Below are 57,671 nucleotides of genomic sequence, written 5' to 3'. Positions count from 1 at the left end.
TAATAGTTGCAAAGTTTCTGGTTCGGTGACAAATAAAATCAGAGGATGAATCAGAATTAAACAAAACGCAACTATAGATGTATAGCGATGAAACTGAAGGATAATGTCTACCCCATAAGAAGCTTCAACATGATTAATCCTAGCCGTTAAGGCAAACTGAAGAGCCATCATCGCTAATCCGATAAAACCGAGAGCTACCGAAAACTCCGTCCAAAATCCTCTGCCTTCTGGAGGAGCATAAAACAAGAGTACCAGCAGCGGTAACAAAGTAATTAAAAGATAAACACCAATCCAGAAAGCTGCTACTGCTACTGGACTGGTCATCAAAATTCGTTTCATCTTAAACCTCTTTGCTATGTTCGGACGAGATTAGTTTTTCTAGTATTAGCTACAAATATGACCAGAAAGTGATGAATACAACGCAACTATGAGATTTTTTTAGAAGCGGGATAAAAAACACCGATGCTCGATTGTCAGTTGGTTAGTTTGCGAGTTGATAATTTCTGACTTAGAACAGACAATGGGTAGCAGAATCGTAAACGTAGCACCTTTTCCTTCACCAAGGCTATCTACAAAAATTTTACCGCCGTGTAGTTCTACTAAATTGTGAGTAATTGCCAATCCGAGTCCGAGTCCACCACGAACTTTAAACGTTTTATCGTTCTGTTGACGATAGCGTTCAAAGACGTAGGGCAGAAAATTTGGACAGATACCAATGCCAGTATCGCTAACTTGAATTTTAGCCTGAGTGGCGATCGCATCTAAAGTTACAGTGACTTTTCCTTTTGCTGGAGTAAACTTGACTGCATTAGTAAGTAAGTTCCAAAGTACTTGTCGCAAGCGATCGCGATCGCCTTTAATTAAACCGATATTGGAAGCAAGTTTAGATTCTAGCTGAATTTGTTTGGCGTTAGCTGTAGGAAGAACTGTATCGATAGCTGCCTCAATAACTGGTATTAGATTAAGAGCCTTTAGATCGAGACGAATTTGACCTCGGACAATTCGCGAGATATCTAACAAGTCTTCAATAAGACGCTCTTGTTCCCGAGCATTACGTTCGATGATTTCCAATGCTTTTTCCGTTTTTTCGGCATCGAGACGACCATCACGCAGCAGCTTTGACCAGCCAATGATGGCGTTAAGAGGCGATCTCAAGTCATGAGAGACAACGGCTAAAAAATCATCTTTTATGCTATTAGCAGCTTCGGCTAACTGTCGGGCTGACTGCTCTCGTTCGAGTAACTGTTCGCGCTCGTGTTCGATTTGCTTGCGATCGGTAATGTCTGTAAGCATGGCTAATATGCCGACGAATTTACCCTGTCGATTAAACCTGGGTTGTGTAGAGACAATTGCCCATAGTTGAGAACCATCTTTACGGCGATAACAAAAATCAAATTGCTCTATTATGCCCTGCTTGCGTCGCTCGATGGACTGTTCTGCTTCCACACGAAATTCTCGATCTACAAAATAAAACAGAGATCGATCTAGCATTTCCCCAACGCTATAGCCCAACATTTTAGCCAATTGCTCGTTCACATACTCGGTTCGGATTTGAGCGTCGAGCAACCAGATACCCTCATTAGCCGTATCTATCAAACGACGGTACTGTTCTTCACTTGCCTGTAATTTAGCTAAACTAATCTCAGCTCGCTTCTTGGCAGCTCTTAAAGAGGCATTTAAAGAACTAATCAAGAGTGCAACTAAACTAAAAACAAACAGTTGGAGAAGATCGGCACCATTAGCTTGTCCCAAAGCGTATAAAGGCGGGATTAAAAAAAAGTCGCTGGCTAAAACGGATAGCAAGGTAGCAAATAGTCCCGAACCAAGCCCGCCATACCAGGCACTGAACATAACTGCTGCAAAAAATAATGGCGAGATAGTTGGTGCAATTAAAGTTCTAAGCCATTGAGTAAGCAGTAGTGCCAAGCCAACAGACAAAGCTGCCGTAATGTAGTTAAACCATTGAGAATGTGTAGCTTTCAAATACAAACCGATCTTGTTCGATATCTTACTCATACTGATACTGTCTCACTTTCTTTCTCGAACAACAGATCTAGTCACGGTTTTTTACCTGGGAAATCTCCAACAAGTCTAAATGTCTTACTAAAAGACCAGTTAACTTAAAATAAAGGAGAAATGTGACGCAAAAATGACAATATTCTCACCGTTTGAAAGCGATCGCATCTTAGATAGCCTAGTTTGCTTCTAACTACTGATACTTTCGGGAATTTCTTCAGGAACAACCCAGTAATAAAGAGTATGTTGCCGAGTTCCACTTTGCACTTGAACAACTTGCTCTGGTTGCCACTCTCCCATATTAAAGTCATGGGAAACAATTCGCGTCCCTGGTTCGAGTTCTTGCAGTAGTTTAGAACGAAGTTCGAGGTTAACATCTGGTAGTAAATAAAGCGTGACTACAGTTGCCTCGCTTAGATCGGTCTGAAAAAGGTCTTGCTGCAAAAATTCTACGCGATCGGCAACATTTGCTGATTCAGCGTTAGCTCGACTTTGCTCTATTAGCTCTGGATTGAGTTCGACACCAGTGCCACGAGCGCCATATTTCTCGGCTGCGGTAATGGGAATTCGACCATCTCCACTACCTAGATCGTAAAGAATATCGTCGCCCGATACATTTGCTAATTCAAGCATTTGATTCACGACATTTTGAGGTGTAGGTACATAAGGTACACTAGGTGCTTCAGTTGCAGGTTGGGTTTGGACTGGAGTTGCTGGTTCAGTAGGAATTTCGCTAAAGTTTCGTTCTTGAGTAGCACATCCAACTATTACCAAACTACTAAGACTTAAACTGGTGAGCCAAAATTTGGCTTTTTTGGGTAATTTCATGATATTTCTGGTTGAGATAGATAATTTTTTTTTGACGTTTGAGTTCAAATGAGTTCAAGCTTTTGCCTGACGCGACCATAACAACAGTGGTACGCCAGCGATTAATATAGCTACGCCGACAAGTGCGCCAACGCCGGTATAGACAAGGCTCGAATACAGTAAGTAAACGCAAATTAAGCAAAAGACAATCGGTGTTAGAGGGTAAAAAGGGACTTTAAAGGGTCTGGGAACTTCTGGCTCTTTGAATCGCAACACAAATAAAGACAAACTCGTTAGGAGAAAAAAGAACCAAAATGCAGGGGCAGTGTAGTCTACCATTGTTTCAAAACCTCTTCGGGTCAGCGTTCCCAGCAAAACTAGAAACAGGGCGATCGCTGCCTGGACTAACAAAGCAGAAGTCGGTGTTTGGGTACGTCGATGCCAGTTTCCCAGCCAACTAAATAGAGAAAAATCTTTCCCTAGGGCATAGTTAGTTCTAGCACCAGTAAAAATCGTGGCATTGATTGCACCTAAAGTAGCCACAGCAATCAGTAAACTGATAAACCAGGCTCCAGGTGTTCCGAGCGCACGGCGCATTAGTTCTGCGGCTACTGCTTCTGAGGTTGCCATTGTTTCTAAGCCTAACCCTTGAAGGTATGCCAGATTAATTGCCAAGTAAATCGCTGTAATAATGCCGATGCTCCAAAGTAGCGATCGCACCATATTACGTCTGAGGTTGCGTAATTCAGCTGAGATATATACAGCTTCATTCCAGCCACCATAGGATAAAAGCACAAAAATCATTCCCATGCCTATATTTCCCGAAGCGGGTTCAATCGGCTCTACAGAAGCAGGAGGGTCAGCAACCACCAAACCAACAATGACAACTAACAACAAGCCGAGGACTTTTGCTGCGCTCAACCAATTTTGCGTCCACTTTCCTTGGCGAATACCAATAAGATTGAAAATGGTTAAAATTCCAATTGCCAGAGCAGCATAGATCGCAGCCGAATAGTCACCTAAATCTAATATTTGGGAAGCATAATCCCCAAACACGAAGGCTAAAAGGGCGATCGATCCAGTTTGAATCACGGTCATGCGCGCCCAAGCAAACAAAAAAGCAATCTGTTGACCGAAAGCGCGCTGAAGATAGTAGTAATTGCCTCCTGCATGAGGATAAGCTGTTGCTAGCTCCGCATAGCACAAAGCACCGACCAAAGACATTCCACCCCCCAACAACCAGACGAGCAGCACTACTGTTTCATTGCCAGCATTAGCAGCTATAAAGGCTGGTGTTTCAAAAATCCCCGCACCAATGACCGCTCCAATAATTAGAGCTACAGCATCAATGAAAGTTAGTGTCGGTTTTGGTTTGATAGGTACAGAAGTTGAGTTAACTAGATTAGATTTCACTTTGGCTCAGGCTCAATATCATTACCAACGATGCTGATAATTTCTCCCAAGATGCTCGTGCCTTCTGAGCGTTGCTGTAGCTCTTCAATTGAAGTCTGCGCTTTTGCTAAATCGGGAATTATTAATGTCGCTCCTGCTGCTAAGGCAGTCAAAGCAACCAACAATTGCAGTTTCATGATTACATTTTCTTAAAACTTTGCTGTTTATAGTGTTCAAAATAAGTGTGACCAAAAAATGACGGCAATTATCAATTAGCTAAAATCTACAGACTAAAACAATTAGTCAAGTATTAATATGGTTAATCTTGAAGAGTAATTAATAATATCTTTTGCACCAATCAAAAATACTGATTGAAATGTCAACAAGCAAAATATGTGCTTTCGAGAATTAAGGCTCTATTCGCATATTTATTTAGTTGAGACTTTTTTCTCTCCTTGGAAGGATTATTGTCATTAAAGCTTTTTAGGAATGTAAGGTAGAACGTTAACTTAAAAAAAAAGATATGACAGACCAACAATCCCAACAATTTATCAACTTTTCTGAAGCCAAGAAACTTTCTAGTTTTATCGAACGAGAAGCAGACAAATCAAGTCAAGCAGAACCAACGCAATCGGAACGAGAGTTAAACTACGAGCAAGAAGAGGCAGCCCATAAACTTGCCCATAAACTTGCCCATAAACAGAACATTATCGCTCATATTCCTGGTGGCAGCGCGATCGCCGATTTAGATAAGTAGAACTGTTTTGAATATTGACAAACTCGATCGCCGAATTCTCTATATAAATTAGCAATTGAGTAAAGCTAGGGAAAAATAATTTTAAATACAAATTGATTTTCTAACAATTTGAAATTGTAAATTTTAAATAGCTACAATAGCCCTTTTTTTTAGACAATTTAAACTTTTAACGAAACTAATTTTGTAGTTTTAAACACATTATATAATTTACTTATATATCTTTCTAAGATTTTGTAAGTTCAATATCCACAAGATTTTCCCCAGATAATCGCCAGTTTTCCACAGAAGCTAATTATTTACTCGTACTTTTGGCTTAAAAAATCGTGGTTACTCAGTAAAATGACTAGGTTCAAATCAACTATTTTGCCGTGAATATCCACAGTCAGAGATAGATATAAATTTTAAAACTTTGATGAGAAATAATCCTGATAGAGTTAATTAATCTATTTAATACTTATTACAAATATAAAAATGAATTCTCAAAAAACAACGGTAGAGCTGTATATAGAAATCAACGAAAATATTTATAACTGTATACAAGATTTTCTCAGTTCTAATCCTCAATGGGACAGAAAATTGCTGATTGAAGCCAGTATGTCGCTATTTTTTCAGCAGAATTATCAAAGTTGTTCCAAAACTTCTGTTCATTCTGTCTGCGTTGTTCCAGAATAATATCACAACTAAAGGAAAAAGCGATCGCCAGAATTAGTTGAAATAACTTATTGAGCAGATATTTTGTCTACATTAGGCTGGCGATAGGTATGTAAAATTGTCAAAAATTTGTCGAAATCGAAACTTCTCGGGTCAATTTTTTGAGCAGAACGGTCTACATTTTTATGAGTAGTAATGCGGTCATCTGGTATGTTGCTTAAAGCTAACAACCAAGCCAAAGACTTGTATTGACTTTCTGTATAACCGCTATGGTATTCCTGGTTATTACTTCCACGGCCGTCTGGTGGTGTCTCTAAAGATATATGGTAAGCAAAGTTATTGACCGATGGCGGTAAATTAGGATTAGTCTGGACGGTTTCAATACCGCTAGTACTTTCAAATACTGAATTACCTGCACCAAAAGCCCGTTTATCTGCTGGAAGAAGATAAATAATTGTTCCATCCAGGGAAATTAAAGCATGATAACTAACTTGATTGTTGTCATTGTCATGAGGTGTTTTAAAAGTATTAATCGCACTTCTAGCAGAGTTGACGGTTTCATGTAACACGACAATCGGTGGATTGTCTAAAGGGTTACCATCAACGTCAATACTATAGCGTTCTCCGTAGTTACTAGGATGAATATCCGTGCTTGTATATCTGGGTTTATATTGTTCAAAAGCAAGCGTGGTCTTATATGTAGCTGAATCTACTGAATTTGCCTTGGTTTTTGATATTGGAGGCAACTCAACTTGTTCTGTTGCTTGTTGTTCTGTTGCTTGTTGTTCTGTTGCTTTTTGCTCTGTTGCTTTTTGCTCTGTTGCTTTTTGCTCGATTGGTAAATTTGGTTGAGCTATTGGCGGAGTTGGAGCGTTATTTCTATAATTAAAACCAACGATAATACAGGCGATCGCTGTAACCAGAATAATAAGAAGTTTACTGTAACGAGAAATGATCGACATAGCTTTAATAATTAGCAATAGTATAATTATTGCTAATACACCTAAAAAGAAGAAATGTCGAACCAAAAAATTGTTGCTTTTGATATAATCGGCACTTGTTTTTCTTTAGAGAAACCTCGACAGCAATTACTCGCAATAGGTTTACCTGCTTACGCTTTAGAACTTTGGTTTGCTCAAGCATTAAGAGATGCCTTTGGGTTTTCTCATGCAGGTAAATATCGACCTCTCAAAGAAGTTTTACAAGCACAATTGCCACGAACTTTGCAACTGTTGGATATTGACCCAAGTTCGATCCAGTTGGAACAAATTATGGCGACTTTTAGCGAGTTAGAGTTGCATCACGGAGCAAAAAAAGCATTTCAAACTTTAACAGAAGCGGGCTGGACAATAGTTGCTCTGACTAACGGGAGTCAAGACTCTACCCACAAATTATTAGAACGTGCGGGAGTACAAAAGTATTTTACTGAAGTTTATTCGTGTGATGCAATCGCCGTTACCAAACCCCACCCAAATGTTTACAAGATGATTAAAACGGATAATTTAGCCGAGGTTTGGCTGGTTGCTGCTCACGCTTGGGATATTGCTGGAGCTAAAAGTATTGGTATGAAAACTGCTTTTGTCAGGCAGTTAGAGAAAGATTATTTAGAAGTGTATCCTCAGCCACAAATTATCGTCGAAAACCTATTAGAAGCTGCTTGTCAAATCATCAAGACTGAAAATTAGCGTCATTGCCATTAATTTTTGTAGCATTACCGTAACTAAAAAGCGATCGCTTGACTAATTGTGCGATCGCTGCTTAATCTAGCTGTTGATTTAAGATTGACTATCAGCTTGTGCTTCCAACTTAGCTAGACGACTAGTAAGATCCTGATTAGTCTGTTTAAGCCGATCGATTTCCTGACGCAATTCTTGAACAGCTTTGTCGGCGCCCAGATTTTTCTGCACCTTAGTTACGGCTTCTTCGGCACGACGACGTACCCTACCGTCAGGAGTCTGCGCGGCAAGTTCATCTAGAATATTAATTGCCTGGCTAGTCTGCATCTGTTCTAAAGCACCGACAACCGCCACCTGAGTTAAGAAAAAAGATTCTAGTGCGATCGCTTCTAACTGTTCTAAAATTTCACCTAATTTCTCAGGCGTTTGACCAGTAGATATTGTACCCAAACAGCGGATTGACGTCAGTCTTAAAGCTTGAGGCACGCCTGGCTTAGTGTATGCCAGAATAATATCCACCGCATCAGGAGAAGTTTTCATTTTACTCAATCCAGCGATCGCACCACCGCGAACAACTTCATTCCAACCAGCCCGTTGTTCTAAGATAGTTTTCAGTAAGGCGATCGCCTCGGGTTGTTTCTCCTTAAGATTACCCGATACCATGCCACCCAAACTACGAGCAGCAGCAGCTTCGGTATAATAGCTAAGATCTCCCTGTTGCAGGCAAAGCGCGATCGTGTCATAGCTAGCGGCAATTTTAAAGTTACTCAACGCATCGATAACTGCCCGACGCACCCTTGCATCTTCGTCTTTTAACCCAGCTTTTAAAGCTTCCATTGCTTGATTTAATTTAATATTGCCAAGTTTTTTAGCTACTTCGACCCTTACTCCCCAGAAAGGATCGTCAGCTAAAGATTTACCCAAGGCTGTGATTACTTCTAAGCCACCTTTTTTGGCTAATGCCCCCGCAGCATAAATTCGCGAGATCGGATCGGGGTCATATTTTAACTGTTTTTTTAGTTCGGCAACAGGATATTGCAGAGTGACAGTTTTGAGGAAATTGTTATCCACGTCAAAGCTAATAAAGTCAGCTTTTTTCTCTAGAGGAAAATAAAAGCTTTGTTCTGGCTGATGAATGCGTAGAGTAAAAGTTTTCCAGCTCAGATCGTCCGATTCTTCAGAGATATAGCCAAAAGCCACAGGAATTTTGAGATCGAATAACTCCTTGCTATCGCTATCTTTCGCCTGTTTCTGGGTAACGCTTAATTTAGCTAGCTTGCTGTCAACCTCCCAAGAATACGCCACCTTGTAATCGGGATGACCACCACGAAAGACATACTGATCGAACAAAAACATTAGGTTATAACCAGTTGCTTTATCGATCGCCCGCAATAGATCGACCGTTTCTACGGTATTGTGAGCATTATCCTGCACAAAAGTCTGAATTGCCTTGTCAAACAATTCATTCCCTAAAATGGCTCGAATCATGTGATAGACACAAGCACCCTTTTCATAAAGATGGCGATCGTAAAGTTCGATCGCTTCACGATAGATATTGGTAACTATCGGACGACGATAACGCGAACTATCTTCGGTAATATAGGTACGGGCTTCATTTAATAAGTAATAGGCTGCATCGTCCTTGCCATACTCCTCCTCTGTCCAGAAAACTTCAGCATAGGAAGCCATCCCCTCTTTGATCCAGGCGTGTGACCAGTGTTTGATTACTACCAAATCGCCAAACCACTGATGAGCTAATTCGTGCAGCACTAAACTTTCAGTACGCATATTATCAACTGCGGCTCGTTCATCCAACAAACAGCGATCGGTTAGCAGGGTAGTAGAAGTATTTTCCATTCCGCCGAAGATAAAATCATCCACACATACCTGCGCATATTTAGGATAAGGATAGTCATAGCCGTATTTAGTGGATAAAAATTCTACCATGCGGGGAGTCTTACCCATACTGCGCTTCGCATCTGCTTCTCGTCCTTTCTCGACGTAGTAAGTAATTGGTTTACCCTGCCACCGATCCGCAATTTCCGCAAAGTCCCCCACTGCCAAAGTCATTAGGTAAGTAGGATGTACCTGCTGTTGCGACCAATGATAGACAACGCCATTATTTACTGTTTCAGTATTAATCAACTCCCCGTTGGAAATTGCCTTAAATCCTGCTGGTACTTGTACTCGTATTTGAGAAGTAGCCAATTGACCAGGATAATCAAAGCAGGGAAACCAAAAGCGGGAATCTTCATCTTCGCCCTGTGTCCAAACCTGTGTCGGTTTATCAGGATAGTCTGCCGTCGGCTGGATAAAATAGAGTCCTCGTTGGGGATGGTCTACCGAATAGGCAATCTCCACTTTAATCGCTTCTGTAGAGCTTGGCTGCTGTAGATGAATTTCAATTTGTTCCCCATCATAGTCAAATTGTTGACTTACACCATCAACTAACACGGATTCAATAGTCAAATCTACCGCATCCATGGTTAATTGCTCGATACCAGGGCGTACGGGAGCGATCGTAGTAGTACAAGTTCCCTTAAAGCTTTGATTAGGGATATCTAAAATTAAATTGAGAAAAATATGCTCTACTTGTCCAGGACGGTCTGGGTTGTAGTGTGGTTTTGCCCCTGGAAGTTCAAAAGACTTGCGATCGCTTTCCTCGGCATCGAGATAAAAATGAGACATGGATTAGTTAAATAATTGCAATATACCGTTATTGATTAGGGTATCTAATTCAGCAAAATTTAACTTGGGTTTGTCTATTATTTAAAGCGATCGCCTTTAATCTACTCCTGGCTAATCAAGTTCTGATAATTAACTATTAATTCTTTAATATTTTCTTGACCTGAGCAATTAATTCTTTAGCAGCTTGTCTAATTGTCTCCTGATTTGAATCTACACTACCGTAAAGATGAGGATACATAATTGCTCTGGAACTACTGACTACTGCACCTAAACCGTCGGGATTGAAACAGGCTTTGATCCCTTCGTTACCGCCTCCCTGTGCGCCTACACCTGGAACGAGAAATAGACTATTAGGTAACTGTTTACGTAAACGTATGGCTGCTTCGGGATAGGTTGCGCCGACTACTGCACCAATACCGCTATAGCCAGATTCGCCAATACTTTTATCTGAAGCGGGTTTAATTAAATCGGCAATAATTTCGTATAGATAGCGATCGCCTATTTGTTGTTCTTGAACTATGGATGCCCCGGGGTTGGAGGTTTTAACACAGACAAAAACCCCTTTTCCCCATTGAGTTGCTGACTCGAAAAAAGGATCGAGGCAGTCTTTACCTAAATAGGGAACAATCGTAATGGCATCGGCTTCTAAAGGACGGATAGGTTCACGAGATAAATAGCTTTGGGCGTAGGCTGTGGCAGTAGAGGCGATATCTCCGCGTTTTACGTCTAAGACTACTAACAAACCGCGATCGCGTGCAGCCATAATTGTTTTTTCTAATGCCATAATCCCAGCTGAACCATATAACTCATAATAGGCACTCTGAGGCTTAACTGCGGGAACTAAATCGGCGATCGCATCTAACACCATCAGGTTATATTGATATATCGCTTCGGCGCAATCGGCTATACTGCTTTGTCGATCGAGTCCGTGTTTTTGTAACCAGCCATCGGGTATTCTCGACAAAGCGGGATCTAACCCGACTATGCAAGGAGTATTTTTGGCTTGGATTTGTTCGATCAGGCGATCGATAAACAGGTGCGCCATAGTTGCTTTTTTTTAGTTAATTCCCAAAGATTAATTCTAAACGCTGTTGCGATCGCTTTAACGCCTCTGCGGGAGTTTGTTTACCTAAAAGACTGGCTTCAATTGCTCGACCCAAGTTTTCAGAAAGCCGATTATATTGGGGAATGATCGGACGAGATTTTGCCCACTGCATTTGCTCTAAGAATACTTTCACTACGGGGTTTTCTCTGATAAAGTTTTGATAGGCTTCACTCTGTTGAGATTTAGTATTTACGGGTAAATAGCCTGTCTCTAATGCCCAAGTTGTCTGAAATTTCTCACTGAGGATATATTCTAAAAATCGTAAACTAGCTTGTTCTCTTTCTGGGGTGGTTTTAAAGACAAACAGATTTTCGCCACCAATTACCGCAGCGGGTTGGTTGGCCACAGGGATAGGAAAGACACCATAGTCTATATCTGCTAATTTTAACTGAGCCAGCGTCCAAGGCCCTGTAATCTGCATTGCAACTTTACCTTCAATAAAGTCATCAATTTCATAGCCTCTTTCGGGTGGAGACAAGACAGCTACCTTATTTTGAACTAAATCAGCACCGAACTGTAGTGCTGCGATCGCGCCATCGTTAACTAAATTGGGTTGACCTGCCGCTAACAAATCTCCTCCCGCACTATAAATAAATGGTAGCCAGGTAAACACCGTCCATTCCTCTTTACCCAAGGATAAGTAAATACCGTATCGATCCGGGCGACTATCATTATTCGTGTCCTGAGTTAGTTTTTCTGCCGTTTGCTGTAACTGTGACCATGTTTGCGGAACATCTTTGATTCCTGCTTGCTCAAATAAACTAGGGCGATAAAATACTGCCCCATTGTTAGTGGCAAAGGGAACAGATAAAATATGTCCGTCTAACTTCATAGAGTCAAACATAGCTGGGTCTATTTCTGTTTTGACCGCTGAATTGTTTAACCAATCTTCTAAGGGTAATAATGCACCTAGTTGATTTAATTTTCCCGCAATTTGCGCTACAAACCAAAGAATATCAGGAGGGCTATCGCTAACTGTAGCAGCTAATATTTTCGGTAGTTGGGCATCGGGTTGACCAATATATAATGCCTCTACTTGAAGATCTCGATTATTTTGATTAAATTCATTGACTAATTTGTCAAAAATCTCTCGATTTTCTGGCGGATTAATACCATGCCAGAAAGTTATTGTCGTAATTTTTGATTCGTCTATTTTATTTTTGTTAATATTGCTACAGCCACCAACTAGCATCAAACACACTAGTCCGAGCGCCAGAAAATTTTTGATTAAACTTTGATAGTTGTTCTGATAATAACTTTTCAATAATTTACAATTAAACACATGAACAAATCTAAATTTGGCCGAAAGCTACAGTTGCGATCGCTTTCAGTTTAAGCGTAAATCAGGCTTTATAATACAAATAAAGCTGCGATTCTATTTATCTATCTACAAATATTTATGATCTGAAGCAAAAATTAATCTATCTACAAATATTATTCTTATTCAGCTCAACAATAACTTGCTCAATTTTTTCTGCAAGTTAAAAATGATTATTTTAGCGAACAATTACAACAGTACGTGGTTAGGTAATTGTGATTTTGTGCTTTTTCTTGATTTTGATCGACTAAGCTAATTCACATTAGGCATAGAGTATAAATCGGATATTTTTTTTGTATCTCATGCTGCTTTTTTTTTGGTATTACAGAGTACAATTTTCCCCAACGGAAAATATTCGTATTACTCACTTTAAAGTCCAACTAGTCTTTTCTTATCAAAGCGCAAAGCAGATAACAAAAGAAGCTTAGATACATTCAAAATATTAAGATAATGTCACAATTAGGAAGACGTAAATTTTTACTTTATAGCTCAACAGGAGTCTTGGCTAGTCTCTTGTTGAAGGGTTGTGCTGATGCTGGAGGTGGTGATACGGCTGCCAATACTCAAGCTGCCAATACTACTGAAGCTGCTAATACTGAAGCAGCAGCAGACGGAATCAAAGTCGGCATTCTCCACTCTTTGAGCGGCACGATGGCAATCAGCGAAACTACTGTAGTCGATGCAGAAATGATGGCTATTGACGAAATTAATGCTGCTGGTGGACTTTTAGGAAAACAGATTATCGCGATCAAAGAAGATGGGGCATCAGATTGGCCTACCTTTGCCGAAAAAGCAGCTAAGTTGATCGATCAAGATAAAGTGGCTACGGTTTTTGGCTGCTGGACATCCGCTAGTCGCAAAGCGGTGTTGCCAGTATTTGAAACGAAAAAGCATATGTTGTGGTATCCCGTTCAATATGAAGGACAGGAATGTTCAAAAAACGTATTTTATACAGGTGCAGCACCAAACCAGCAAATTGAGCCAGCCGTAGATTGGCTGCTAAAAAATAAAGGCAAGGAATTTTTCCTAGTTGGGTCTGATTATGTCTTCCCTCGCACTGCTAATACAATTATTAAAGAACAATTAGCAGCTAAAGGCGGTACTGTTGCAGGAGAAGATTATTTACCTTTAGGAGATACTGAAGTAACTTCCATTATCACTAAAATTAAAGTTGCATTGCCTGACGGTGGTGTGATCTTTAACAGCCTTAATGGAGATACTAACGTCGCCTTCTTCAAACAAATGCAGGGTGCAGGATTGACTCCTGATAAATATCCAGTAATGTCCGTTAGTGTTGCCGAAGAAGAAGTTAAGCAAATTGGTCCAGAATACCTCCAGGGGCATTATGCGTCATGGAATTATTTCCAAACCGTAGAAAATCCGCAAAACGATCAGTTTGTTACAGCGTTTAAGCAAAAATATGGTGAAGATAGGGTAACTAACGACCCTATGGAAGCTGCCTACATTATGGTTTACCTTTGGAAGCAAGCGGTGGAAAAGGCTGGTACTATCGATTTAGAGCCAGTTAGAGCAGCAGCAGTAGGTCAAAAGTTTGCTGCGCCAGAAGGTCAGGTGACAATGCAGCCCAATCATCATATTTCCAAAACAGTGCGTATTGGAGAAGTCAGAGAAGACGGGCTATTTGACATTGTTTGGTCTACCGAAGGACCTTTAGAGCCGATCCCCTGGAACCAGTATGTCAAAGAAACTAAAGGTTTTGCCTGTGACTGGACCGATCCTAACAAGGGTGGAAAGTATAAAGAAGCATAGGGCTTAATTGATTAAAGCAAGTAGCTGGTTGTCAGTCGCTAGCTACCAAAAGGCAACAACTAGCAATTAAAGAATGTGTCTACATTAATTGAAGGTTTATTTAACGGAATCAGTATTGGTTCGGTCTTATTGATTGCAGCGTTAGGTCTGGCAATTGTCTTTGGACTCATGGGAGTGATTAACCTGGCTCATGGCGAATTGATGATGCTGGGGGCTTATGCCACTTTTGTGGTTCAAAATGTTTTTAAACCGCTGGGCGAACCTTGGTTCAGTTTTTATATTATTGTGGCGATTCCGATCGCCTTTATTGTTTCTGCGATCGTCGGCTTAATTTTGGAACGAGGGGCAATTCGCTTTCTCTACGGCAGACCCTTAGAAACTCTACTGGCTACCTGGGGCGTTAGCTTAATTTTACAGCAGTTTGTCCGCAGTGTTAACTGGCTTTTAATCATCTCAATTTTCATTTTCTGTCTGTTGTTTTTTGGCGGAATGCAGTTAATCAAACGTCGTGCTGATTGGGAAACAATGAGGACAAAGACTGTCGGTTTGTTATTACCTCTGAGTGGAGCAGTGGCGATCGCCTTGTACTTTTTATTCAGCCAAAATTCAGCTTTGACTAATGCCTGGTTTAGTGCCAGAAACGTCGATGTTACTGCCCCTGCTTGGTTACGGGGAGGAGTAGAAGTATTTGGCTTTCAGATGCCTTATGTGCGTCTGTTTATCATCGCTTTAACTATCCTTTGTCTGATTGCTGTGTATTGGTTTTTGCAGCGTTCTTCCTGGGGCTTAAGAATTCGCTCCGTTACTCAAAATCGCACCATGAGTTCTTGTTTGGGTATTCCCACAGCGAAAGTTGATGCTCTAACCTTCGCTTTAGGTTCGGGACTAGCAGGAATTGCTGGCTGCGCCGTTAGTTTGCTCGGTTCGGTAGGACCAAATACAGGACAAAACTATATTATTGATACTTTTATGGTGGTGGTAGTAGGCGGTGTTGGTAACCTTCTCGGTGCTGTTATAGCAGCATTGGGCATTGGAATTTTTAATTATCTTATTGGTTCGGGATCTTTAGCTTTGTTCTTGACTACAATCAGCGCGCCGCAACCCCTGGTAGATTTCTTTTTGTTCTTTGCCACCAGCAGCATGGCAAAGGTGATGGTGTTTGCCTTAATTATTATTTTCCTCCAAATCAAACCTGCGGGGCTATTCCCTCAAAAAGGTAGAACAGCAGAACTGTAATTAATCAAGCACAAGTAACGAGTAATTAGTTATGAGTAATGAAACTGGTCTTGAAATTAAGCAGAGGCAACGCAGAAACAAACTAAGTGAAACGGGGATAATTATCGCTTTAATTGTTGTTTTTGCGGTCATTTTGCCGATTGTTATACCTGCTTTTAGACTGCGCTTAGTTGGTCGTTTTCTCTCTTTGGCAATTGTCGCTTTAGGTATCGATCTAATTTGGGGCTATACTGGCTTACTGAGTCTGGGTCATGGTATTTTCTTTGCCCTAGGTGGTTATGCCCTGACGATGCACCTCAATTTGCAAATACCTGAAGGGCAGTTACCAGAGTTTTTTACGCTTTATGGAGTCAATGAACTACCGTGGGTTTGGCAACCTTTTTATTCGTTTCCGTTTACTATCTTAGCTTTAATTATTATTCCTGGAATAGTTGCAGCTTTGATTGGCTATTTGGTATTTCGTAATCGAATTAAAGGAGTTTATTTCTCAATTTTGACTCAAGCAGCTTTGCTAGTTTTCTTTAATTTTTTCAATGGTCAACAAGAAATAATCAACGGTACCAATGGCTTAAAAACTGATACCGAAAAAATCTTTGGTTTTCTAGTTAGTTCTCCTGGAGTTCAACGTACTTTTTATATTCTGACCGTCATCTCTTTATTGTTAATTTATCTGCTGTGTCGATGGTTGACTAGCGGGCGTTTTGGTAGGCTACTCAAAGCCATTCGCGATGATGAGACTAGGGTAAGATTTTCGGGTTACGATCCTACGGGATATAAAGTTTTAGTCTTTGCCATCTCTGGCGCGATCGCCGGTATCGCTGGGGCATTGTACACAGTTCAAACAGGGATTATTACCCCCAGCATTATGCAGGTTGCTTTCTCGATTGAGATGGTAATTTGGGTGGCAGTAGGAGGCAGGGGGACGCTAATTGGCGCGATTATCGGTACGTTGTTAGTGAGGCTGGCTCAAACCTTTTTAAGTGAAAGTTTTCCCGAAATTTGGCTATTTTTCCAGGGTGCGCTATTCCTGATTGTGGTGACGGTATTACCTGATGGCATTGTCGGCTGGTGGATAAATCATGGCTGGATTCGATTGCGATCGCTTTTGGGACTTCAGCCTAAATTAGCTACCTATCCTAGTTTAGTCGAAGATCCTGAACTTCAGCAGGAAAGAGAAACAATAGCGAAAAAATAATCATGAGTAAAATCTTAGAAATTGAGGATTTAACGGTAAGCTTTGATGGTTTTAAGGCTCTTAATAATTTAAATTTTAGTTTGGATGCGGGAGAACTACGGGTAATTATCGGACCAAACGGTGCAGGTAAAACTACTTTTTTAGATGTGATTACCGGGAAAGTTCAACCGACAAAAGGTAGAGTATTATTTAAAGGTAAAAATCTCCAAAAAATCCCCGAATATAAAATAGCTCGGATGGGCATTGGGCGCAAATTTCAAACTCCTAGAGTATATCTAAATCTAACCGTTAGAGAAAATTTAGATTTAGTTTGTAACCGCAATAAAAATGTTTTTCCTACTTTATTTGGTCGTGCTAATGGTAGTGAAAAAAGAACTGTTGGGGGCTTATTAGAAACAATCGGTTTAGATACTAAAGCTAACCTGTTGGCAAATTTGCTATCTCATGGAGAAAAGCAACGCCTAGAAATTGGTATGTTGGTAGCGCAATCTCCCGACTTATTATTAGTAGATGAACCCGCAGCAGGATTAACCGATGAAGAAACCGAAAACGTGGGGGCATTATTACTTTCTCTTGCCCAAAGCCATTCTATTGTGGCGATCGAACATGACATGGAGTTTGTCCGCCAAATTGCCAATGATAAAGTAACCGTATTGCATCAGGGAACATTACTTTGTGAAGGCAAAATGGAACAGGTACAAAATGACCCTCGAGTAATTGAGGTGTATTTGGGAGAAACACCAGAATAAGTAGCAAGTAGCCCTTCGGGTTCGACAGTTTGACGGGCGGCATAAACGCCTGGGAAACCACAGGCGACGCGCCCTTCTCAACGGAGGGAACCTCCGCGACGCGAAGCTAGTCCTTTAGGGCAACGCAACTGTCTCACAAGTAGTAAGTAGTAAGTAAATGGTTATTACAGAATCAATAATTAGCGATCGACAGTCAACAGATTTGATGTTGCAGGTATCAAATCTTAATGTTTACTATGGCGAAAGTCATATCTTAAGAAATGTCGATCTGAGTATTCCGGCGGGACAGATGGTTTGTTTGATTGGGCGCAACGGAGTCGGCAAGACAACTCTGCTAAAAACAATTATGGGGTTATTATCACCCCGTACAGGAGATATATTTTTTAGCGATCGCTTTATTACCAAATTAACGCCAGATCGTCGGGCAAAATTAGGTATTGGTTATGTCCCCCAGGGAAGAGAAATTATCCCTCGTGTTTCAGTCAAAGATAATCTTTTATTAGGTTTAGAAGCTCGTCCCCAAGGCAGAAAAAGCCAAGAATCTATCCCTGAAGAAATATTTGAGCTATTTCCCGTACTTAAAACCATGCTGTCTCGTATGGGAGGAGACTTGAGCGGGGGACAACAGCAGCAATTAGCGATCGCCCGTGCTTTGATGGGCAAACCACGCTTACTCGTTTTAGATGAACCAACCGAAGGGATTCAACCCTCAATTATTTTGGAGATTGAAGCAGCAGTTAAACAGATTATCGCCCAAACGGGTATTTCTGTATTACTAGTAGAACAACATCTACATTTTGTCCGTCAGGCCGATCGCTATTACGCGATGCAAAAAGGTGGTATCGTAGCATCTGGTAGTACCGAAGAATTAACTCAAGAAGTGATCCAACAATTCTTAGCAGTCTAAATTATTGAAGATCTACTTGCTATTAGAGCAAAGCGATACTTGACTTACTGGGGGTTAATGTCTTCTAATGTTTAGTACCTATGTTCTCAATGGACATATCAAGCTTTAGCTGTGCGGAAGCGAAGCTAAAAGCTTGTCCTTAAAAACATACCCTACAGAAAAGCTATGGAAAGTCTAACTCCCGCCCAAAAAGAACTTTACGATTGGCTAATCGAATACATAAAATCTACCCAGCACGCACCATCAATTAGACAGATGATGAAGGCAATGAATCTGCGCTCGCCTGCCCCCGTTCAAAGTCGCCTAGAAAGACTACGTAACAAAGGCTACATCGACTGGATCGATGGTAAAGCTCGCACTATTAGAATATTACATCAACCAGAAAAAGGACTCTCAATTGAAGGCGAAATTGCTGCGGGAGGTTTAGTTGAACCTTTTGCTGAGGAAAGAACTAGACTAGATTTATCCGATTTATTTGCTCAATCAGACTGTTATGTCTTACGAGTGGTAGGAGATAGCATGATTGAGGATTTAATTAATGAAGGCGACTATGCCATCATGCGATCGCTTGACTCAACTTCCGAAGTTAAGAATGGCGATATTGTCGCTGCCAGAGTATCGGGATATGGCACAACTCTCAAACGCTTTTATCAAGAACAGGAAAAAGTCATTCTCAAACCAGCAAATCAAAAATACGAACCAATTAAAGCCGAAGCTAATAATGTCGAAATTCAAGGTATTTTAGTGGGTGTGTGGCGTTCAATTAGCAATTAATAGCCGTAAGCTTTAAACTTTAAGCTCTAAGTCCAACTTACTGTCGGGTAAGAGATAATTAATAACTAACAGGAATTTATCGCCCGCTACTAAGTTTATGGTTTCTGCAATTTCGCTGACAAGTTTATCCAGTGAATTAAAAATTAGATTAGCTACACCGCTTAACATTGGCTCAGTCGTGGTTAACAGCCGTGTTTTACAGTCTCCTCTCTCTGGGGTGACTGATTTAGTCTTTCGGCGGTTGGTTAGACGATATGCCCCAGAATCAATGATCTATACCGAAATGGTGAACGCTAGGGAGATTTGTCACCTAAGCGAATTGCCGACGATAATGGCGATCGCTCGGGACGAAGATCCCATTAGTATCCAACTATTTGACTGTCGCCCAGACTTTATGGCAGAAGCTGCTCAAAAAGCAGTCGCAGAAGGGGCAAATACCATTGATATCAATATGGGTTGTCCCGTCAATAAAATTACCAAAAAGGGCGGTGGTTCTTCTTTATTGCGTCAACCAGAAGTTGCCGAAGCAATAGTTAAAACCGTTGTCAATGCGGTAGACGTTCCAGTAACTGTTAAAACTCGCATCGGTTGGGATGACGACGAAATAAATATTATTGATTTTGCTCGCAGAATGGAAGCCCAAGGAGCGAAAATGCTAACTCTCCATGCCCGTACCCGCGCCCAAGGATATAACGGCACTGCCAGATGGGAATGGATTGCTCGGGTTAAACAAGCTCTAACAATTCCCGTGATTGCTAATGGAGATATCTTCTCTGTGGAAGCGGCAATTAACTGTTTAACAATAACTCAAGCAGATGGGGTGATGTGTTCGCGGGGTTCGTTAGGCTATCCTTTTTTAGTGGGAGAAATCGATCGCTTTTTAAAAACAGGAGAAAGATTACCTCCTCCTTCGAGCGTAATTAGACTACAGTGCGCCAAAGAACATTTATTAGGTTTGTGGGAATACAAAGGACAACGTGGCATCTATCAATCCCGTAAACATTTAGCTTGGTATTGCCAAGGATTTCCTGGCGCAGCCGAATTACGCGATCGCGTATCTCAAATCCAAAGCCTAGAGCAAGGATGCGAAATATTAGACCAAGCGATCGCAATTCAGGCAACCGTTAACAGTTAACAAGACTCGCTACTCGCTACTCGCTACTCACTACTTAATTCTTCATCCCTTTTTTGCATCGCCTCTGATATGATATTCGGTTGCTTAAGAGAAAAAAATTAGACTGAGTAAAGACAATAATTATGAAACGGAGACAACTGCTCGACCGTTTAGCGATCGCTGCTACCACCAGCACCATTCTAGTGGCCTGCGATCAAACCAATAATAGTCCTAATGTTCAGGCAAACGCTCTGCCTAATGTAAGATGGCGTATGGTGACCAGTTGGCCCAAGTCTCTCGATACGATTTATGGTGGGGCGCAAACGATATGCGATCGCGTAGCAGCAATGACTGGCGGACGTTTTACGATTGAACCCTATGCAGCAGGAGAAATTGTTCCTGCTTTGGAAGTTTTAGATGCGGTGCAAAATGGCACGGTAGAATGCGGACACACTGCTAGCTATTATTATGTCGGCAAAAATCCCGCCCTCGCTTTTGGAACCTGTGTACCTTTTGGTTTAACTGGTCAACAGCAGAACGCTTGGTACTATCATGGTGGTGGCTTAGAGGCGATGCACGAACTATATAGCGATTTTAATATCATTAACTTCCCTGCGGGTAATACTGGGGCGCAGATGGGTGGTTGGTTTAAAAAAGAAATCAGTTCACTGCAAAATTTAAACGGCTTAAAAATGAGAATTCCTGGCTTGGGCGGAAAAGTCATGTCCAGCTTAGGCGTTAACGTACAGGTATTACCAGGAGGCGAAATATATTTAGCTTTAGAAAGAGGTGCGATCGACGCTGCAGAATGGGTTGGTCCTTATGACGATCTCAAATTGGGTTTAAACAAGGCTGCACCCTATTACTATTATCCTGGCTGGTGGGAAGCAGGTCCAACTTTAGAGGTACAGGTAAATAAATCTCAATGGTCCAAGCTACCCGTAGAATATCAAGAAATATTTAAAAGCGCAGCGATGGCAGCTAACCTCAATATGCTTTCTAAGTATGACGCTTTGAATCGAGAAGCTCTAAAAACTATAGTTGATGGCGGAACAAAGCTAATGGCTTATTCTCCAGAAATTCTTCAAGCAGCTCAAACGACAGCAGTGGAATACTATACCGCAGAATCAAGCAAAAGTCCTGCCTTCAAAAAAGTCTATGATCAGTGGAATCAATTTCGTACCACAATTTCTGAGTGGAATAAAATCAATGAATTGAGCTACGCTAATTTTGTGAATAAATAATTAGTTTAAGACTACCCCTTTTCGAGGGAGCATCAGGGGCAAAGGAAATAACTAATATCAAATGACAAATGACAACCTAACTTCAATTTCATCCCCAATCTGGCAACAGCCTAAAATTATTCGCTGGAGTCAAATTTTGGCCGATAGCTATCAGCAGCTTCTGGGCAAAGAATTAGTTGATTCGCTGAACACGCCAGAACAATTAGCCGAGAATTTATTTCATGCCTCTTTTGTGATAGTTTCTCATGGAATTCAAACAGATCCGATTCTCAATTATGGTAATAAAACGGCGTTGCAATTATGGTCGATGAGTTGGAAGGAATTAATTAAAACTCCCTCGCGATTGACAGCAGAGCCTGTAAACAGAGAGACTAGAGCGACAATGCTAGAACAAGCCGCAAAACAAGGTTATATCAGTAATTATCAGGGAATTAGAATTTCTAGTACGGGAAAAAGATTTTTAATTGAAGCGATAATTTGGAATCTAACCGACGAATTAGGTCAAAAATGCGGACAGGCAGCAACTTTCGGCGACTGGAAATGGTTATAGGCTCTAGATTCAATCTGTTAATTTTTGTTATGGACTTACTATAAGGGTGGGGTTGTGGCGTGAATCGCTTCTCAAGCTTCAACATTTTGTTAACTATTCAGGATTTCAGCCTAGTAGATGTGTGAAGATTAAAAGTAATGATGAAACTTAATTTAAAAATCTAGAGTAAAACTGCGATCGCCCATGAATGATAATCTACCAGTAGCATATATCTCTGCTTTGTTAGCCATCCTAGTTTTTGCTGCTATCTATATTCTGCGAGAAGTTATTAAAACCCGAAAGCAAGAAAGTACTTTTTCTCGTTTGCAAAGCAAGTTAAAAAAAGAAAAAGGCACTGCCGAAGAATATTATGAACTGGGTAGCCTGTATTTGGATAAAAAATTGTTTGTCCAGTCCATTTCGATATTAGAAAAAGCTTTGAAAGTAGATAAGAAATTACCGTCAGAAAATCAGGCTTTAATTCACAATGCAGTGGGTTATGCTTACTTTGCTCAAGAACAATACGACATCGCTATTAGACAATACAAGGAAGCACTCAAGTTCTATCCTGAGTATGTAATTGCTCTTAATAATTTGGGCAATGTCTATGAGAAAAAGCAGATGATTGTTAAAGCCGTAGAAACTTACACAGAAGCTTTGAAATACGATCCTGAAAACAAGACTGCTAATTTGCGCGTCAAGTCTTTAGAAAAACGCTTAGTTTCCTCTAAATCTAAATAGAGTTGATATCGTATTACAGAAAAGTTGTTTAAGTATTAAACAGGCAAAAAAACAGCAAAAGTACAGCAATTAATATATCTTTTGATGTATTATTGCTATTGTTTAAACTAAAAATATTAGGATAGAAGTATCCTTAAGGTAAAAACATTCTATGGATATAATTCGCATTCTCTTTTCTGTTTTGATACCACCATTAGGAGTCTTTCTTCAAGTAGGCTTAGGTACAGACTTTTGGATTAATGTTGTATTAACTTTGCTGGGCTATTTTCCAGGGTTGATTCATGCTATCTATATTATTGCTAAAAAGTAATAAAAGAGAAGTCGGCGATCGCACTAAGGAATCAATTAGTCTTTCGCCTAAATTTCTAGGTAATATTATTGCGCAAAAGTAATGAGAGATTTAATAGTGCTGTTACGTTGAAGATCTGGCTGGAAAAAAGTCCCCTAAAGAATATGCCCTTGCACGATTCACTAAAGTACTAGCCCTAAAGGATTCCCTAAAGGGTATATGCGTAGCGGTATCCTTTAGGAAACCTTCGGACGATGCGAAGCGAGTGTGACCGAAGGGAATCCTTTAGGGCTTTAGTATAAGCTTCGCGTCCGTCCTCCGCGTAGCACAGATGAAGGCAGATGTAGACGCGAAGCGGCTTTTGGCAGAGTATGCAGATGATTGGTTTGCTTACCAACTAATTGTCGCGCTCTTTTGAGCTTTATCTCTCTAGCTGTTGTTGATGCCTGAGCGATCGCAGTTATATTTGGATTGATACATTAAGATAGTTATTCTTTTAGCAACCAAAATCCAGCGAAAGCTTCAGAATCTGGAGATGATTGAACTGCCAGAAAATGAACGCCGTTTGCTTTTTGCTTGGCTGTTTCAAAATCCTCGGCTTGCTTGACAGTATTTTTGTTAGTCAAGTTAAGCAATATCCAACTATCGCTAAGTCCTGTTTCTAAACGCAACTGTGGGCGTATATTTGCTTCTAGCTGTAGATAACCCATTTCCAGTCCAGACATCCAAGCTGATAAAGGGGTAGCGCGTGGAGAATAAATAATTAAGCCAGGAATAATTGTCTCTGGCTTGATATCTAGTAAGGAAAGGGGAAAGGATTCTTTAAAAGCAATATCCCACTCCTTCATCTCATCAAAGTCAGCAGCAGACAGACTAACAAAAACCCATTTATCCCCTCGATCGCCTTTTACGGCATCGGGTAGCGCAATTGCATTTAAAGGCGGATACTGTACAGAGGCGATGTTAGCAGTTTTAAGATCGAACCCCTCTTCTTGGGGGTAAAAATTAGCGATTCGCTCTTCGAGCCATTGATTGAGAGCATAGGTGCGACGGCTGGGAAGGGGAGTAACACCTGCATCTTCACAAGCTTTAACGATCATGTTATTCATCTGACGGCGAAAAAAGCGAATTTTCTTCGGTGCTGTTTTCGCTTCGGCGATCGCCTTTTCAATTGCTTCTTTTAACCACAAGGAGTTTACGGTTTTACTCGAGCAATATTGAGCATATTTAAATAAACTATCAGGCGATCGTTCTAGGCTATCAGGACTCTGGCAAATTAAAACTTCCCAAAGTTTTTTACCATCTTCATCTAAAACTGGACGTGAATAAAAATCTAATTCCCAAACTGTATTGCTCATATCCACCTAAGAACTTTTAAAATCGCATTTATTAACTCAGTTATTAGTGTACCGAGATGAGGGCGATCTTTGAGTGCATCTTATTTGAGAAAATTAGCGATCGATGGCAAAGTAATTAGTAATTAGTGATTAATAATTACCATGATCGATTTATATACTTTTACAACTCCCAATGGTCGCAAAGCCTCAATTATGTTGGAAGAGGTGGAGTTAGACTATACAGTCCACAGCATAGATATTACCAAGAATGAACAGTTCACTCCTGAGTTTGTCGCCATAAATCCCAACAGCAAAATTCCCGCCATTGTCGATCGCGAGGTCGATCTTACCGTGTTTGAATCGGGAGCAATCTTAATTTATCTGGCTCAGAAGACAGGAAAACTGCTGTCAAGCGAAACAAAACAGCGTTTTCGGACTATTGAGTGGTTGATGTTTCAGATGGGTAGTGTCGGGCCAATGTTTGGACAGTATAACCATTTTAATAAGTTTGCCGCTGAGAAAATTCCTTATGCGATCGCCAGATACAAAAAGGAAACCCTCAGACTATACGATGTCTTGAACACTCAGTTGAGCAAAACAGAATATATTAGCGGTGATGATTATTCTATTGCCGATATAGCGATTTATCCTTGGATAGCTGCTTATCCATTTATGGAATTGAGTCTAGAAGAACATTCCGACCTCAAACGCTGGTATGAAACTATTCAACAACGTCCAGCCGTAGATAGAGGTATGAATATTCCGAACTAACTATAATTTAATTAAATAGAAGCTTATTGAGTTTTTGTTGCCTAATAAATTGATAGTGTATAGCACCTGAGTTAGTTTGTAGATTAATATTCAGCGATTTTGCAACGGTTTATATCGATCTACCTGTGGCAAGATAAAATTGAACTTTTCTTGATTGAACCATCAGATTACGATTATGACTCAGCCTTTTCACTTCCCCGACGGTCGATTAGCCCACGATGCCAATGACTTATTAAAATTATGTCAGCAATATCCTGATGCAGGCACTGATTATTTAGTTAGACAAGATTTAGAAAAATGGCTTGCCTATATTGGTAGTTATGACCTTGCTGAATGCGCTGTCAATGCTCGTCAAACTGACTTAAGCGATCGCCAAAAACTTGAAGAGTTTTTAAATAAGTGTCATTCTTTAACGTTGCCACAAACTGTTCCTGCTGCTGTAACCGAATCGGCTTCAATTGAGAATCAACAAGCAACAACTCCCACACAAGAGCCAATTCCAGTTGACCAGCCTTCTGAAAAGACTGAAGAAAGCAAAGACTTAGCAGTAGCAGAGTCAAGTTTAAAGGAGAATAAAGAATCAGCTAGCGATATGTTAGCATCCCCAATTCAATCTTCTCAGCCAGCAATCGATGAAAGCCAAGATTTAGCCGCCTTAGAGTTAACTTTAAATGAAAATACTGAAGAGTCAACGCCAACGCCAGCCAAGAAGACAGCAGAATCCAAATCTTCGACCTCAACTAAAGAAAAACCTAGCTTTTTCCAAGTAATTGCTAAATTTATTGTCAAAATCCTGTATCGTAACAAAGCCTAGTTGAAATCGTGGGCAAATATCATTTGGTTACAAAAGCTGGAACAATTTGCATATTTTGCCCACCCTCTAGAATTTTTAGCTTCTTGTATAAACTACTTCTAATTGTAATTTAATCCCCCTTTTCCTATTCCCTATTTTTGCTTTTTTGTCCCCTAAAGGACTGCATCAAGAACAGATAATTTATCGTTTATGGATTGTTAGTTGTTACTCATTCCTCATTCCTACTTATTACTTCTTGTTGGCATACTGAAATGGTTTGGTCTAAGCCTTCTCGGTAATTGCTATAGCTAGGAGTCCAGTTAAGCTGTTGAGTAATGCGATCGCTTTTGACCGTAGTAAAGCGATCGAGTATTTCCCTCTGCGGCTTCTTGATAATTATTTTGGCTACGAGGGCAGTAAATAAGGGCAATATGTCCTGGCTTGCTAAATCCTAGCTTCATGGCGTAGTTATCAATAAAGTCAGCAAAGGATGTAGGTGTACCATCGACTATATTGAATATTTCTCCTACAGGCTGCTGTTCGACTACCAAGACTAAAGCTTTATGCAGAAAATTGGCTAAATTATTTTCTGAGCCTGCATAGTAGGGTCGGTGCAGCTTAAAAGAGGTTTCAAATTTCTTTAAATCTTTTGATTGGGGACCATACAAAAAGCCCAGGCACAATATACAATGGGCAATATCGCTGCTCTTAATTTGTTCTTCTGCCTCAATTGCCGATTGAAAAGGATCGTTATCAGGTGGATTTAAAGCTGTATTTTCAGTTGCATCCTAAGCATTGCCATAGAGAAACGCATAGCTGGCATGAACTAGCAATTTTACTTCCGTGGTGGTTGCGGGTAAAGTTCGATCGTACCCTTTCCAGTTGTGTCCATCATCAAGTAGGGTATTGGCAATTTGAGGAGCCAGGTTTAAGACAAGATCAGGCTGTGCAGCCTCTATTGCTTTAGTTAGTTCGGCAGCTTTAGTTAAGTCAGCTTGAACAAAAGCAGCACCATCTTCTCGCAAAGCCGTAGCATCGGCATTCTTACTAATCCCTGTAATTTAATATTTCTTTGAGACTAACTGCGCGATCGTTTCTCGTCCTAGCTCGGTATTTGGACTTAATACTGCAACTGATAATGTCATATTTTGCCTGTGCTGTACGTTTGTGTCTTTTAAACTATCAATTGCTGCCAGGCTTAAGTATCTTTCTTTAGTACTAAACTAAACTTGGGTTATGAAAATGGCTTCCAGCTTTTTCCTTTATAACCAAAATTAAATAATTCGGGATGAAATATCTCTGCCAAAATCTCGGCTGAATCAACTAACCGAGGTCCAGGACGATTGAAATAGGCATTACCATCGGTAATAAAAACTTTACCGTTTTTGACTGCGGTTAAAGTTTTCCAGGCTGGATGTTTGGTGAGAATTTTAGATTCTTGTGCGGTACGTTCTAAGTTAAATCCACAGGGCATAATCACAATGATCTCTGGATCGACATCAATTAAGCTTTCCCAAAACAAATATGGAGAATGCTCTCCCTTGACGCTCAAAAGTGGTTCACCTCCAGCAATTTCAATTAGTTCGGGAATCCAATTTGCACCTACCATCAAGGGTTCTGTCCACTCTAAAGCAACGACAGTAGGTTTTTCAGTTATCAAAACTTGAACCCGATTAGAAATGCCATCAATTCGACGTTGTAATTTGCCTAAAATAGGTTTGGCTTCAACTGCGAAAGTTTTTGCCACTCGTTCAATATCGTCCCAGACTTCTTTTAATAAATCTGGCTGGAGTGAAATAATTTGGGGGTTAGAATTGGTTAGTTGCGCGATCGCACGTTCTACATCTGGTAAATTAACCGCACATACATCACATTGATCCTGAGTCAGAATATGAGTCGGCTGTAGCTGTTCTAAGACTTCTGTTTTAATTTTGTAGATACTGAGGGCTTTTTGCATCAGAGTTTGCACATCTGCATCTATTTCGCCACTCTTTTTATCACTATTTAGTCTGGCTTCTGTACATACGGGTAAATCTTTGATTGAAAGAGGATAATTACATTCATGCGAACGTCCAACTAAAGAGTCAGTCAAACCCAAACAGTCAATAATCTCTGTAGCACTAGGCAGCAGAGAAACAATTCTTAGATTAGCTGTATTAGTCATAGTTGAATTTTAGCATTGCTAATTTGTTACTTTATAGCTGTTAGCTGTTAGCTTTTAGCTGTTAGTTTTTAGTCGCCAAAGCAATATTTAGATGATTAAACTGCTTTAAAACAATCATCTATTACCTATATGCTTATTGTTTATATTCTATAGAGCTTTCTCTACTGGCTTTTCTTGCTGTTTTAAATAGGCGAATACTGATTTATCACCGATATCAGGATCGATTTCCTGAGTCATTTTTCTGATTGCGAAGACGCTAAAGCCAATTGTCCAAATTCCCAGCAACGCTTGTTGTATTTCAACAGTAAGTATTCCAGTTATGTGTCCTAATAGCAGTAAAGGTACAACAGGAGTCAGAATTTTGGTTTCTAAGCGATTAAAACAAAAAGCCTCTTTAAAAAAGATTCCTGTCAAGGCTGCAAAAGTAAATCCTGTGCCAAACAAAGTCAAGGGATGATTATAAATATATAGTGCCAAAGGTTCATGACTAGAAATGGCGATCGCCACTGTGGCAACTGTACCAATTAACCAAAAGCCCTGCAATACTCGATGTAATGCCTTCATATAAATATGAATGTAAAATAGACTTACCCCTAAACCAACAGAAAAAATCATAAATAAAGGAGTAAGAGTTGGCAAAGCAGTTTTTCCCTGAGCAAAAAAGAGATAACTGGCGATCGCAAAGCTGGCAGCAGCAACTACCAACCCCGCACGATAAATAATTACTTCCAGGCGATCGCGCTTAGTAATCTTATATTCGCCGAATTGTCCTTGATAGGTTTGTGGTTCTCGATCTAAAAGAGCGCTCATAAATATTTTTGTTGATTATATGCTTGTTATTATTGATTCTGAAGCAGAATTTTTTGGCTTTGTGAAGCTATACAATGCACCATAATTTTTAAATCTCAGTCAAGATAGTTGCCGAAAATAAATCACTTTCGAGCTAAATGTAGTACCACGTCTAGGATAAAGTACTGGGCTGTTTCCCCTACCAAGCTTAAAGGGTAGGGGGCTGAAAATAAATTTCAATACCCAACAAATTAATCTGGACGCGCTAGTAGCCTGGAGGTTTATTGTAATTTTAACAGTATGTCGCCGCTGGTAAATCGCGAAAGTAGCGACATCCCCAAATAATTTTTAGTCTCAGAATATTGATAGATGTTTATTCTTGAGAAATTCGCTCATATTAAATTAGACACTTAAATTTAACAGGAGCAAAAATTATGTCTGTCCAAAACCTTAGCAATTTAGAATATGACTGGGTAACTATACTCCATGAAAAAGGTAAAGCTATTGCAGCATATGATAAATACATTGAAGATGCCAAAACAGCAGATTCTCAACCTTGTATTGAATTGTTTGAAAATCTCAAGCAATCCGACTCAGAACACGTGCAGAAGATTAAAGAGCATTTAATGCAAGTAATGCAAAACGGCACAATGTAACTAGATATTATCTCTGCCGAATCGAAGTTTACTTTCGATAGTCATTTAATAAAGAATAGAGCTTCAGGTAAAAAAATTCATGAAGCTCTATTTATTTTGGCTATTTTCTATTTTGTCTTGTTTAATTCTTCGTTTGACTGTATATCTCGTTTCTGAAGCAATATATTAAGCAAAAATAGCGATCGCTCTTAGGTTCAATGAGAAATCCAAACCGATACCGAACCGCCTTTGCAGCTAAATTCACCCCAACCATGTTCGTTAGTGGTTACTGTATCAGAAATATGTTCGGTGATGTCATAAAAAGTAGTATGAGGTTTGCCTACTTCCATCCATTTTTTGCCACCCCAGCCATTACTCAGAATTACGGCGATCGCCTGTGGATGTTCTAAGTCTCCTAGTCTTGTCCATCCGACGAGATTGGCATTATCAAAGTAACTATACTGCTCACCGTAGGCAAAATGCTGACGGACATAAAGTAATTTATCAATGATCCAATGATGATCGTCAAGCCAAACTTCGTGTTCATTGCCGTCTCTACCTTTGTCTTTATAGTGTGCGCCATAGTAGTCGCCATAAAAGATGCAGGGGTAGCCTTCTCTTCTGAGCAAAATAAGACTATAGGCTAAAGGCTTAAACCAAGGCTCTACAGGAGACTCCAAAGCCTGTAGAGGTTGAGAATCATGATTTTCGACAAAAGTTACCGCCAGACTAGGTTGACCTTGAATCAAAGTATTGTCAAAGATTTGGCGTAGGTCATAGTTTTGACCACTTTTACTGGCTCGATGAAAATTATAGTGCAGGGGTACATCAAACAAAGACATTTTACCTTTGGTGTTAGTGATGTAGCTGTGTAGTGAACCAATATCATCTGACCAATATTCGCCTACCGCAAACAGATCTCGCTCGGCATGGGGCAGATTTCTGAGAAAGTCCAGCCAGCTATTAAAAAATAGATAGCTAATATGTTTAACAGCATCAATACGAATACCGTCTATTCCTGTAGTTTCCAAATACCATTTACCCCAAGCTGCTAATTCGTTACGTACAGCTTCACTACTCATATCTAAATCGCAAGCCATTAAGAAATCGTAATTGCCGTTTCTGGGGTCAACATCAGTCTCAAACTTTTTATCTGTAAGTTGATAAACCTGATGGTCGTTCCAATTATAGGCATTATGATTAACGGCATCAAAATGCGCGGCACTCCATTTAAAATCAGAGTATTTGTTTCCCCGCCCAGCAAAATTAAATTTAGTATATATTTCTATTTCGCGGGAATCTCCTACCGCATAATTGCGATTGTCCCAAGCTACAGGGACAGCCTGAACTTTTTCCGTCTCATCTCCGCCATCGCGATGATTCAATACCACGTCGGCATATACTTTTAATCCCGTCTGCTGTGCAGCCTTGATTGCGGCTAAGTACTCTTGCTTTGTACCGTATTTCGTCCGAGTCGATCCTTTTTGCTCAAATTCTCCCAGATCGTACATATCATAAACACCGTAACCAACGTCATAGCCTCCCGCACTACCTTTATAGGCTGGGGGAAGCCAAAGCGCAGTAATTCCTGCTGCTGCTAAATCTTTGGCTCGATTCGCCACTTGTTGCCATAATGTTCCATCAGGGTTGAGATACCAATGGAAGTACTGCATGATTACACCGTTGACTGATGACATGGCGATCGCAATTCCTCTTACTTTCTACTGTAAGAATATTACCAACTACATGATTGAAAAACAGTAAAGCAGTAATCAGTTATTGGTGAGGGGCTGACCCTGCCCTCGAAGGGGAGGACGCGATATTCGAGGTTGCCTCGAATATTTCAGCCGTCCGTCAGGGCTTGTACGCCCCGTCTTTTTATCTATAAAACAGGGTCTTGAGCGTAATTTAAACGTATTTGTTCTAGCTGCCTAATTTTTTCGACGGCGATTTGGATTTCTTGATAATAATATTCCATCAGCTTTAAATCTGTGGATAGGTTAAGATTTTGTAGCTGCTGAGAACAGTAGATCTGACGTTGTTGATAGTTTACCTGTTCCAAAGAAGCGATCGCGCCCTCGACTCGAACTTCGGCACGAAAAACATCTTCTTGAGTTTTTTCATCTAAATGAAATAGTTTAGTCACAGCCATCATGGTTGGGGGAAAATCTGGACTACGATTATGTAATTCACTGAGTAAAGGATTAAGATTGCTCATTGATGAGAGGGGTATTTCCGCTTCGACGGCAATAATTTGTTGCCACAAAAACCGATGAGCGGCGAGATTAAACAACAAATCTTTAGCTTCTAACTCCTCGATAATTTTGTCTCGATAGCGCGGATAGTGAATATAAATCCGCAACAACAGAGCCTCGGCTTGTTCTAATAGTTCGCTTTCAGGATTAGTAGCGATCGCCAAAGCTGGTTTAAAGACGGAGTTGCTCTGTTTACGATAAGTATGCTTATCTTGATATCTAGGACGAGCCGTCTTGATTTGCGATTTGAGGCTAGCCAAATTTTGTAAAACTAATCTGGCATCTCCCAGACTTAGCAATTCGGCACAATGGGTAAGGTAATGGTTGCGCTGGTTAGCATCCTGTAGCTTATTGAGCAGCTTGATCATTCCTGCTGCTACCTGCTGAAACTCGTCCGCAGCTTTCAGGTTCTTAGCGGCTAACAAACGATTAATTAACCAATCTAACCATAGTGGAGCATTTTCTAGAGCCTGAAAATAGATTACTACCCCATCCTCTCTGCCTTTGATAAATTCGTCAGCATCCTTACCATCGGGCAGATTAAGAATCCGTAGCTGTACCACTCCACCATAAACTAGATCTTCCAATTCCCCGATCGCTCTCTCGGTGGCTTTGTTTCCTGCGTTATCGGCATCAAAATTGAGAATTACCTGCTTAGAAGGAGTAAAGCGAAGCAACTGCTTAAGTTGCTCTTGAGTGAAAGCTGTACCCAAAGATGCCACTGCATTTTCAATTCCCGCCTCATGAAGAGCGATCGCATCAAAATAGCCTTCTACCACTACTGCACAGTCTGCTTGGGTGATGTTACTTCGAGCTTTATCTAAAGCAAATAGAGTCTTGCTTTTATCAAATAAAGGAGTTTCAGGGGAGTTAAGATATTTAGGTTGGTCTTCCTCGTTGAGACTACGACTACCAAAGCCAATAATTCTGCCCTGGAGATCGGCAATTGGGATAATTAGGCGATCGCGAAAGACATCATAGTATCCACTGCCTGTTTTTCTCGGTTTAATTAATCCTGCTTCTTCTACCAGATTTACAGGATAACGTTTTTGCTCGACTAAATACCGATAAAGTGTTTCCCACCCCGCAGGAGCATAACCAAGCCCGAAGTTACTAATAGTTGTATCTTCAATCTTTCTTTGCTGACGAAGATAAGTTAGAGCAGTTTCTCCCTGAGAGGCCTGCAAAGCGTGTTGAAAAAAGCTGGAGGCGATCGCTATAATTTCGTATAGCTGTTCCTTTAAAGTTAGCTGACGCTGAATTTCTTGTCTTTGTTCTGGTTCAACTGTTTTTATTTCAACCTGGTAGCGACGAGCTAGATCGAGTACTACTTCGGCAAAAGACTGTTTCCCAATCTCCATCAAAAACTTATAGGCATTTCCTCCTACGCTACAGCCAAAACAATAATATAGCTGCTTATCTTGGCTGACGCTAAAGCTTGGTGTCTTTTCGTTGTGAAAGGGGCATAAGCCCAAAAAATCTTTGCCTCGTTTGCGTAAGACAATATGCTCTGAGATGACATCAACAATATCAACTCGCTGCTGTACCTCTTCAATGGTGTCTGGATGCAGTCTGGGAATCACGTGTCTGCTAGTTTGATTAATTCGTACCTCATATCATAATAAATTTTGAGTTACTGCTATTAAAGTAAAATTATTAACTAGTACTCAATCAGCTAGGCAAAGCTTGGTTTTAACTCAATCAAAAACTGGTAAGCCTTATTGCCTACTTTACCTCGATCGCGGAAATATATGCTGGCACAATGGGATTGCTTTCTCAAAAATTTAGGTCAATGGCATGGCTCATTTACTCGTTTCTCGCCTCAAGGAGAAGAAACAGTCGATACTCCTACCTTAGTAACTCTTGAAGGACTTAACCACAATCAAAACGTTCATCAGGTAGTTCGTTATCTACCACCAGATGAGCCTACTCGCGATGTAGTGGTGGACTATGATTCGCTTAACCGCAGCATCTTATTTTTTGAGAACGGTGCTTTTTCTCAAGGAAGTATGCAGTGGGGCCCTTATAGTACCTTTGGTGCTGAATTTGGCTTAATTGATAATCAGGTTGGCGATGGTTCTCGTAGACTAAGGATGGTGGAACTTTATAACACTTCTTCTCAACTAGAAAGGGTAGTGCTAATCAGAGAAAAATTACCTGATAGTAAAGTGCCAGAAAGACCAACCTTAACCTTAGATAGCCTATTAGGAACATGGCAGGGAGATGCGATTACTTTATATGCAGATCTTAGAGAGCCAAGCAGGTTTACTAGCCATCTACAGATTGAACAAAAAAATAGTAACTATATTAAGCAAAGCTTATCCTTTGGCAATCAAACTATCAGCTCTAGTGCCAGAATAGACGGCAGCAAATTATTGTTTGACAACAGTGATTTACCAACTCAAATTATGTTGCTTCCTGACGGTGCATCCTGCAACTGCCCTCTGGAGGTTAAGCTAGGTCACAATTTTGTTTTAGAAATGGGCTGGCTGCTTCAACCTAACCTCAGGCAGAGAATTATCCGCAGCTATAACGAAAAAGGTAACTGGGTTAGCTGTACTTTAGTGACCGAACGGAAATTCACGAGTAGCGAGTAGCCAGTAGCAAGTAGCGAGTTTCTTTCCTAATTACTTATTACTTCAGCCCCAAGGGTTTGGTAATTAAAGCAATTAAAACCAGTTCTCGCGCATTAGCTGGAAAATCAGCTAACTGACCAAAAACTAAAACCTGGTTGGCAAGTAAATCAACCATCTGTTTTCATCTGCGTTCATCTGCGTACTCTTCGAGAAGCCTGACGGCTACATCTGTGCGATATGCGAAGCGGTATCCTTTAGGACGCGTTTGCCCGTGCATGATAAGCTACGCAAATGCTAAAGCATACCGCTTCGCGACGCGATTGCGTAGCAAGTCGAAGACTCAGCTAGTCCTTTAGGGCATATCATGCACGGGCATATCCTTTAGGGGACTTTTATACAGAATGAATCAGAGGATAAGCCTTCTTATCTCGTCGTAGCAAAGCAATTATTAATTCTAACGACCAAGATGGCGGGATGCCATGTTCATCATGTCGTTTAAATCGACATCACCATCACCGTCAGAATCCAAAAAGCTATTTAAAACAGGATTACTCCCCTGTACATTTCTTTTGTTGTTACCTGTTCTTAGGAAATTTAAGACCAAAGGAACTAAAATGGGCAGCATTGCCTGAATTGTCTGAGAATTTAAACCAGTGCGACGGCTAATTTGCAGAATCATCTCCTGTAGCTGAGAACTACCAAACAAAGTAGATAAAACTTGAGGGCTAGCCTGAGTACCACCAAACCGTTCGATCAGCTGATTTACCTGAGCCGTACCACCTTGACGACGCTGTTGTTGTAATGCCGATTTGGTATAGTTGCCCACGATGGACATTGCTGACTGTACCGCGCTAGGATTCGCCTGATAATTTCCGCTTAACTGCTGTACCGTATCGAAGATTGAACTTAGTTGATTAGTGTTGGCTTCTTGTTCGGGGTTGTCGATCGCACTTAAAATTTGCTGAAAAATACTCATATTTGTCGTCAACTTAGTGTTTCTTTGGTTCAAAACCATAACTGCTTGAGAAAAGTAGAATTACTCTTGCTCTAAAGAATTCGCTTTGACTGTCCCTAACTGCTGTCTTACATCATCAATCGCCAGGTTTAACTGGGCAATTTTGTCTTCTAAGCCATGACGAGCTAGTTCAATACTTTCTTCACTGCCAAACGAAATTTCGCTGCCATTTTCTAGGCGAGAATTTTCCTGGTTGGTAATTTGCCGCTCATTCCGGGTAGCAAGTACTGTGCCAATCAAGCCGCCTACCACCCCACCAATTACCGAACCTAAAACAAATCCACTACCAAAATTATTTTGTTGACTCATAGTGATTAAGTGATTAAATTATCAAATGAATGCTTACTTTAAGATTAGCTAATTGTTTAAGTACCAAAAGCGCGATCGCCTGCATCTCCCAAACCTGGGACGATATATCCTTTGCTGTTGAGTCCTTCATCAATAATAGCGGTGTAAATCTCTAATCCAGGATAATTTTCGCTTAGCTGCCTTAAAGCAGGAGGCGCAGCAACAACAGAGACAATACGAATTAAATCTGGCTTAACGCCTCGACTGGTAATTTCCTTCATTGCCATCATAATCGATCCTCCTGTTGCCAACATAGGTTCTAAAATCATAATCCTAGTTTGAGGAGCAAAACTTTGGGGTAGCTTGTTTAAATAACAGCTAGGTTCACGAGATGACTCGTCACGAGCCAAACCTATATGGTAAACTGCTGCGATCGGCAAAACTTTCTGTACTTCCTCCAAAAGAACCAAACCAGCGCGCAGAATCGGCACTATGCCGATTGGCATTTCGGGATTGACAAAAGTTCCAGGACATTGAGTCAAAGGAGTTTGTATCATTGTATCTACCGTGGGTAGCCAATTTCTCGTCGCTTCATAAGCCAACCATCGCCCTAATTCAGTCATAGCACTTTTAAATAGTACCGATGGAGTATTAACGTCACGAGCAACCGACAGCCAATGTTTAATCAGAGGATGTTCTGGAACATAAACGCGCAGTTGTAGAGTCATATTTGCCAGATAACTGTACCGAAAAGAATTGGTATAGATCACAGGGAAGAGACTGTTCCGCTGTTCTACGACAGAACCTATTAGATGAATTGTACAAGCCGATCGGCTTTTTGTGAATCAAATTCAAGTGTCCCATTCTCTGACCGTTGGTTAATCTTACACGATCGCCGTTACCTACCTGAAGCGAGCTAAAAAATTAATCAAATTAATCAACGTTGACCAAGACTCTAATTTAAATAAAAGCTAATCACTAAGCCAGATCGCGCTTAGCATAGCCACTTAACCTGACTTTTCCCAGATTTTCTACCAATGAGCAAAATCTGAGCGACATCTCGGCAACTATAGCTTGGCTCTGCTGACGTTACCTTTAGAGTTATTGCCTTCTGGAACGTTGGATAAGTTTTGATTATTCTGAAGATTGTTTGTGCCTTGGTGTTGAATACTGCCTTGGCTAAAATATTTTTTACCGTAGCGACCATGATAAGAATAGCGGTCAAAATCATTAGGCTTAACTCCATTAACCACCATTCCTAAAACTTTTTGTCCCGTGGTTGCCAAAGCTTCCTGAGCTAGATCGGCACTTTCTTGTTCTACTACGCCAGGTCTAGCGACAAACAAAATACCATCAACTAACTTACTTAAAGTCAGTACATCTGCGGTGACAGGCAAAGGTGGCGCATCAATCAATATGAGGTCATATTCTCGGCGCGAGCGACCAATAAAATCGCTTAGTTCGGGAGAGTCCAGAAGAGCCAAGGGATTAGACTCAACCCTGCCGCTGGTCAACACGCTTAATTTAGGCATTGGCCGCTTAATAACAGCTATCGGACTTTGATTATTAGTGACAATATCTTTTAACCCGTGAGTATTATCAACTCCCCAGAGAGTGTGTTGACAAGAACGGCGTAAATCCCCGTCCACCAATAAAACATTACGACCCAGTTGAGCGATCGCAGCAGCTAGGTTAGCTACAACCGTAGATTTTCCTTCTTCGGGAACAGAACTAGTTACCAAAATAACTCTAGGAGGCTTGTCGCTGGTTAAAAACTTTAGGTTAGCCTGAATCATTCGATAGACTTCACTAGAAAAAGAATCTGGTTCATCCCTAGTTACTATTCTGTCTTGATAGCTTGGTGGCTCAAGCGGAGTTATGCCAACAGTTTTATAGGGAAATTTCTTTTTGATTTCCGCCAAAGACTGTATAGAGCGATCCTGCATTTCCAAGAGAATAATTGACAAATTTGCCAGTAATGCTCCTAATACAATACCCATGCCGAGTAATGGTGCTTTGCCCGAGTTGCCTTTTTCAGGTATGGCGGCATATTCAACCACATCGGCATTACCACTCTCATTGTTCTCAGCTATTTGCGCTTCCTGCAAATTGTTTAGTAGCGTTTCATAGGTTTTCCCGGCCGATTCGGCAGTGCGGACTAGTTCCCGCTCTTGCTTTTCTAGTCTGGGTAAGTCTTTGGCTCGTTTTAAATATTCTTGCTGAGATTGATATAAAGAGCTTACCTGCCTTTGAAGACTAAGCTCTTCAATTTTTAAACTAATAAATTTTTCTAGCTGATTTTCTTTAGTGCCATTATTATTTTGCAGCAAGCCTTGAGATACGTTAACACCTTCGCCTACATTGGCAGCAATCAAACCTCTTAGCTGTTGGGTTAAAGCGGTTTTCTTTTCATTCAGGCTAATCACAGCAGGATGTTGTTCATTAAACCTTTGTCGCTCTTTCGATAAGTCAGATTCAGTCTGAGCAAGCTGTTCTAAAATACTTTGAACTTCAGGATAAGAACCAAGTTGATTTGCTGCTACTGCCTGGTTTAAGCTCAATCCTAATTGACTCTGTAAAGCAGCAGATTGAGCCTGCATTCCTTGTAGCTCAGAGCCTGTAGTTGAAATCTGCTGATTCAATGCTCCTAAATTACTAACTAAACCTTTTTTTTCTTCGGCAAGATCGACAATGCTGTTTTCAGTTCTAAAAGCTGAAATTTCTGACTCTGCATTCTTAACTTTCGCCTCGACGGTAGGCATCTCCTTGTCGAGGAATGCTCTGGCAGCGGCAGGTTCAGACTGATTGCCTTTAATCTGCGTCTGGATATATACATCCATTAAACTATTAACTATCTCCGAAGCCGTCTTGGGATTAGGATGCTTATAGCTAATTTCGACTACGTCTGTTCCACCTACAACTCCTGTAGTCAGTTTTTTTCTAAAGTCTTCAGGCGTTAAAGGCTCGCCTTCTTGATCGGTTAGTCTTTGGCGATCAATTACCTGTTGGATAACTGGCTCAGATTCTAAGACTTCGATTTGGGTACTAAGAGGAGTTTGGTCGGTTAAAATTGTCTCCAGAGTACCTGCCTGTTCGCCAATATCTCCGATCGCTCCTGCACTTCTTTGCTTAAATAACAGTTTTCCTTCTGCTTGATATGTTTTTTGCTGTAATAAACTCAAAGCTCCAGTGACTCCTAAAGTCAAAAGAAATATTGCTAAGGCGGGTTTCCAGCGTCTTTTGATCTTGACGAAGTATTCACTTAAATTGACATCTAAAGAGTCTCTCGAAGCAGAGCTGCTTGCATTTTGAACATTAGAGTTATTACTCAACATATTATAAGTCTAGAAAGTTTTAATTTTTACGGTGATAGATTAGATTTTTAATTTATTTTGACAGCTATATTAGTATAAATACTAATACTTACATTTAAGATATATCATTTACTACAGAATAAACTGTTCTAATCGTTATAATTTTAGAGATTAACTGTTTAAGTTTCTCTAGCTAATTCATTTACGCTCTGGGTAATTTATTTGATTTTATCTTACGCTTATTTATTGGTTTTTCACGGTAGTAGGGACTGTCGAACTCAAGCTGCGGCTTCTGACCTAAGACAATTATTGGTAACCAAGTATAAATCTAAAAACATATTAGCTCAGCTAAATTGCTATAAGACAAGGTTGCCCAATTATGAGCTGAAAACGCTCATCACCTCAGATTTGTTGTCAAAAGAGCCTTTGATAGACGTAGCTGCTTTGGAGTTAGCTCCCACATCTTTAAACGAAACCTTAGTGAACTTTGCTCAAAAAGCAAAACAGCAAGGACTCGAGCAGATTAAGGTTATACCGTTATTTTTAGCGCCTGGAGTTCATGTTCAGCAAGATATTCCCGCTGAAATTGCTTTAGCCATAAAACAAATTAATAATCAAGTTACTATTGAATTATCTCCGTATTTAGGTAAATATTCGGGAATAGTTCCACTGCTATCACGTAAATTTGCCGAACTATCGGCTCAAACGCGTATTTTAATTGCTCACGGAAGTCGGTTATCGGGAGTAAATAATTACTACCAAAACTTGGCTAGCCAGTTGAACGCGACGATCGCCTATTGGTCTGTTGCACCTAAATTTGCTCAACATATTGAATTACAAATAGCATCTGGCACTAAAAAGATGGCAATTGTGCCCTATTTTTTGTTTCCTGGGAAAATTACTGAGGCGATCACTCAAGAAATTGCCCTCCTCCAACAAAAGCATACTCAGGTGGAATTAGTTTTGGGTCAGCCATTAGGAGCAACCGAAGTTTTAGCGGAATTGATTGCCCAGGAAGCTTAAACTATGAATCAACGAAAATATATAGGTAAGGTTTATTTGGTGGGAGCAGGTCCAGGAGATCCTGGATTACTGACGATCAAAGGAAAAACTCTCTTAGAACACGCTGATGTAGTTATTTATGATGCCTTGGTTAGCGCTGAAATACTAGCCATGATCGACCCTCAAGCCGAAAAAATTAACGCAGGCAAGCGCAAGGATCGTCATTCTTTGCCTCAAGCTCAGACAACAGATTTATTGCGACTAAAAGCTGAAACTAACCCCATTGTAGTGCGTCTCAAAGGGGGCGATCCCTTTGTTTTTGGTAGAGGCGGGGAAGAAATGGCCGATTTGGTCAAAGCAGGGGTAGAGGTAGAGGTCGTCCCAGGAATCACTTCAGGAATTGCTGCTCCAGCCTATGCAGGCATTCCCGTTACCCATCGTCACTATAATTCATCGGTTACTTTTGTGACTGGACACGAAGCCACCGAAAAATATCGCCCAGAAGTGAACTGGCAGGCGATCGCTCAAGGTTCGGAAACGATTGTCATCTATATGGGAGTACACAATTTGCCGCGGATTATTCCTCTGTTATTAGCAGGAGGTATGACTCCCCAAACCCCCATTGCTTTGATTCGTTGGGGAACCAGACCAGACCAGACTCAACTAATTGGAACTTTAGTCACCATCGTCGAACAAGTTGCAGCTACACAATTTCAAGCACCAGCGATCGCGGTAATTGGTCAAGTAGTGGATTTGCGCTCTTTGTTGTTCCCTCATACGACCGCCAAAGCTAACAGCTGATAGCTAACCTAACAAGATCGTTTTCTTTACCTGAAGCGACATTTCTAATGAAATCAGTCAAATTTGTGCAGCAATAAGTTCTATTAAATGAGATGATAGCTAATAATATTTGGGAGCAAACAGTTGTGCTGAGTATTATTGCTTGTCTCGACTTAAACGAAATCCTAGTATAATACATAATTACTGAATTCTGACCATTTATTAATCATTTAGTCTTCATTAAAAAGATTTAGATAGACCGTACTTATGGGTTTTGCAGAACTGTCAATTGCTGATATTGCAGCAGAATATAAGCTTGAAGAACAAGCCGTATTTGAGCTTTGCGATCGCTTTAAAATCAACTATAAAAATGAACGCACCTGTTTAGCATTAGAAGATGCCAAAACAATAATCATGGAAATTTTGGCCACTAAGACCAATTCAGAAGCTAAGTAAAAGCAATTTATTTTAGTGACCATAGTTTCTATATCTGTTCACGGCGATAAGATTGGTTACCGTTTTTATGAACCATATCAGTACTCTGTCAAGATAAGTAACTGAAGATTATGTATACTGGTGCATCACAAATAGCACCTCGATCAAATTAAAACTTTGAGGAGAACAATGTTGAAGCGATTTTTATTGGCTGCTATAGCTGCTCTATTTTTGGCAATTCAATTTAATATTGGTAGCGTTAATGCAGTTGAACTAGACGAAAGTATTCGTACTGTTCCACGTAATGACAAAGGTGACACAATCACTTTGAGTCTAAAAGAAGTTAAACAAGGACAAAAAGTATTTGTTAATAGCTGTACCTACTGTCATAAAGGTGGCGTGACTAAAACTAATCCTAACGTTAATTTGGGTTTAACTGCATTGTCTGGTGCATATCCTGCTAGAGACAATATCGAGGGAATTGTTGATTATCTTAAGCATCCTACAACCTATGATGGCGAGAAAGATATTTATGAATTTCACCCCAATACTACCCGCTCGGATCTTTATCCAATTATGCGTAATTTGACTGATGAAGATCTACAGGCTGTTGCAGGACATATTCTAATTCAACCCGAAATCCGCGGCATCCTTTGGGGTGGCGGTAAGGTTTACAACTAGAATTTAAAGCTGTTAGCTGTTAGCTCTTAGCTAAATTTTTAAAAAATAGACGGGATAAGAGATTGTAAGATTAGCGTCTTTGGTTTCTTATCCTTTTTTGTAGCATTGAGTAGAAAGCTATGGTATTTATATTTTAAAAACTTTTTATACTGCTACTTCTACAACTTCTTTTTGAGTTGATTCTAAAATTAAATAACCTTCAACCAATGATGATTCTGGTAAATTAGCAACCTGCTGTTCCAAATCTGAGGGCTTGATTTGTTGAGCTTCTAAAAGTTCATATTGTGCAGTATAACTTTCAAAAATTGAACTTCTGGCAATGAGTTTTCTCAAACTAGGGATAATAATCTTTTTTTCTCTTTCTATGCCAATTCCTTTATTTTTATTTAGTCCTGAATAATTATTTTTGAGCCAACTGCAATACCATACCTCATTCATGTCAAGTCTCAACTCATCGATCCAGCACAAGCCCTTGTTTTCCTGATAGGTAAAATCTAACCACTCAACCAATTCGGTAATTGATACATCATCTGCAAAATCAGTTGCCAAAAATCTCTCTGGATACATTCCTACTAATATTTCTTTAGCAATACGACGAGCTTGAGTTTGCCAGAACAAATTAATTTCTTCTATCTCTTTACAAGCAATATCTAGCATTCCCAACTCTGCGGTACATCGAATTTGAGATAAAGCAGTTAGAGAAAAGTATTCTTCGTAGATCGTTGCCGTTTCAATCTTGTCTGCTTCAGATAAAAGTTCTCGATAGCGCATATTGATTTCGGCAAGAACATTTCTAGAGTTGTGTAGAATCGTATGACGATGTTCTATTGCGGTTTTTGCATCGATTTTTAATAAAGCATTCAAAGCAGCACGTAGTTTAGCTCGCTCGCTACTCTCAAGAAAATATTCGATCGCCTTAATATCTTTCTGAATATCTTTGAGCTTGCTGTCAATAGTGTTAAGCTTTTTGTTAATTAAAGCAAAGCCAATACAACTTATGGTCAAACCTAAACCAGATAGGTATGCTGTCCCTGTGGCAATTTGAAGAACTTGTTGGGTAGTTCGAGATAGCGAGGAAATCTGCCCAGACATCTGCATCAACTGATGGGTAGTGAACTTATTCATCTCCTTTACTTGATTCAGTTGAGAGTAAGCAATAATACCTGGAATAAAGTTAAGTCCTGGAATAGCACCAAGTGGACTTAGTGTAGTAGGAATTAAATGTCTAATTATTTGCCCCGCATATGGTGTACCTGCTGCATGGCGTATTACTCCACCATAGAGTTTGTATTGACCCGTGATTAAACCTACAAGAGTCTCAACAGGAATAGTTCGAGAAACCACCCATCCTGGTAACATGAAAATTTCTTCCTAACTTTAAATTTGGTCTATAAAACTAGTATTCCCTAGTAGATTTAAGAAACTATAAACCAACAATTTATTGTAAAAATTTTTGCGTGGGTAGTTGATTTTTATTGTTGTTTCATCCAACTAATACACAGCTGCATTTGCTGTTTAACAGTAGCAACATCACCGTGATAGCGACGACCATGACCAGGCAAAACCCACTGAAAAGTGTAGTTAGCCAGTTTTTCCATTGATTTTATTTGTTCTGTCCAGGAATACCAGCAAAAACGAGGAAAAGCAGAAAGCTGCTCAAGATAAGACGACCAAGCTAGATGATCTCCTGTGAAGAGAAACTTGTTTTGATAAAGCAATACTGTATGACCCTTGCTATGTCCTGGTACAGGGATAATTTGTAGATCTCGAGCTAATTCTACAGGTTCGTATCCTGATAGTTTAATTTCAACTTCTTTGGTAGCTGGCTGAATGTCGTCTTGATGTAAAATACGCTCGCAATTAAAATGCTGCTGAAACTTTTGATGATCGGCAACATCGTCTTGATGGGTAAGGTACATATATTTGATGCCACCCATTTTTTCGATCTGCTTAACTAGCGGTGCAGCAAATCGAGGTGAATCAATTAAAATATTGCCTTCTGGTCGTTGGATAAAATAGCTAGCTGCACCATAAGAGGCCGCTGAATGATAGCCACAGTAATAAACATTGTTTTCGATTGGGATCGGAAAAGTCTGTTGCGCTTGCTTAATTCCCGTTGGTTTATTTACTGTGCCAATAGAAGCGGTAGGACAAGCCAAAAGAGCCTGCATTGCCAGCAATTCTTCCTTATCTGTGGATGGTTGATGATATACCGCTGATTGAGATGTTTGACGATTATATACTTCAGGGGCAATCCAACGGCAAGTATCGCAGTCGATACAGCTAGAGTCAACGTAGAAATTACCCTCAATGTTTTCTGTTCTTTTTTGCTGTAAAGTAGCCATTTTCCTGAATTTCAAATCTTAAATATATTTGTAGTTACTTTCTGGTTTGTTTGAGCGAACAATACTGCTATTTTTATTTTAACTAGACTACGAATGATAATTAACTATTGACACTCATGCGCTAAACGCTGCGCGTTATAAGGCACGATTCTGGTATACAATATTTGCGACTTCAACAAAGTTTTAAAAATGCTACATCGCTTGAGAGAATTAATAATAGAACAATACAGTATCATAGATTTTTTAGGAGAAGGACTAGGAGGAACAACTCATAAAGCTTTAGATTTAAAAAGCAATAATTACGTGGCTGTAAAAGTTTTGTTATTCCAGCAACCGAGTAACTGGAAAATAATAGACTTAAACGTTTCTTCAAGCTATTTTTTGCTATGGTTTGTAGCAATGATTAATTTCAACCTAGCGGATGATTAATGAGCAATATTTTGATTAGCAACGATGATGGTATTTTTGCTTTAGGCGTGCGGACTTTAGCTGATACTCTTGCTCAAGCTGGTCATCAGGTGACGGTGGTTTGCCCAGATCGCGAACGTTCGGCTACTGGACACGGTTTAACCCTTCACCAGCCAATTAGAGCCAAAGAAGTTGATTCTATCTTCGATCGCAATGTAGTTGCATGGTCTTGTTCTGGCACTCCCGCCGACTGTGTTAAGTTTGCCCTCAGCGCTGTCTTAAAAATTCGTCCCGATTTTGTTTATTCGGGGATTAATCATGGTCCAAATTTGGGTACTGATGTTCTATATTCTGGAACGGTATCGGCTGCAATGGAAGGAGCTTTGGAAGGCATTCCCAGTGTAGCATTTAGTTTGGCGAGCTTTTCGGCTTTTGAGTTTCAACCTGCTGCTGATTTTGCCCTTAAACTGGTCAAGCAATTGGCAGATGAGGATTATCCTAAACCACCTTTACTTAGCGTTAATATTCCCCCTGTAGAAGCTTCACAAATAGCGGGGGTGATGGTGACGCGTCAGGGTTTGCGGCGCTATATTGAAAAATTTGCCAAAAGACTCGACCCGCGTGGCAAAAGTTATTATTGGTTAGAAGGAGAAATTGTCGAAGATATTGAGCAGCCAGAAGATGTTAATTTACCGCCTCATATTTTGACTGATGTTCAAGCAATTCGCGATCGCTATATTACTATTACCCCTTTGCAATACAACCTTACTGATGCAGCAATAGTTAAACATCTTTATCAACAAGATTTTTTTAACTAGATTCAAATTTGATCGCACTTGGCAGAGTTGGGAAAATAAAATTTCTGGAGGGCGATCGCAAATTTGACCTATAACTCTAGCAACTCGCTAGCATCGCTTCGCATAAAGTCAGAAGTAGAGACGTTCGATGGAACGTCCGTACAGAAGTCAGAAGTATTTAATTGCGGTGCTTCTAGGATTTACTAATGGTAAATTTATTTACGCCCACGTCTGCTAGATATTTTGAAACCAGCCTGGAAGTTGATTATTCCTGCTTGAGAAACAGCAAAAATTAAACCAGAAAAAGAACGAAAGTTTTAAGGTTCAGGTTGATAATTAACCTCTGACCATATTTCTTTAATTTCCTCTGCTTGCTGGGATGCTGTAAAATTCTCCCAAACGATCCCATTGACATCAGTTTCAGCAGACATAATAAATGCAGCTGGATCTTCCCAGCCTAAATGCCGTAAACTTCCAGGTGAACAAGAGTTGTCTTGTCTTGCAGAAACATTAAGAGTATTAGTACGCCAAAGAGCATATTCTTTAGCTATAACTAAGCATGGTTCGGTGTTTAGGCGTTTACTATAATCTTTCACCGTTGCTTCGATATCATTGGTAGAAATTGCTAAATGTAATTTTCTCATTTTCAAGCTTTATTTTTAAACTACACTTTTTTGAATTAAAAACGATCGTTAAAACTATTGAAAATAAATTCGCTATTCCTTAAGATTACGAGGTATAGAAACAAGGTACATAAAATTTTTTGAGAATAGATAGTTAAACTTAAAATTAAGACATAAGTTAAGTTCGCTCCTAACATTCTTGATGAAAAAATTGCTGTAAGTTATTTGAATAATCAATAGAGAGGCAGGAAAATATGAGTAAGCAAAATTATCATAGCCAAGTTGCCGAGCTAGAAACAAACGGTAAAAAAGACCAAGGTAAAGCTAAAAAACTCAGCAAAAAAAAGTACAAAAAAGAACTAGCTAAGCTACAGATAGAGTTAGTTAGGCTGCAACGCTGGGTAAAACATAAAGGTTTAAAAGTGGTGGTTATTTTTGAAGGTAGAGATGCAGCAGGTAAAGGCGGAACAATCAAGCGTATTAGTGGGTGTTTAAATTCCCGTATATGTAAAGTTATAGCTTTAGGAACACCAAGCGATCGCGAAAAAAACCAGTGGTACTTTCAAAGATATGTAGCTAATCTTCCCGCAGCAGGAGAAATAATGATATTCGATCGCAGCTGGTACAATCGTGCAGGGGTAGAGAAAGTGATGGACTTTTGTACTTATGAGGAATACAATGAATTCATGCGTTCTTGTCCTGAGTTTGAAGTAATGATTCAGCGAGCGGGCATTATTTTAATTAAATATTGGTTCTCAGTCAGCGATGGCGAACAAGAAAAACGTTTTCAAGCTCGAATCAACGATCCGATTAAACGCTGGAAAATTAGCCCAATGGACTTAAAAGCCAGAGAAAAATGGGTAGAATACTCCAAAGCTAAAGATGATATGTTTGCAGCGACAGATGTTCCTGAATCTCCTTGGAATGTAGTAGAATCGGATAATAAGAAGCGAGCGCGACTAAACTGTATTAGCCATCTGTTAAACAGTATTCCCTACGAAGATCTGCCAGTCGAAGAAATCAAATTACCTGCAAGAGAAGAAGCGAGCGATTATGAACGCCCACCAATGGAAATGCAAAATTTTGTGCCGACTGAATATTAGGTTAGATGAAGCAGGTGGGCATTGCCCACCCAACTAAGTATATTGCCAAATCTTTTTCTAGTTTCCAAAATTAAATAAATTAGAGGCTGCTTGTGTTATATCTTCTTGTTTAACCAATGATTCCCCAATTAAGACTGCTTTTGCTCCTGCTTCTTTGACGGTGTTTAAGTCTTCTGGGGTATGTAAACCAGATTCACTGACGACCAAAATATTGCGTTGGCTTAACTCTTCTCGTCTGGCAGCCAAGATATCACAAGTAGTTTGTAAGCTAACTGAAAAATCTGCTAAATTACGGTTATTAATACCGACTAGCTCAACACCGTCTATTTTTAGCACTCGGTCTAATTCTTCGAGAGTATGTACTTCAATTAAAGGAGTCATACCTAAAGCCTTGGTAATTTTAATAAAATAGTTGAGATCTTTGGCTTCTAAGATCGCAGCGATTAATAATACCGCATCTGCACCTTGAGCGCGGGCAAAATAAATTTGATAGGGATAGATAATAAACTCTTTGCACAACAAAGGTAAATCTACTGCTTGTCTGATTAAACTAAGATTATTAAAGCTTCCTTGGAAGAACTTCTCATCAGTTAAGACAGATAGACAGGTTGCATTACCCTTTTCATAAGCAAGAGCGATCGCTACTGGATTAAAGTCGGCTCTAATTACTCCTTTAGAAGGCGAGGCTTTCTTAACTTCGGCAATTAAAGCAGGATTAGTTTTACCGTTACGTAATGCAGCCAAAAAGTCTTGGGGAGGTGCAACATCCTCTACCTGCTGTCGTAATTGCATTAAAGGCAAGCGATCGCGCAGGCGATCGACTTCTACCTCTTTGTGCCAGACAATCTCTTCTAAAATATGATTAGGTTCACAATTAGGAATTTTTGAGCGATATTCTACTTCTGCCGAATTAACTTTAGGATTAGGATTTCTACGTCTAATTTGCATTATTAAATTAATGTGTTTGGTGTGGACTAACTTCGGTTTAATTTATTGGTTATAGCCACTAGATTCGCAGTGCCAATTGGCTTGAAAATAATTTTTGATTTACGCTAAACCTGATAAATAAGAGTCGCTCGATAATCAGCTAGATTATGAATAATAGATTAGCGTAAATCAACTTACCGATAATAAAAGATTCATTTGGCTAAAAGCAAAAAGCTAAGGACTTTATCGATAACAAATCCCCGCTTGTTTAAACCGCCTCAGCACTTCTCCCAGGCGATCGCAATCGACAATCAGACTAATTCTGACATAGCCCTCACCCGCTTCACCAAAAGCATTTCCAGGAGTGATTACTACCCCAGTTTGCTGTAAGACATCCAAAGCAAATTCCGTCGAACTTTGTGCCATAGGAGTTTCGATCCACAGATACATAGTTGCCTTAGAAACTGGAATCTTCCAGCCGAGTTTTCCCAAACCCTCGATCAAAAAATCTCTTCTAGTACTATAGCGGTGTTGCACCTGTTTGATATATTCATCTGGTAACTGTAAAGCAGTTTCGGCTGCTTTTTGGATCGCGGAGAAAATACCATAGTCCAAATTAGTTTTAAGAGTCCGCAATCCCTGAATTACGTCTGAGTTACCCACCACGAAACCCACACGCCAACCAGCCATATTATAAGTTTTTGATAGGGTATGAAATTCTACGCCGATTTCTTTTGCCCCTGGTATTTCTAACAAAGATGTTGGCTGATAACCATCAAAGGCTAATTCCGCATAGCAAAGATCGTGGACTAATAATATTTCATAGTGACGGGCAAACTCAACTATTTCCTCATAAAACTCCCGTGGTGCAGTAGCGGTAGTCGGATTATTTGGATAATTAAAATAAAGTATCTTAGCTTGCCTCGCCACATCTTCAGCAATAGTACTCAGGTCAATTAACCAGTTTTGTTCTGCCGTCAGGTGTATCGGGTGAATTTTCGCTCCTGCGATCATTGGTCCCCGAAAATGGGCAGGATAAGAAGGAGTGGGAACTAAAATAATATCTCCTGGATTGACATAGGCTAAAGCCAAATGACCCAAACCCTCTTTAGAGCCAATTAGGGGTAAAGCTTCGCTATCAGGGCTTAATTCAACTCCATAGCATCTTTTATACCAGGTCGTAATTGCCTGCCGAAAACTCGCTGTTCCCTCAAAGGGTGGATAGCCATGATTGTCGGGATTTTGGAGGGCGGCGATCGCTGCATCAATCACTGGTTGAGGTGCAGCACCATCAGGATTCCCCATTCCCAAATCAATTAAGTCTAGTCCTTGTTCTCTGGCGCGGACTTTTAATTCATCCAGGCGGGCAAATACGTAAGGAGGTAGGGCATCTAAACGCTCGGCACGACTAATCCAATCTAAACTCATATCTACAGCTAACGGTTGACGTAGCTTCTTATTCTCTCATCTCGTTCCCTAATTGTGTCAATAATAATTGCGGGGTTTTTGTCTGCCTAATTTCTTACTTCCCCACCGCAGCTAATTTTTCTATGGTGCGGTTATTTTCTTCAGGAGTACCGATGGTAATGCGTAAACCACCTCCTGTATGACGAATGAGAGTTCCTTTAGCTTTAAGACTCTGAGTAATGTCTGCCAGAGTTTGCTCATGCTGCTTATTGCTGAGATCGGCTAAGCCAAGATACAAAAAGTTAGCCTGACTTTGCCATACTTTAAATGCGCCGTTTGCCTGGAGAATTTGATAAATTCGCTCTCTTTCTTCTATGGTTTGGGTAACTAATGGTAAAAGTAACTGACGTTGCTGTAAGGCTACCCTCGCTGCTATCTGGGAAAAACTCGGAAGGTTATAAGGTAGACGAACTTTCTCTAACACTCTAACTAGATCGCGATTGGCGATCGCATATCCGACACGATGGGCTGCTAATCGGAAGGCTTTGGAGAAGGTACGCAACACGATCCAGTTGCTACGCTGAGCTAACTCGCTCACGACAGAGGTTTGACTAAACTCAAAATAAGCTTCGTCTACTACGACTAAAATATTCTCTGGTAAAGTTTTAAGCCAGTCTAATTCCTCAGTTTTTAAAGCATTTCCCGTCGGTGAATTAGGATGTACTACAAATACTACCCGCACTGGAGGATTATTGGTTTGCTCGATTGCTTGCTGGGCAGCATCTAAGTTTAAGGCAAAATCTTTTTGTCTGGAAACGGTGACAACAGGAATCCCTAAAGTCTTAGCCAAGATGCCATACATGGAAAAAGTGGGAGTTGCCACTAAAATTGAACCCTCTGCGCCTAAGCAAGTAGCGATTAACAATGAACGTATTAGTTCATCTGAACCATTGCCGACTGAAATGTTAGCGGTACAGAAACTTTTGGTGGAATCAGCTGACTCATTGACGTATTCTGCGATCGCGCTTTTTAACTCCTGTTGGCTACCATCGGGATAGCGGTTGGCTTCTATCTCCTGTTGATATGCCCACGCCAGCTTAGATTTGATTTCTGCGGGTAAGTCTAAGGGGCTTTCATTAGTATCTAGACGATCGACAATGGCTGCGCTTTCCCCTCCTGGATGTGGTGTATAAACAGCCAGTTGGGCTAATTCAGAACGGATAAAAGAAAGGCGATCGCTCATGTTACTAGTAGAGGGTGGAGAGGTAAATTATCAGCTGTAGCCGTCTAAATTTAGAGAATTAGTTAATCTTGATCATCCTCAAAATACTCTATGTCTAATTTAGTAGTTTATTGGCAAATTTTTTTCTTTGGCTAGATAGTTTTTGGTATAAATTATCGTTAAATAGCATTTGCTTATGAAATTTGATCAGTAAATCTTTAGTTTCTGCCTCAGACAAATCTTTAATTTTGGTGGCAAATACTTGGTGGATGAATTCTTGTTCTAAGGATAATCGGTTTGACTCGAAGTTCATAGCTCAAGCTCCTGGTGGTGAGGTAAGTAAGTAATATGCTAGTTCGATAAAAAATTATCAACTAAACTAAGAATATTTAATCAAGTATGTAAAAAATTGTAAACAAATATTGCTGCATAAATATTTTGCGTTTTAGCCCTAAGTATTGGCAGCCCAACTAAACGAAGTCAGAAGTCCCATATGCCCTAAAGGACTCCTAAAGAATACCGCTTCGCATATAGCTGCGCGTGACGCGCTAGCTAATCCTTTAGGACGCGGAGCGTCGTCTTTTAGTACATGGGGATAACATTAGAACCATCATAGCGACTTTAAGTCAAGAGTACTTTATCAATCGGATTTAGTATGATTCACTATTTTTAATCAAACCGGGCTTTTGCGATCGACGATTAGTATATCGCAGGTTAGAAATTCAATAAACCTGAGGGGAGTAAGCAAGATACAATACTGAATCGAGACAAATATTTAATATTTAAATTAATTTATGAAAACAACTGACAAAACTAAAAAAAATGATAAAGTAATCGTTAAAGATTATTTCAATCAACAAGGGTTTGAGCGCTGGCGCAGAATCTACGGCGAAACAGAAGACGTTAATAAAGTCCAAAAGAAAATTCGTCAGGGACATCAACAAACTATTGATACTGTAGTTGGCTGGTTGAAAGATGATGGCAACTTAGCAGATTTGAAAATTTGTGATGCGGGGTGTGGTGTAGGTAGTTTGAGTATTCCTTTAGCTCAGGCAGGAGCGACAGTTTGCGCGAGTGATATCTCTGCCAAAATGGTTAATGAAGCGCGGGAAAGAGCCGAATTAGCACTAGGTGATACTAGCCAGCTCGATTTCATGGTTAAAGATTTAGAAGCCTTAACTGGTATATATGACACGGTAATTTGCTTAGATGTTCTAATTCATTACCCGACAGAAGATGCAGCAAAAATGATCGCGCATTTAGCATCTTTGACCGAATCTCGTCTAATTCTTAGTTTTGCTCCAAAAACTTATTTATTATTTATCTTGAAAAAAATTGGCGAATTTTTTCCTGGTCCTTCCAAAACTACTAGAGCTTATCAACACCAAGAAGCAAAAATTATCGCAATTTTAAAAGACAATGGTTTCGAGATTAAACGCACGGGAATGACTAGCATTAGCTTTTATTATTCTCGAATATTAGAAGCAGTTAAATCCAGTTAACAGTTAATAAAGATCCAGTTTTGGAGGAGGGGTTGGGTAATAAGTCCTAAGGAATAAGCTTCAAGAAGCTACGCCCTAAAGGATATGCGAAGCGGTATGCTTTAGCACTAGCCCGTGCATGATTAGCGCCTGGAGGCGCGTCCTTCGCGTCGCAAATAATGAGTTCTACTTAACTGAAATTCGCTAATTTCTATCACAAGATTTGTTTGTCGTGTTAGATGGATCATCGAGATAAGTTTATTGCCACAGAAATATTAGGTCACAAGAGTGAGGCGGGAGAAAAATTAGTTTGGGATAGCGTTAAGCGAGCTTTTGAGCAGCGTAAATGTATTGCTTACTGGCGTTATCCTATTTTCGCTCAGCAGCAATTTAGAAAAGAACCTGATATATTAATTGCTGATGATCACTTAGGTTTAATTGTAATTGAAGTAAAAGCGATCGCGATCGAGCAGTTAGTTAGTATTCAGGGTCATCGTTGGCAATATCAAAATTTTTATACCGAATTTGGTAATCCTTATCAACAGGCAGAAAGACAGTTATTTGGGTTACTTCAATATAGCGATCGCGAACCTTTATTAAGCAAAAAAGTTACAGCCAAAGCAATTATTGCTCTACCTTATATTACTCAAGCTCAATGGCAACAAAAAGGTTTTGACAAGTTACCAAACTGTCCGCCGATCTTGTTTCAAGAGGCTCTTGGTTCATCGAGCCTAATTATCAAATTAATTACTAATACATATCCCGTTGTTTTAGGAGAAGTCTTAACTCCAACTCAATGGGAATTATTATTAGCTGTTTTAGGTGGAACATCTTTGTATACCACTTCAGAGCAAAGCCTTCCTAGTTCTGCTCATAGTCGGCGTAAAGTAATTCAACAGGTGCGATCGCGCTTAAATCAATTAGACTTACAGCAGGAAAAGATTGCTAAACAAATTCCTGAAGGAATGCAAAGAATTAGAGGTATTGCTGGTTCGGGTAAAACCGTAATTCTCTGCCAAAAAGCAGCCTTGATGTCCGTTAAATATCCAGAATGGCAAATTGCCTTGGTCTTTTTTTCTCGCAGTTTATATGATTCAATTACTCACCAGGTAGATAAGTGGATACGCCACTTTACTCAAGACAAAATTGGCTATAGTCCTAAAAATTCTAATCTAAAAATTCTTCATGCCTGGGGAAGTAAACAACAGCCTGGTTTTTATGGCACTATCTGCAAAGCAGCGGGAACAACTCCCTTATCTGTTCCTTTTACTATTAGCCAAAAGCCAAATGAAGCATTAGCAGAAGCCTGCGTACAGCTACTAGAAACTAGAACTATTCCACAGATTTTTGATGCTGTTTTAATTGATGAGGGGCAAGATTTAATTGCCGATAGCTGGATATATCAAAATAAACAGCCGTTTTATTGGTTAGCCTATCAAGCTTTACGTCCAGTTAATCCGATATCTCCTCAACAAAGACGGCTGATTTGGGCTTATGATGAACTGCAAAGTTTGTCTAGTTTAAAACTACCCGAACCAGTTGAACTATTTGGCGAAGAACTAGGACATCTAGCGACAGGACAATATAATCAGCAGATTAACAAGACGGAAATTATCTCTCGCTGTTATCGTACACCGCATCAGGTCATAATGGTTGCCCATGCGATCGCTTTAGGATTACAGAGAAAACAAGGTATCTTAACAGGTTCAATTTACCCCGAAGAATGGCAAGCTTTAGGTTATAAAATAACGGGCAATTGGCAATTAGGCAGTCAGATTGCTCTGGTTAGAAACCATGATTCACCCAATATTATTAGTGAACTATGGCAGGGAGAGATGATTAACTTTGATCGCTTTGCTTCTCGCCAACAGGAGTTAACCGTCTTAGCAGATAAGATCGAACAAAATATAACTCAGGATAATTTTCAGCCAGATCGAGAAGTGTTAATTATCGTTCTAGGTTCAGCTTATGCTGCTGCGTCTTTAGTTAAACAAACCGCAACTTTTTTAATTAATCGAGGAATTAATATTTATCTGCCCACACAAAGCAGCTTTAATTGTGTAGATTCTGCTCAACAACGGCATCCTAATCAGTTTTGGCATCCAGGAGCAATTACTATTTCTACAATCCATCGTGCCAAAGGGCAAGAAGCCGATTTGGTTTATCTAATTGGCCTAGATCTAATTGCTCAAGATGAAAGTAACTTATATTTGCGTCATCAGCTATTTACTGCCCTGACTCGGACTAGAGCCTGGGTAAACATCAGCGGTATCGCAGATTACTCGCTCTATCAAGAATTATCTCGGTTAATCGCTAGTAAAAATAATATAACTTTCACCGTGACTAGCTTACCTCAAAGAGAACTCAGAATTAGCGATCGCGCCAGTCTGATCCAAGAATATGCGCTGGGAAGAACTAACTTTCGTTATGCCAATCTTCGCCATGCTGATTTATCTGGGATGAATTTAACTAATATCAATCTTATCGAAGCAGATCTAAGCTACACCAACCTGGAGAGAACAAACCTTACCAACGCCAAGTTAATTGCCGCAAATTTGAGTAACGCTAATCTAACCCACGCTAATTTAACTAATGCCAAACTAATCGGTGCCGATCTAACTAATACCAATCTGACTGATACCAATTTGACTAGAGCCAATGTAACCCATATCAGTTAGAGGTTTCAAAATTATTTTAGGGAACGATGAAAAATTGGCGACGATTTTTCATTACTGTTTTACTGGGCTTGAGTTTTAATTTAGGATTCAACCTCGATTTGACTGCTCAAGTACCGCCATCGCAGCTAGTACAACAAGCACAGCAACAATATCAACGCGGAAATTCAGTAGGTGCGATCGCGCAATTAAAACAAGCCGAACAAATCTATCAAACTCAAGAGCAAACTTTACAACAGGCTCAGGTATTAGCTTTGATTTCCTTGGCGCAACAACAGCTTGGCAATTGGCAACTTGCTCGTGCCAATATTGACGATAGCTTAACTTTAATTAGTTCAATACCCTCCAGCAGCAGTAAAACTCAAGTATTAGCTCAAATCAGAAATACCCAGGCACATTATTTATTGGATACAGGACAATATAACGAAGCTTTAGCAGATTGGCAGCAAGCAGAACAGTTATATCGTCAGATCGAAGATCGCCCAGGAATTTCGGGAACTTTACTCGCTCAGGCACAGGCATTAGAAAAAATGGGTTTTTATCGGCGTGCTTGCGAGCGCATTTTTGTCGTCTTCGAGCAACCCGACTATAGCTGTCTGAGCTGACTAAGAGCCAAATCAGCACAGTTATTCAACAGGCAGCGATGGAAGCCCAACCCTAGCAAGTTAACGGTTTGAATAGCATTGGCAATAGTCTTTTATTAATGGGGAAACTTTCTTTAGCCCAGAGATTTATTCAAGCCAGTCACAGTATTAACTCCAGCTTACTTAGCGACTCGCCGACTACTAAAGCCAAAATTCTCTTGAGCTTAGGCAATATCAATAAGTGCGATCGCGCTACGCTCAAAAGAGCGACAAGACTCAGCTAGCTTTACTACCCATAGCCAAAAAGCAATTCAATATTATCAGCAGGCTTGAGGCGCAGACATCAACGCCAATGACTAATGCAGATCGACTATCGGCGCAATTAAATCAGTTATCTCTAGCAATTGTTACTCAAAAATGGCCACGAGCTAAGGCATTAGCCGCGAAGATTCGCTTAACTCACAACTTTAAACGCAACCTTTATGCTGAGGTTAAATTTGCTTATAGTCTAGAATTACTTAAGCAACAAAATGTCTCTTTAAAGTATTCCTGGCAAGATATCGTAGATATTTATCTTGATGCGATCGCCCAGGCTCAATTGACCAACGATCGAGCCATTGAGTCTTATGCTTTAGGTTATCTAGGTACGCTGTGCCAAAATAAAAATATTAAGCAAAATATTAAGTTAAATCTTACTTCACAACAGCTACTCGAACAGGCTCTGGTGTTGGCTCAAACCCTTCCTGCACCAGAGATTGCCTATCGTTGGCAATGGCAGTTAGGAAAAATTTATCGTCAACAGGGACAAAGAACCAAAGCGATCGCCAATTATCAAGCAGCTTTGGCTAATCTTAGTGATTTACGTAGGATTTAGTTGCTTTAGAAAGAGAAGTTCAGTTCGATTTTCAAGAACAGATCGAGCCTGTATACCGAGAACTTGCCGATTTATTATTGGCGACAGCATCATCTTCTGATACAGATATCGAGATGGCTCTTAACGTCATCGAAGCTCTTCAAGTAGCCGAACTAGATAATTATTTTCAAGATGCTTGTACTACTTTTGAAGCAAAGGGTATCGATAAGCTCGATTCAGAGGCAGCCATAATCTACACCGTTATTCTGCCAGAGCGTTTAGAAATTATCTCAAGTCGTTACACAGGCAGAACTAGAAACCACAATCGAGCAACTACGGCAATATATTACCGAACCAGATCGCATGAGAGAAGTACAGCAACTTTCGGCTCAAATTTATACTTGGTTGATTAAACCATTGATGGCCGATCTATAAAATCAAACAGCCTAAAACACTGGTTTTTGTGCTTGATGGTTTGCTTCAAACTATTCCCATGTCAGTACTATACGACGGCGAACAATATCTGATTGAAAAATAGGCGATCGCTTTAACTCCTGGTTTACGGCTATTAAACTCTCAGACAGGTTTTTCATCGGCTTCATTACTAGCAGGAGGAGTTAGTAAATTTTTGCAGGTAAACAACCAAAGCTTCTCCGCACTAGACAACGTGCCTGAAGAGCTAAATACTTTTGCTCGGTTAGATAGTCAGGTATTGTTAAATGAGCAATTTACCCCAGCTAATTTGCTCGAACAACTTAACTCACCCTCTGCTTCTATTATTCACCTGGCAACTCATGGCCAATTTCGCTCTAACCCAGAACAAACTTTTCTCTTAATGTGGCAACAACTATTAACTATTCAAGACTTTAGTAGTTTATTGCAAAGCCGAATTAAAGCAGTTACTAATCCCATAAATCTCTTAGTGCTTAGCGCTTGCGATACGGCGACTGGCGATCGCAGGGCTACTTTAGGATTGGCGGGGGTAGCCGTCAGGAGTGGCTCTGTTAGTACCTTAGCTACTCTTTGGCAGGTTAATGATGATTCAACTACCGAGTTGATGAAGCTCTTCTATCAACAATTAGACAATAACAATAATAAAGCAGAGGCATTACGGCAGGCACAGCTAAAGCTTTGGCAAACAACAGGCAAAGACTGGAAAGTTCCTGCTTTTTGGTCAGCATATATCATGATTGGCAACTGGCAATAGTCTTTGATTATATTAATTTTCGCGCATAATAAGTAAAGATAAAGCATGAAGTACTACGACCTGCTTCGCGAGGTCATAGTATCTAAAAACCTCGGTCAATTCAGGGACGGGGTAGAGTCGAGGGGAGCTATCATGCTCCGCCCCTCTCTGTGAAATCCGAGCGTGCTGGTTTCCCCGCACTCGGCTTCCGAATATATTGATTCTTTCCGAATCTGGCTCATGTGTATATAGTGGTGGCAACTGCTG

58 protein-coding genes and 1 pseudogene (1 of these 59 running past the window's edge) are annotated in these 57,671 nt (G+C 40.1%); 32 read left to right on the top strand and 27 right to left on the bottom strand.

Annotated elements, in window-relative coordinates; translation table 11 throughout:
- From V6C71_06260 to V6C71_06240, 5 genes are all read right to left on the bottom strand, one after another.
- On the bottom strand, nucleotides 1-339 hold the 5' end (the start) of the coding sequence (locus V6C71_06260; GenBank protein ID HEY9768099.1) for a ferric reductase-like transmembrane domain-containing protein. Its footprint begins 999 nt before the window's first position; the window shows 339 of its 1,338 coding nt (coding positions 1-339); its start codon is at nucleotides 337-339; its stop codon lies beyond the left edge, outside the window.
- Nucleotides 340-438: 99 nt separating this feature from the next.
- Complete coding sequence (locus V6C71_06255; GenBank protein HEY9768098.1) at nucleotides 439-2,016, bottom strand: ATP-binding protein; 1,578 nt, start codon at nucleotides 2,014-2,016, stop codon at nucleotides 439-441.
- Between the two features lie 189 nt (nucleotides 2,017-2,205).
- Nucleotides 2,206-2,844, bottom strand: coding sequence for a class I SAM-dependent methyltransferase (locus V6C71_06250; GenBank protein HEY9768097.1), 639 nt, complete (start codon nucleotides 2,842-2,844; stop codon nucleotides 2,206-2,208).
- 54 nt (nucleotides 2,845-2,898) lie between these two features.
- The gene (locus tag V6C71_06245) at nucleotides 2,899-4,236 is read right to left on the bottom strand and encodes an amino acid permease (GenBank protein HEY9768096.1); all 1,338 of its coding nucleotides are present in this window, start codon (nucleotides 4,234-4,236) and stop codon (nucleotides 2,899-2,901) included.
- A complete protein-coding gene (locus V6C71_06240; protein ID HEY9768095.1) occupies nucleotides 4,233-4,412 on the bottom strand; it encodes a hypothetical protein in 180 nt (59 codons plus the stop codon). The genes V6C71_06245 and V6C71_06240 overlap by 4 nt, the downstream gene beginning before the upstream one ends.
- A gap of 326 nt (nucleotides 4,413-4,738) precedes the next feature.
- Here V6C71_06240 and V6C71_06235 point away from each other — a divergent pair, with 326 nt between their 5' ends.
- Together V6C71_06235 and V6C71_06230 are read left to right on the top strand one after the other, a co-directional pair.
- Nucleotides 4,739-4,972 carry a hypothetical protein gene (locus V6C71_06235; GenBank protein ID HEY9768094.1) on the top strand — a complete coding sequence of 78 codons (234 nt, stop codon included), beginning with the start codon at nucleotides 4,739-4,741 and terminating at the stop codon, nucleotides 4,970-4,972.
- A gap of 471 nt (nucleotides 4,973-5,443) precedes the next feature.
- Nucleotides 5,444-5,644 (top strand): DUF2811 domain-containing protein, encoded by a 201-nt coding sequence (locus tag V6C71_06230; protein HEY9768093.1) that lies wholly within the window; start codon nucleotides 5,444-5,446, stop codon nucleotides 5,642-5,644.
- A 47-nt stretch (nucleotides 5,645-5,691) separates the two neighbouring features.
- On the opposite strand, the gene V6C71_06225 is transcribed toward V6C71_06230, so the two are convergent.
- Nucleotides 5,692-6,585 carry a peptidoglycan recognition family protein gene (locus tag V6C71_06225; protein HEY9768092.1) on the bottom strand — a complete coding sequence of 298 codons (894 nt, stop codon included), beginning with the start codon at nucleotides 6,583-6,585 and terminating at the stop codon, nucleotides 5,692-5,694.
- Between the two features lie 54 nt (nucleotides 6,586-6,639).
- On the opposite strand from V6C71_06225, the gene V6C71_06220 reads away from it, so the two are divergent.
- Nucleotides 6,640-7,308, top strand: a complete 669-nt coding sequence (locus tag V6C71_06220; GenBank protein HEY9768091.1) for a haloacid dehalogenase type II — start codon at nucleotides 6,640-6,642, stop codon at nucleotides 7,306-7,308.
- 90 nt (nucleotides 7,309-7,398) lie between these two features.
- On the opposite strand, the gene V6C71_06215 is transcribed toward V6C71_06220, so the two are convergent.
- The 3 genes from V6C71_06215 to V6C71_06205 all read right to left on the bottom strand — a co-directional run bounded on the left by V6C71_06215 (nucleotide 7,399) and on the right by V6C71_06205 (nucleotide 12,356).
- The gene (locus V6C71_06215; protein ID HEY9768090.1) at nucleotides 7,399-9,987 is read right to left on the bottom strand and encodes a M1 family metallopeptidase; all 2,589 of its coding nucleotides are present in this window, start codon (nucleotides 9,985-9,987) and stop codon (nucleotides 7,399-7,401) included.
- Between the two features lie 136 nt (nucleotides 9,988-10,123).
- Nucleotides 10,124-11,032: an orotidine-5'-phosphate decarboxylase gene (gene pyrF, locus V6C71_06210; protein ID HEY9768089.1), complete on the bottom strand. Its 909-nt coding sequence runs from the start codon at nucleotides 11,030-11,032 to the stop codon at nucleotides 10,124-10,126.
- Between the two features lie 16 nt (nucleotides 11,033-11,048).
- Nucleotides 11,049-12,356: an ABC transporter substrate-binding protein gene (locus tag V6C71_06205; protein HEY9768088.1), complete on the bottom strand. Its 1,308-nt coding sequence runs from the start codon at nucleotides 12,354-12,356 to the stop codon at nucleotides 11,049-11,051.
- Between the two features lie 504 nt (nucleotides 12,357-12,860).
- Here V6C71_06205 and urtA point away from each other — a divergent pair.
- The 11 genes from urtA to V6C71_06150 all read left to right on the top strand — a co-directional run bounded on the left by urtA (nucleotide 12,861) and on the right by V6C71_06150 (nucleotide 22,979).
- Complete coding sequence (gene urtA / locus V6C71_06200) at nucleotides 12,861-14,180, top strand: urea ABC transporter substrate-binding protein (protein HEY9768087.1); 1,320 nt, start codon at nucleotides 12,861-12,863, stop codon at nucleotides 14,178-14,180.
- Nucleotides 14,181-14,255: 75 nt separating this feature from the next.
- Nucleotides 14,256-15,416 (top strand): urea ABC transporter permease subunit UrtB, encoded by a 1,161-nt coding sequence (gene urtB / locus V6C71_06195; GenBank protein ID HEY9768086.1) that lies wholly within the window; start codon nucleotides 14,256-14,258, stop codon nucleotides 15,414-15,416.
- A gap of 31 nt (nucleotides 15,417-15,447) precedes the next feature.
- Nucleotides 15,448-16,611: an urea ABC transporter permease subunit UrtC gene (urtC, locus tag V6C71_06190; protein ID HEY9768085.1), complete on the top strand. Its 1,164-nt coding sequence runs from the start codon at nucleotides 15,448-15,450 to the stop codon at nucleotides 16,609-16,611.
- 2 nt (nucleotides 16,612-16,613) lie between these two features.
- Complete coding sequence (gene urtD, locus V6C71_06185; GenBank protein ID HEY9768084.1) at nucleotides 16,614-17,360, top strand: urea ABC transporter ATP-binding protein UrtD; 747 nt, start codon at nucleotides 16,614-16,616, stop codon at nucleotides 17,358-17,360.
- Nucleotides 17,361-17,517: 157 nt separating this feature from the next.
- The gene (gene urtE / locus V6C71_06180) at nucleotides 17,518-18,267 is read left to right on the top strand and encodes an urea ABC transporter ATP-binding subunit UrtE (protein ID HEY9768083.1); all 750 of its coding nucleotides are present in this window, start codon (nucleotides 17,518-17,520) and stop codon (nucleotides 18,265-18,267) included.
- A gap of 165 nt (nucleotides 18,268-18,432) precedes the next feature.
- A complete protein-coding gene (lexA, locus tag V6C71_06175) occupies nucleotides 18,433-19,041 on the top strand; it encodes a transcriptional repressor LexA (GenBank protein ID HEY9768082.1) in 609 nt (202 codons plus the stop codon).
- A gap of 97 nt (nucleotides 19,042-19,138) precedes the next feature.
- Nucleotides 19,139-20,176, top strand: coding sequence for a tRNA dihydrouridine synthase DusB (gene dusB / locus V6C71_06170; GenBank protein HEY9768081.1), 1,038 nt, complete (start codon nucleotides 19,139-19,141; stop codon nucleotides 20,174-20,176).
- A 122-nt stretch (nucleotides 20,177-20,298) separates the two neighbouring features.
- Nucleotides 20,299-21,399, top strand: coding sequence for a TRAP transporter substrate-binding protein (locus V6C71_06165; protein HEY9768080.1), 1,101 nt, complete (start codon nucleotides 20,299-20,301; stop codon nucleotides 21,397-21,399).
- Between the two features lie 61 nt (nucleotides 21,400-21,460).
- The gene (locus V6C71_06160) at nucleotides 21,461-21,949 is read left to right on the top strand and encodes an MEKHLA domain-containing protein (GenBank protein ID HEY9768079.1); all 489 of its coding nucleotides are present in this window, start codon (nucleotides 21,461-21,463) and stop codon (nucleotides 21,947-21,949) included.
- Nucleotides 21,950-22,132: 183 nt separating this feature from the next.
- The gene (locus tag V6C71_06155; protein HEY9768078.1) at nucleotides 22,133-22,669 is read left to right on the top strand and encodes a tetratricopeptide repeat protein; all 537 of its coding nucleotides are present in this window, start codon (nucleotides 22,133-22,135) and stop codon (nucleotides 22,667-22,669) included.
- Nucleotides 22,670-22,820: 151 nt separating this feature from the next.
- Nucleotides 22,821-22,979 carry a YqaE/Pmp3 family membrane protein gene (locus V6C71_06150; protein HEY9768077.1) on the top strand — a complete coding sequence of 53 codons (159 nt, stop codon included), beginning with the start codon at nucleotides 22,821-22,823 and terminating at the stop codon, nucleotides 22,977-22,979.
- A 467-nt stretch (nucleotides 22,980-23,446) separates the two neighbouring features.
- Here V6C71_06150 and V6C71_06145 read toward each other — a convergent pair whose 3' ends face one another.
- The gene (locus V6C71_06145; GenBank protein ID HEY9768076.1) at nucleotides 23,447-24,316 is read right to left on the bottom strand and encodes a Tab2/Atab2 family RNA-binding protein; all 870 of its coding nucleotides are present in this window, start codon (nucleotides 24,314-24,316) and stop codon (nucleotides 23,447-23,449) included.
- A 141-nt stretch (nucleotides 24,317-24,457) separates the two neighbouring features.
- Here V6C71_06145 and V6C71_06140 point away from each other — a divergent pair, with 141 nt between their 5' ends.
- On the top strand, nucleotides 24,458-25,066 hold the full coding sequence (locus V6C71_06140; protein ID HEY9768075.1) for a glutathione binding-like protein: 609 nt from the start codon (nucleotides 24,458-24,460) through the stop codon (nucleotides 25,064-25,066).
- 175 nt (nucleotides 25,067-25,241) lie between these two features.
- On the top strand, nucleotides 25,242-25,880 hold the full coding sequence (locus V6C71_06135; protein ID HEY9768074.1) for a hypothetical protein: 639 nt from the start codon (nucleotides 25,242-25,244) through the stop codon (nucleotides 25,878-25,880).
- Nucleotides 25,881-26,179: 299 nt separating this feature from the next.
- On the opposite strand, the gene V6C71_06130 is transcribed toward V6C71_06135, so the two are convergent.
- The 4 genes from V6C71_06130 to V6C71_06115 all read right to left on the bottom strand — a co-directional run bounded on the left by V6C71_06130 (nucleotide 26,180) and on the right by V6C71_06115 (nucleotide 28,833).
- Nucleotides 26,180-26,527: a hypothetical protein gene (locus tag V6C71_06130; GenBank protein ID HEY9768073.1), complete on the bottom strand. Its 348-nt coding sequence runs from the start codon at nucleotides 26,525-26,527 to the stop codon at nucleotides 26,180-26,182.
- Nucleotides 26,528-26,647: 120 nt separating this feature from the next.
- Nucleotides 26,648-26,911, bottom strand: a complete 264-nt coding sequence (locus tag V6C71_06125) for an NAD-dependent epimerase/dehydratase family protein (protein ID HEY9768072.1) — start codon at nucleotides 26,909-26,911, stop codon at nucleotides 26,648-26,650.
- A gap of 182 nt (nucleotides 26,912-27,093) precedes the next feature.
- Entirely contained in the window at nucleotides 27,094-28,023 is a 930-nt protein-coding gene (locus V6C71_06120; protein HEY9768071.1) for a cobalamin-binding protein, read from the bottom strand.
- Between the two features lie 147 nt (nucleotides 28,024-28,170).
- A complete protein-coding gene (locus V6C71_06115; GenBank protein HEY9768070.1) occupies nucleotides 28,171-28,833 on the bottom strand; it encodes a DUF2301 domain-containing membrane protein in 663 nt (220 codons plus the stop codon).
- A gap of 413 nt (nucleotides 28,834-29,246) precedes the next feature.
- On the opposite strand from V6C71_06115, the gene V6C71_06110 reads away from it, so the two are divergent.
- Nucleotides 29,247-29,468, top strand: coding sequence for a hypothetical protein (locus tag V6C71_06110; protein ID HEY9768069.1), 222 nt, complete (start codon nucleotides 29,247-29,249; stop codon nucleotides 29,466-29,468).
- A gap of 194 nt (nucleotides 29,469-29,662) precedes the next feature.
- Here V6C71_06110 and V6C71_06105 read toward each other — a convergent pair whose 3' ends face one another.
- On the bottom strand, nucleotides 29,663-31,144 hold the full coding sequence (locus V6C71_06105) for an alpha-amylase (GenBank protein HEY9768068.1): 1,482 nt from the start codon (nucleotides 31,142-31,144) through the stop codon (nucleotides 29,663-29,665).
- 185 nt (nucleotides 31,145-31,329) lie between these two features.
- A complete protein-coding gene (gene dnaG, locus V6C71_06100) occupies nucleotides 31,330-33,285 on the bottom strand; it encodes a DNA primase (GenBank protein HEY9768067.1) in 1,956 nt (651 codons plus the stop codon).
- Between the two features lie 138 nt (nucleotides 33,286-33,423).
- Here dnaG and V6C71_06095 point away from each other — a divergent pair, with 138 nt between their 5' ends.
- On the top strand, nucleotides 33,424-34,299 hold the full coding sequence (locus V6C71_06095) for a DUF3598 family protein (protein ID HEY9768066.1): 876 nt from the start codon (nucleotides 33,424-33,426) through the stop codon (nucleotides 34,297-34,299).
- Between the two features lie 433 nt (nucleotides 34,300-34,732).
- On the opposite strand, the gene V6C71_06090 is transcribed toward V6C71_06095, so the two are convergent.
- The 4 genes from V6C71_06090 to V6C71_06075 all read right to left on the bottom strand — a co-directional run bounded on the left by V6C71_06090 (nucleotide 34,733) and on the right by V6C71_06075 (nucleotide 38,916).
- Nucleotides 34,733-35,254, bottom strand: a complete 522-nt coding sequence (locus V6C71_06090) for a DUF937 domain-containing protein (GenBank protein ID HEY9768065.1) — start codon at nucleotides 35,252-35,254, stop codon at nucleotides 34,733-34,735.
- Between the two features lie 60 nt (nucleotides 35,255-35,314).
- A complete protein-coding gene (locus tag V6C71_06085) occupies nucleotides 35,315-35,602 on the bottom strand; it encodes a hypothetical protein (protein ID HEY9768064.1) in 288 nt (95 codons plus the stop codon).
- Nucleotides 35,603-35,658: 56 nt separating this feature from the next.
- Complete coding sequence (gene upp, locus V6C71_06080; protein HEY9768063.1) at nucleotides 35,659-36,309, bottom strand: uracil phosphoribosyltransferase; 651 nt, start codon at nucleotides 36,307-36,309, stop codon at nucleotides 35,659-35,661.
- A 339-nt stretch (nucleotides 36,310-36,648) separates the two neighbouring features.
- On the bottom strand, nucleotides 36,649-38,916 hold the full coding sequence (locus V6C71_06075) for a polysaccharide biosynthesis tyrosine autokinase (protein HEY9768062.1): 2,268 nt from the start codon (nucleotides 38,914-38,916) through the stop codon (nucleotides 36,649-36,651).
- Between the two features lie 387 nt (nucleotides 38,917-39,303).
- Between V6C71_06075 and V6C71_06070 the strand changes: the two genes are divergently transcribed.
- From V6C71_06070 to psbV, 4 genes are all read left to right on the top strand, one after another.
- Entirely contained in the window at nucleotides 39,304-39,918 is a 615-nt protein-coding gene (locus V6C71_06070; protein ID HEY9768061.1) for a sirohydrochlorin chelatase, read from the top strand.
- Nucleotides 39,919-39,921: 3 nt separating this feature from the next.
- Nucleotides 39,922-40,698, top strand: coding sequence for a uroporphyrinogen-III C-methyltransferase (gene cobA / locus V6C71_06065; protein HEY9768060.1), 777 nt, complete (start codon nucleotides 39,922-39,924; stop codon nucleotides 40,696-40,698).
- Nucleotides 40,699-40,944: 246 nt separating this feature from the next.
- Nucleotides 40,945-41,133 (top strand): translation initiation factor IF-2, encoded by a 189-nt coding sequence (locus V6C71_06060; GenBank protein HEY9768059.1) that lies wholly within the window; start codon nucleotides 40,945-40,947, stop codon nucleotides 41,131-41,133.
- Between the two features lie 168 nt (nucleotides 41,134-41,301).
- A complete protein-coding gene (gene psbV, locus V6C71_06055) occupies nucleotides 41,302-41,793 on the top strand; it encodes a photosystem II cytochrome c-550 (GenBank protein HEY9768058.1) in 492 nt (163 codons plus the stop codon).
- Nucleotides 41,794-41,937: 144 nt separating this feature from the next.
- On the opposite strand, the gene V6C71_06050 is transcribed toward psbV, so the two are convergent.
- Together V6C71_06050 and V6C71_06045 are read right to left on the bottom strand one after the other, a co-directional pair.
- On the bottom strand, nucleotides 41,938-43,152 hold the full coding sequence (locus V6C71_06050; protein HEY9768057.1) for a hypothetical protein: 1,215 nt from the start codon (nucleotides 43,150-43,152) through the stop codon (nucleotides 41,938-41,940).
- A gap of 113 nt (nucleotides 43,153-43,265) precedes the next feature.
- Nucleotides 43,266-44,138, bottom strand: a complete 873-nt coding sequence (locus V6C71_06045; GenBank protein ID HEY9768056.1) for an MBL fold metallo-hydrolase — start codon at nucleotides 44,136-44,138, stop codon at nucleotides 43,266-43,268.
- A 189-nt stretch (nucleotides 44,139-44,327) separates the two neighbouring features.
- On the opposite strand from V6C71_06045, the gene V6C71_06040 reads away from it, so the two are divergent.
- Together V6C71_06040 and surE are read left to right on the top strand one after the other, a co-directional pair.
- The gene (locus V6C71_06040; protein HEY9768055.1) at nucleotides 44,328-44,567 is read left to right on the top strand and encodes a hypothetical protein; all 240 of its coding nucleotides are present in this window, start codon (nucleotides 44,328-44,330) and stop codon (nucleotides 44,565-44,567) included.
- Nucleotides 44,567-45,364 carry a 5'/3'-nucleotidase SurE gene (surE, locus tag V6C71_06035; protein HEY9768054.1) on the top strand — a complete coding sequence of 266 codons (798 nt, stop codon included), beginning with the start codon at nucleotides 44,567-44,569 and terminating at the stop codon, nucleotides 45,362-45,364. Before V6C71_06040 ends, surE begins: the two co-directional genes overlap by 1 nt.
- A 296-nt stretch (nucleotides 45,365-45,660) precedes the next feature.
- Here the strand turns inward: surE and V6C71_06030 are convergent, their stop codons facing one another.
- Nucleotides 45,661-45,987, bottom strand: a complete 327-nt coding sequence (locus V6C71_06030; GenBank protein HEY9768053.1) for a hypothetical protein — start codon at nucleotides 45,985-45,987, stop codon at nucleotides 45,661-45,663.
- Nucleotides 45,988-46,220: 233 nt separating this feature from the next.
- Here V6C71_06030 and ppk2 point away from each other — a divergent pair, with 233 nt between their 5' ends.
- Complete coding sequence (gene ppk2, locus V6C71_06025; protein ID HEY9768052.1) at nucleotides 46,221-47,069, top strand: polyphosphate kinase 2; 849 nt, start codon at nucleotides 46,221-46,223, stop codon at nucleotides 47,067-47,069.
- 57 nt (nucleotides 47,070-47,126) lie between these two features.
- Here the strand turns inward: ppk2 and trpC are convergent, their stop codons facing one another.
- From trpC to V6C71_06005, 4 genes are all read right to left on the bottom strand, one after another.
- The gene (gene trpC, locus V6C71_06020; protein HEY9768051.1) at nucleotides 47,127-48,017 is read right to left on the bottom strand and encodes an indole-3-glycerol phosphate synthase TrpC; all 891 of its coding nucleotides are present in this window, start codon (nucleotides 48,015-48,017) and stop codon (nucleotides 47,127-47,129) included.
- Nucleotides 48,018-48,239: 222 nt separating this feature from the next.
- On the bottom strand, nucleotides 48,240-49,424 hold the full coding sequence (locus V6C71_06015) for an aspartate aminotransferase (GenBank protein HEY9768050.1): 1,185 nt from the start codon (nucleotides 49,422-49,424) through the stop codon (nucleotides 48,240-48,242).
- A gap of 94 nt (nucleotides 49,425-49,518) precedes the next feature.
- On the bottom strand, nucleotides 49,519-50,646 hold the full coding sequence (locus tag V6C71_06010; GenBank protein HEY9768049.1) for a histidinol-phosphate transaminase: 1,128 nt from the start codon (nucleotides 50,644-50,646) through the stop codon (nucleotides 49,519-49,521).
- Nucleotides 50,647-50,740: 94 nt separating this feature from the next.
- Complete coding sequence (locus V6C71_06005) at nucleotides 50,741-50,938, bottom strand: hypothetical protein (protein ID HEY9768048.1); 198 nt, start codon at nucleotides 50,936-50,938, stop codon at nucleotides 50,741-50,743.
- A 481-nt stretch (nucleotides 50,939-51,419) separates the two neighbouring features.
- On the opposite strand from V6C71_06005, the gene bchM reads away from it, so the two are divergent.
- From bchM to V6C71_05970, 7 genes and pseudogenes are all read left to right on the top strand, one after another.
- On the top strand, nucleotides 51,420-52,127 hold the full coding sequence (gene bchM / locus V6C71_06000) for a magnesium protoporphyrin IX methyltransferase (protein HEY9768047.1): 708 nt from the start codon (nucleotides 51,420-51,422) through the stop codon (nucleotides 52,125-52,127).
- Nucleotides 52,128-52,345: 218 nt separating this feature from the next.
- Nucleotides 52,346-54,784 carry a pentapeptide repeat-containing protein gene (locus tag V6C71_05995; protein ID HEY9768046.1) on the top strand — a complete coding sequence of 813 codons (2,439 nt, stop codon included), beginning with the start codon at nucleotides 52,346-52,348 and terminating at the stop codon, nucleotides 54,782-54,784.
- A 26-nt stretch (nucleotides 54,785-54,810) separates the two neighbouring features.
- Nucleotides 54,811-55,386 carry a hypothetical protein gene (locus tag V6C71_05990; GenBank protein ID HEY9768045.1) on the top strand — a complete coding sequence of 192 codons (576 nt, stop codon included), beginning with the start codon at nucleotides 54,811-54,813 and terminating at the stop codon, nucleotides 55,384-55,386.
- A gap of 98 nt (nucleotides 55,387-55,484) precedes the next feature.
- Complete coding sequence (locus V6C71_05985) at nucleotides 55,485-55,649, top strand: hypothetical protein (protein ID HEY9768044.1); 165 nt, start codon at nucleotides 55,485-55,487, stop codon at nucleotides 55,647-55,649.
- Nucleotides 55,650-55,717: 68 nt separating this feature from the next.
- A complete protein-coding gene (locus V6C71_05980) occupies nucleotides 55,718-56,239 on the top strand; it encodes a hypothetical protein (protein ID HEY9768043.1) in 522 nt (173 codons plus the stop codon).
- Nucleotides 56,240-56,316: 77 nt separating this feature from the next.
- Nucleotides 56,317-56,631 carry a hypothetical protein gene (locus tag V6C71_05975; protein ID HEY9768042.1) on the top strand — a complete coding sequence of 105 codons (315 nt, stop codon included), beginning with the start codon at nucleotides 56,317-56,319 and terminating at the stop codon, nucleotides 56,629-56,631.
- Between the two features lie 80 nt (nucleotides 56,632-56,711).
- Nucleotides 56,712-57,425 (top strand): annotated as a pseudogene (locus V6C71_05970) (CHAT domain-containing protein).
- The last annotated feature ends 246 nt before the right edge of the window (nucleotides 57,426-57,671 follow it).

It is taken from the genome of Coleofasciculaceae cyanobacterium (genome assembly GCA_036703275.1).
Lineage (GTDB): Bacteria > Cyanobacteriota > Cyanobacteriia > Cyanobacteriales > Xenococcaceae > Waterburya.
This window is presented reverse-complemented; position numbering and strand designations above follow the sequence as displayed.

Bases quoted from the DNA above. Each gene is read 5' to 3' on its own strand.
- V6C71_06255 (HEY9768098.1), bottom strand. From the start codon at position 2,016: ATGAGTAAGATATCGAACAAGATCGGTTTGTATTTGAAAGCTACACAT.
- V6C71_06250 (HEY9768097.1), bottom strand. From the start codon at position 2,844: ATGAAATTACCCAAAAAAGCCAAATTTTGGCTCACCAGTTTAAGTCTT.
- V6C71_06240 (HEY9768095.1), bottom strand. From the start codon at position 4,412: ATGAAACTGCAATTGTTGGTTGCTTTGACTGCCTTAGCAGCAGGAGCG.
- V6C71_06235 (HEY9768094.1), top strand. From the start codon at position 4,739: ATGACAGACCAACAATCCCAACAATTTATCAACTTTTCTGAAGCCAAG.
- V6C71_06230 (HEY9768093.1), top strand. From the start codon at position 5,444: ATGAATTCTCAAAAAACAACGGTAGAGCTGTATATAGAAATCAACGAA.
- V6C71_06225 (HEY9768092.1), bottom strand. From the start codon at position 6,585: ATGTCGATCATTTCTCGTTACAGTAAACTTCTTATTATTCTGGTTACA.
- V6C71_06220 (HEY9768091.1), top strand. From the start codon at position 6,640: ATGTCGAACCAAAAAATTGTTGCTTTTGATATAATCGGCACTTGTTTT.
- V6C71_06215 (HEY9768090.1), bottom strand. From the start codon at position 9,987: ATGTCTCATTTTTATCTCGATGCCGAGGAAAGCGATCGCAAGTCTTTT.
- pyrF (HEY9768089.1), bottom strand. From the start codon at position 11,032: ATGGCGCACCTGTTTATCGATCGCCTGATCGAACAAATCCAAGCCAAA.
- urtA (HEY9768087.1), top strand. From the start codon at position 12,861: ATGTCACAATTAGGAAGACGTAAATTTTTACTTTATAGCTCAACAGGA.
- urtC (HEY9768085.1), top strand. From the start codon at position 15,448: ATGAGTAATGAAACTGGTCTTGAAATTAAGCAGAGGCAACGCAGAAAC.
- urtD (HEY9768084.1), top strand. From the start codon at position 16,614: ATGAGTAAAATCTTAGAAATTGAGGATTTAACGGTAAGCTTTGATGGT.
- urtE (HEY9768083.1), top strand. From the start codon at position 17,518: ATGGTTATTACAGAATCAATAATTAGCGATCGACAGTCAACAGATTTG.
- lexA (HEY9768082.1), top strand. From the start codon at position 18,433: ATGGAAAGTCTAACTCCCGCCCAAAAAGAACTTTACGATTGGCTAATC.
- dusB (HEY9768081.1), top strand. From the start codon at position 19,139: ATGGTTTCTGCAATTTCGCTGACAAGTTTATCCAGTGAATTAAAAATT.
- V6C71_06165 (HEY9768080.1), top strand. From the start codon at position 20,299: ATGAAACGGAGACAACTGCTCGACCGTTTAGCGATCGCTGCTACCACC.
- V6C71_06160 (HEY9768079.1), top strand. From the start codon at position 21,461: ATGACAAATGACAACCTAACTTCAATTTCATCCCCAATCTGGCAACAG.
- V6C71_06155 (HEY9768078.1), top strand. From the start codon at position 22,133: ATGAATGATAATCTACCAGTAGCATATATCTCTGCTTTGTTAGCCATC.
- V6C71_06150 (HEY9768077.1), top strand. From the start codon at position 22,821: ATGGATATAATTCGCATTCTCTTTTCTGTTTTGATACCACCATTAGGA.
- V6C71_06145 (HEY9768076.1), bottom strand. From the start codon at position 24,316: ATGAGCAATACAGTTTGGGAATTAGATTTTTATTCACGTCCAGTTTTA.
- V6C71_06140 (HEY9768075.1), top strand. From the start codon at position 24,458: ATGATCGATTTATATACTTTTACAACTCCCAATGGTCGCAAAGCCTCA.
- V6C71_06135 (HEY9768074.1), top strand. From the start codon at position 25,242: ATGACTCAGCCTTTTCACTTCCCCGACGGTCGATTAGCCCACGATGCC.
- V6C71_06120 (HEY9768071.1), bottom strand. From the start codon at position 28,023: ATGACTAATACAGCTAATCTAAGAATTGTTTCTCTGCTGCCTAGTGCT.
- V6C71_06115 (HEY9768070.1), bottom strand. From the start codon at position 28,833: ATGAGCGCTCTTTTAGATCGAGAACCACAAACCTATCAAGGACAATTC.
- V6C71_06110 (HEY9768069.1), top strand. From the start codon at position 29,247: ATGTCTGTCCAAAACCTTAGCAATTTAGAATATGACTGGGTAACTATA.
- V6C71_06105 (HEY9768068.1), bottom strand. From the start codon at position 31,144: ATGTCATCAGTCAACGGTGTAATCATGCAGTACTTCCATTGGTATCTC.
- V6C71_06090 (HEY9768065.1), bottom strand. From the start codon at position 35,254: ATGAGTATTTTTCAGCAAATTTTAAGTGCGATCGACAACCCCGAACAA.
- V6C71_06085 (HEY9768064.1), bottom strand. From the start codon at position 35,602: ATGAGTCAACAAAATAATTTTGGTAGTGGATTTGTTTTAGGTTCGGTA.
- upp (HEY9768063.1), bottom strand. From the start codon at position 36,309: ATGACTCTACAACTGCGCGTTTATGTTCCAGAACATCCTCTGATTAAA.
- V6C71_06075 (HEY9768062.1), bottom strand. From the start codon at position 38,916: ATGTTGAGTAATAACTCTAATGTTCAAAATGCAAGCAGCTCTGCTTCG.
- cobA (HEY9768060.1), top strand. From the start codon at position 39,922: ATGAATCAACGAAAATATATAGGTAAGGTTTATTTGGTGGGAGCAGGT.
- V6C71_06060 (HEY9768059.1), top strand. From the start codon at position 40,945: ATGGGTTTTGCAGAACTGTCAATTGCTGATATTGCAGCAGAATATAAG.
- psbV (HEY9768058.1), top strand. From the start codon at position 41,302: ATGTTGAAGCGATTTTTATTGGCTGCTATAGCTGCTCTATTTTTGGCA.
- V6C71_06050 (HEY9768057.1), bottom strand. From the start codon at position 43,152: ATGTTACCAGGATGGGTGGTTTCTCGAACTATTCCTGTTGAGACTCTT.
- V6C71_06045 (HEY9768056.1), bottom strand. From the start codon at position 44,138: ATGGCTACTTTACAGCAAAAAAGAACAGAAAACATTGAGGGTAATTTC.
- V6C71_06040 (HEY9768055.1), top strand. From the start codon at position 44,328: ATGCTACATCGCTTGAGAGAATTAATAATAGAACAATACAGTATCATA.
- surE (HEY9768054.1), top strand. From the start codon at position 44,567: ATGAGCAATATTTTGATTAGCAACGATGATGGTATTTTTGCTTTAGGC.
- V6C71_06030 (HEY9768053.1), bottom strand. From the start codon at position 45,987: ATGAGAAAATTACATTTAGCAATTTCTACCAATGATATCGAAGCAACG.
- ppk2 (HEY9768052.1), top strand. From the start codon at position 46,221: ATGAGTAAGCAAAATTATCATAGCCAAGTTGCCGAGCTAGAAACAAAC.
- trpC (HEY9768051.1), bottom strand. From the start codon at position 48,017: ATGCAAATTAGACGTAGAAATCCTAATCCTAAAGTTAATTCGGCAGAA.
- V6C71_06015 (HEY9768050.1), bottom strand. From the start codon at position 49,424: ATGAGTTTAGATTGGATTAGTCGTGCCGAGCGTTTAGATGCCCTACCT.
- V6C71_06010 (HEY9768049.1), bottom strand. From the start codon at position 50,646: ATGAGCGATCGCCTTTCTTTTATCCGTTCTGAATTAGCCCAACTGGCT.
- V6C71_06005 (HEY9768048.1), bottom strand. From the start codon at position 50,938: ATGAACTTCGAGTCAAACCGATTATCCTTAGAACAAGAATTCATCCAC.
- bchM (HEY9768047.1), top strand. From the start codon at position 51,420: ATGAAAACAACTGACAAAACTAAAAAAAATGATAAAGTAATCGTTAAA.
- V6C71_05995 (HEY9768046.1), top strand. From the start codon at position 52,346: ATGGATCATCGAGATAAGTTTATTGCCACAGAAATATTAGGTCACAAG.
- V6C71_05990 (HEY9768045.1), top strand. From the start codon at position 54,811: ATGAAAAATTGGCGACGATTTTTCATTACTGTTTTACTGGGCTTGAGT.
- V6C71_05985 (HEY9768044.1), top strand. From the start codon at position 55,485: ATGGGGAAACTTTCTTTAGCCCAGAGATTTATTCAAGCCAGTCACAGT.
- V6C71_05980 (HEY9768043.1), top strand. From the start codon at position 55,718: ATGACTAATGCAGATCGACTATCGGCGCAATTAAATCAGTTATCTCTA.